Raw genomic sequence first — 55,414 nt, 5'->3', positions numbered from 1 at the left:
CGATGCGGATGGGCTCGGACGTGCTGGCCGGTACTACGAGTGCGGTGTAAGTTCTGGTGTTCATCGTTCGTCTCTCCATAGGTCTTAACACCTGGGGAGACGGCAGTGTTCCCGCCGGCTTTCCCGAGAGTGGGCATTTGCAGCTTTGGACTGTTATGGCACGGCATGTCAGGACCACGGCGTGGACGGGTGGTAGTCCGCGGCGACCGCTTGGATCTCCGTCCGGCCTTCGACCGGCCGGATGTCATCTTGGTCCTGCGGCAGGTCGGCTGCTTCGGCCACAGCTTGGGCGAGAGTCAAAGCCCGCCCAGCCGCCCAGGCAAGCCCGAATCTAACCGGGCCTGCCTCTGCCCGCGCCTGCGCGATGAACGACTCAATCCGACGGCGTTCGGCCGGCTCAAGCGGCACACCCCTGTCAGAGCGGTACGCGTCAGTCGCCGACAACATCCGGATAGCCGGGTCAGGACGGTGTTTTTTGACGCAGATCCCTGCCAGCGACTCAAGGAACGCCGCGAGGCTGCCGTACGCCCCGAGGTCAAAGGCAGCCGACACCGCCTCCTGCAGATGCCGCTCAGCGGCATCCAACTCGCCGGCCTGTTCCAGGCTTTCAGCGAGGTTGGTCAAAACGACACCCCATAACCAACCATCGCCAAGGGGCCGCGCCAGGCGGGCACACTCCTGCGCCAATTCCAAAGCGGCGTCATATCGGCCGTTGTGATAGGCCACCCGTGACAGGACGATCAGGGCGCTGACCCGGGTCCGGTAACCTCTTCCGGGCGTGGTAAGTGCTTCCAAAGCCAGCCGTTCCGCCAGGACGAGGTCTTCGCTCTGCGCTGCCTGGACCGAAAGGCACATAAGGGACCAGGCGACGCCCTGCTGGTTTCCTGCCTCGCGAAACGTCTCGGCTGCCCGGTGATGTAAAGTTGCCGCCTGGTCGTACCGGCCCACAATCCAGGACAGAGTGGCGGCCCCGCTTAGTGCCGGCGCAAGCACAGCCGGAGGTACGTCCGGTGCGCGCTCCACCAGTTTCACTGCTTCTCGATACTGTTCCAACACGTTCCCCGTGAGCTCCCAGTAATGCCACAGGTGTCCTATCAGGCCCAGCGCCACCTCGTCAGATCCCCGTTGGCCGGTAGCCCACAGCAAGGCTGAGCGGAACTCCGCCGTATCAGCCTTCAGTTCGCGGAACGCGCTTATCTGGCCGTACCCCCAGAGCGCTGGAGCCAGTGTCTCCGCCAGTTGCAGGTAGTAGCTGGCATGGCGGCGGTAGACAGCATCTGCGTCCGCGCGCGCCAGCAGGCGCTGCCGGGCAAACTCACGGATGGAATGAAGGACACCGACACGTTCGTTGCCATCCGTGTCTGTGTAACAGCGGACCAGGCTGTGGCTAAGGAGGACACCAAGGGCGGCATCCTCCGCCTCTCCCGAATCAGCCACACAACAGCAGATGCTGCGGACGGCAGTCGTGGTCGGGTTGGCAGCAAAGACCCCAAGGTGGTCGAAGAGCTCCTGTTCGCCTTTGCCTAGCAAGCGGTAGCTCCAAGCGATGGTCGCTGTTATTGTCTGTTGCCTTCCGGGAAGGTCCCGGAAAGCCCCGGGAAGCGATGTGAGCCCTTGTTCGAGCTCGCCGAGCAACTCCTCCAGGCTGTGATGGCGGAGTTGTGCGGCTGCCAGCTCAATGGCAAGCGGCAGGCCGTCTACCCGGTGGCAGACTCTGGTGAGTAATGAGGCGTTGCTTTCGTCAACCCCGAAGTGCCTGCGGACAGCGCGGCCGCGTGCAAGGAACAACTTGACGGCAGGAACCTCGCGAAGCACGTCAGGCGGGAGGATGTGGTCAAGCGGAGGCAATGCGAGCGGCGGCAGCTCGAATTCATATTCGGCGCGCAGTCCCAGGCGCCTCCTGCTGGTAGCCAGAATGCGCAGCTCCGGAGCCCCGGTCAACAGGTCCAGCACAACCGGCCATGCCTTCTCCAGGTGCTCGAAGTTGTCGAGCACCAGCAGGAGCCGTCGTTGCCGCAGGAACCGGGAAGCCATCTTGAGCGGTTCGTCCGCGCCAAAATCCCCAAGGCCCAGGCTGGAGGCAATGGCTGCAGGGACCTGCTCCGGGTGGGTCAACGTTGCCATGCTCACCCAGCCCACGCCGTCGTCCATCGTTTCGCCGATATGGGAGGCGACGGCAAGGGCAAGCCGTGTCTTTCCTGTTCCACCGGGTCCTGTGACCGTAACCAATCTGCAGCCCTCTTGTTTATAGAGCGAACAGACCTCCTCAAACTCCGAGTCCCGTCCGAGCATCGGCGTGACAGCAGGAGGCACACTGTTGACCTTCTCTGCCTGCCGCAGGAAACCGACGGCCGGGGCGTCCAAGGACTGGTCCTGCTGCAGGACCAGGATTTCGAGCTCCTTCAGCCGCTCTGACGGTTCGATACCCAGATCCTGAACCATCACCTTTCTGGCGGACCTGCACGCTGCGAGCGCATCCGCCTGCCGGCCGTCGCGGTAAAGGGCGAGGGCCAATGATTCCCACAGCTTTTCGCGGTAGGGGTGGTTGGTTACCAGGCGCTGGAGGTCCCCCGTCAGCAAGGAGTGGCGGCCGCGGGCAAGCTCGATGTCTGCCAGGTTTTGGTAGGTGTCCAGCTTCATTTCCTCGAGCTGGTCCAGTTCGGCTCTGAAGGCCTGGATGTCGGCAAGGTCCGGGAACGGGCTCCCTCTGAACAGTCGGACAGCCTGGCGGAAGCAGGTGGCAGCGCCGGGCAGGTTTCCTTCCAGGGCTGCGTTCTGGCCGAGAGCTACCAACCAGCGGAACTGGAGCAGGTCAAGTTCGTCTTCCCCGACCACCAGGCTGTAGCCACCGGGACGGCTGAGCAAATGGCGTGCTCCCACGCCGGGCGGCCTGCCCGGTTCCAGCAGGCCCCGCAGATTCGCCAAGTACACCTGCATCTGCGGCCCCGGACGCGCCGGCGGGTGATCGCCCCATAAAACATCTGCCAGGAAGTCGGCAGTCACCACGGAGTTCGCCCTGAGGGCAAGGCATGCCAGGACGATCCGCTGCTTGCCGCCTTTGACCACAACGGGCGATCCGCCGGCAATGACATCCAGCGGCCCGAGGGCCCCTATCCGCAGTGCACCCATCGCACAGCCCCTCACGAGCAGCCGTCCGGACCGGATACGAATTCGTCCAGCCCCGGCGGACCAACCGACCAGCGGCCCCAGCGCCTGCCCGTGGCGACGCGGATGACGCGCGCCACATCAACCCCAATCATGCTCCCGGTGCTGGCCCCGGTCCAGAGCCCGCAAGCCAATTAAGGATCGCTTAAGTCCCATGCGGGATGGTTGCAGTGCCCATCCGCAAAAATGAGAGGAACTCCGATGAAATCGACGATGATGCGCACGCTGGTCCCGGCCACCCTTGCCGCGGCGGCAATTGTGATCCCCGTGCCGGCAGCGACTGCCGACGTGCCTCCAGACGTCATCCTGGATCCCGGCCTAGGATGTCCTGGCTTCGCCCTTGGCCTGTCCCGGAGCGATGGCAATCTGGTGGTCAAGAAATTCTTTGACAAGAATGGAAACCAGGTCAGGCTGCTTGAGGCCGGAAAGGGAACGTTGAATACCTACACCAACTACGGCCCGGATCCTGTAAACCCTGTCGCGGGAAAATCCATCAGCGTCAGGACGGATGGCTCCGTCACTAGTACCGAGTTCAACCCTGACGGGACCATAACGGTGACGGCCACTGGGCACAACGGGCTGATCATGTTCCCCACCGATGTTCCCGCAGGCCCGACCACAACCCAGTACACCGGGAAGATCGTGTACACGATCGACACAATGGGCACCTTCAAATTGGTGAGCACAACGGGCAGGGCACTTGACGTTTGCGACGCCCTTAAGTGATGGCACAACGGACGACGCCGGCACTTCCCCAAGTGCCGTCGTCGCACCTTCCCGTCCTGGCTGGGAAGGCGACCGGGTAAACTTGTTCAGTCATGCGCTGTTCCTACTTTGATGCCGGCACCTGCCGCTCCTGCACCCACATGGGCAGGCCGTACGGCGAACAGCTGGCCGGCAAGCAGCTGCACTGCCAGACCCTCCTCGCCGGACACACGGAACTGGAGTGGCTGGAGCCCGTGGCCAGCCAGGAGTCCGGCTTCCGCAACAAAGCCAAGATGGTGATCGGCGGGACGGCACAAAACCCCACCATCGGAATCCTCGACGCTGACGGGCACGGCGTGGACCTGCGCAAATGCGGCGTTTGCTCCCCCGGCCTGCGCGCCGTCTTCCCGGTGCTGGCCACCTACATCCGCCGCCTCCGCCTGACCCCCTACGACGTTCCGAAACGCACCGGGGAACTCAAGCACGTCATCATCACCGAGTCCCCCGCCGGTGAGGTGATGCTCCGCCTGGTCCTCCGCTCCGAGCAGACCCTGCCACGGATCCGGAAGCACCTCCCCGAACTCCTGGCCGACCTGCCGCAGGTCAAGGTGGTCTCCGTCAACCTGCTCCCGGAGCACAAAGCGGTGCTCGAAGGCGACCGCGAGATCCTGCTGACGGAGCAGTCCACCCTGGAGATGCGGGTCAATGACATCAACCTGCACCTGCGGCCGCAGAGCTTCTTCCAGACCAACACCGGCATGGCCGCGGCCCTGTACCGGCAGGGGCGGGAGTGGGTCAACGAGCTGGCGCCGGCCTCGGTGTGGGACCTGTACTGCGGCGTGGGCGGTTTCGCGCTGCACAGCGCTGCCCCGTCCCGTACAGTCACCGGCATCGAGACCAGCAGCGAGGCGATCGCCTCGGCCCGGCTCAGCAGTGACGAGGCTGGCCTGGCAGGCATGGAGTTCCAGGCCGGCGACGCCACCGCGTTCGCCCTCGCGGCGGAGCGGTCACCGGACCTGGTGATCGTGAACCCGCCGCGGCGCGGCATCGGCAAGGAGTTGTGCGGCTGGCTGGAGTCCTCGGACGTGCAGCACGTGGTGTACTCCAGCTGCAACGCCCAGTCGCTGGCCCGTGACCTGGCCGCGCTCCCTTCCTTTACCGCCCGGCGTGCCCGTGTCCTGGACATGTTCCCGCAGACCACGCACTACGAGGTCATGGTGCTGCTGCAACGGACGGCCTAGCGCCGTCCGGTAGCCCCGGGCTCAGGTGCGGACGCGTTCGACGGCGGCCGCACCGGCTTCGCGCCCGATCGACCGGAGGCCCGCCGCCACCCCCGCGGCGTCGGCTGCGGAGCGGTTCTGGCTCAGTTTCTCCTTCGCCTCGATCCGGCTGACCACCAGCTCCACGCCCACGATCGCGCGCAGCTGCCCGGCGACGAATTTCCCCGGAGCGTCGTCAACGGCCCACGGATCCTGCCGGCCGCCCTCATGCAAGGCCGTCAGGTGCCGGACGTGCCGTGCCAGCCAGCCGGCATCGTCATGGACCACCAGCTCCCCGTAGACGTGCGCCGTGCTGTAGTTCCAGGTGGGGACCACCCGGCCGTGTTCGGCTTTGGAGGCATACCACGACGGAGAAACGTAGTCGTCCGGGCCCTGGATGATGGCCAGCGCTTCACCTGTAGGCGCAGTGGACCACTGCGGGTTGTTCCGGGCCATGTGCGCCTGGAGGGCACCGTGCTCCCCCACCTGCGGATTGAACGCGAAGGGCAGCAGCGTTGCCAGCAGGCCGCCGTCGGTCATGGTCACCAGGTTGGCAGCGCCGGGGTGCGCCAACAGGTTCCGGACGGCGTCGGGTTCGGCGGCGAAATGGGAAGGAATGTACATGGGAGTCCTTTCAGGTGGTCAGGCGGTTGGCTTGAGCCGGACGCGGACGGCCGCTGCGGCACAGAGGGTGACGGCAAGGGCGCCGATGGCGGTGGTCCACGTCAGTGCCTCCCCCAGCAGGAGCGCGGCCCAGCAGATACTCAGGATGGGCTGAAGCAGCTGGATCTGGCTCACCTGTGCCATAGGGCCGATCGCCAGCCCCCGGTACCAGGCGAAGAAGCCAAGGAACATGCTCACCACGGCAAGGTAGCCGAACGCCGCCCACTGGATTGGACTGGCCGACGGCGGCTGGCCCTGGACGGAGGCCGCGGCCAGGACCAGCATGGCCGGCGCGGCGAGGACCAGCGCCCAGGCGATGGTCTGCCACGAGCCGAGTTCCCTGGCCAGCAGGCCACCCTCCGCATATCCGACGGCGGCGCAGGCCACGGCCCCGAGCAGCAGGAGGTCCGCCCAGTGCAGGTGGCCGATACCGCCTGCCTGCAGGAAGGCGAAGCCAACCGCTGCCAACGAGCCGAGTACAGTCACGGCCCAGAAGGCCGCCGTTGGCCGCTCCCCCGTCCTCAGCACCGCGGCAGTGGCCGTGGCGGCGGGCAGGAGCGCAATGACCACGGCACTGTGTCCGGCCGGCACCGCAGTAAGTGCGTAGGACGTAAGCAAAGGAAAGCCTGCGACGACGCCGCCGGCCACGAGCGCAAGGCGCGGCCAGGTGCGTGGGCGCGGCAGCCGCTGCCGGGTGATCGCGAGCGCTGTGGCGGCAAGGACGGCGGCCGCCACTGCACGGCCGGAACCGATGAACAACGGCGGCAGGCCGGCGACGGCCACCTTGGTGAAGGGAACCGTGAAGGAGAAGGCCGCGACACCCATCAGGCCCCACCAGATCCCGGAAGACCGCCGGGGCAGTATCACTGGGCTCTCCAGCACAGTAGCGCTACTATGTTCTCTCATGACCAACGATAGCAGTTCACGGATCGTGGCGGCACTCCGGCAGTGGGTTGCGGAAGCGGCCCCGGGAGCGAAACTGCCCTCCACCCGGCAACTGGTGGCCGAGTACCACGCGAGCCCGGTGACGGTCCAGAAAGCCCTGCAGGCACTGGCTTCGCAGGGCCTGATCGACAGCCGGCCTGGCGTCGGGACGTTCGTCCGCGCCGTACGCACCGCCCGCCCGTCGGACTACGGCTGGCAGACCGCGGCGCTGCGTTCTCCCTCAGCGCCGCTTCCGCCGTCGTCGGGCACCATGCGGACGGTCCCCGCCGAGGCCATCTGGTTCCACTCCGGCTACCCGGACCGGGAGCTGTTGCCGGAGCGGCTGGTCCGGTCCGCACTGGCCCGCGCTGCCCGCGGCGACGCCGCGCTGTCCCGGCCACCTGCCGCCGGCATGCCCGAACTGCAGCAGTGGTTCGCCCAGGAGCTCGGCTCGGCAACCCCGGCCGGGACCACGCCACCAACGCCCAGTGACGTGATCGTGCTGCCGGGCAGCCAAAGCGGACTCAGCTCCATTTTCCGGGCCCTGGTGGGCGCCGGGCAGCCGCTGCTCATCGAATCGCCGTCGTACTGGGGCGCCATACTCGCCGCCGCCCAGACCGGGGTGCGGCTGGTCCCGGTGCCCACCGGGCCGGACGGCCCGGACCCCGCCGACGTTGACCGCGCCTTTACGGAGACTGGAGCGCGGGCGTTCTACGTGCAGCCCAACTATTCCAACCCCACGGGCGGGCAGTGGGCGCCGGGCCGTGGCGACGAGATCCTGGACGTTGCCCACCGGCACGGCGCGTTCCTGGTGGAGGACGACTGGGCCCACGACTTCGGCATCACTTCAAACCCCCTTCCGTTGGCCACGCGCGATGATTCCGGCCACGTGGTCTACATCAGATCCTTGACCAAGAGCGTGTCAACGGCCATCCGCATTGCCGCCGTGATCGTGCGCGGGCCGGCGCGCGAACGCATCCTGGGCCACCGCGCCGCCGAGTCCATGTATGTCAGCGGACTCCTGCAGGCTGCGGCACTGGACGTGGTCACGCAACCAGGATGGCAGACCCACCTGCGGAGCCTCCGCCAGCAGCTCCAGTCCCGCCGCGACCTGCTGGCCACCAGCATCCGGGAACACGTCCCGCAGGCACACATCGACAACCTGCCCAAAGGCGGGCTCAACCTGTGGGTGCGCCTCCCGGACACCACCGACCTTCCCAGGCTGGCGCGCGACTGCGAGGACGCCGGAGTGATCATCGCCGCCGGCACCGAGTGGTTCCCGGCCGAGTCCGCCGGAGCGTTCATCCGCCTTAACTATTCCGGCCCGAACCCGGGCGCCTATCCCGAAGGCGCCCGGATCATTGGCGAGGCCATGGCCCGGAACAGCGGCTAGGCACCGGCCCCGCGCGCCAACCCGTTAGCCCGGCGCCAGCCGTCGTTCACCGGGCCGCCACTCCCGGTTCATTACCCATTAGTAACTTGAGAGCTCCTGTTGAGACCCCAACCTTAAGAGGCCCCCTCCATGAGCTCCACACCAAACCGGCGCGCCCTGACCCTGGCCGCGTCGCTGATAGTTGCCGCCTGCGCGGCTGCCGGCGCTGCCGCGGCGCAGGCCAATGTCCCGGAGCAGGGCACCAGCCCAGCCGCCGGAACCCACCATGAAACCTCCACGGAACTGGCCAACGCGTTCGACGCCGTCAACCGCAACACCGCCTGGCAGCAGACGTCCAAGCTGAAACTGAACTTCCCCACCTACCACACAGAGGGAATCGCCTACAGCCAGGACCACATCTTCCTCTCGGCCGTGCAGATCCTCGAACCCACCGCCAAGTACCCCACTCCGCAGGGCGGCTACGACCGCACGCCCGGCAAGGGCATCGGACATCTGTTCGTCATGGACAAGGCCGGCAACCTGCAAAAGGACATCACCCTTGGCGAGGGCGACATGTACCACCCCGGTGGCATCGACTTTGACGGCACCAACGTGTGGGTGCCGGTGGCCCAGTACCGGCCGGACAGCAGCGCCATCATCTACAAGGTTGATGCGCAGACCCTGGACGTGCACAAGCAGTTCGAAGTCAAGGACCACTTCGGCGGCATTGTCCTGGACAAGCAGACCGGACACTTGGTGGGCAACACCTGGGGCTCCCGGCGGTTCGCGGAGTGGGACCTGCAGGGCAAGCAATTGTCCACGTGGGAAAACCCGAACTACTTCATCGATTACCAGGACTGCCAGTACGTACCCAATGCGAAGATGCTCTGCGCCGGAGTGACCAACCTCCCGCAGACTCCCTCCGCCGGGGGCACAGCAGCTACCTATGAACTGGGTGGCATGGCGATGATCGACCTGAAGTCCCATGAGGTGACCCGCGAGGTCCCGTTCCAGCAGTGGTCCACCGCCGGGCACGTGGCCACCCGCAACCCGTTCAAAATGACCGCCGACGGCAACCACCTCAGCATGACGGTGGCCCCGGACAACGGTGAAGAAGGCAACGGCACGGAAATCCTCACCTACGAAGCCGACGTCACCCCGGCCAAATAGCCCCAGACCCGCCGCTCCCCGCGGCGCCCGCATCACCTGAAACGATTGGATACCCCATGCCATCCATGGCACCCCCCACCCGAAAAAGAATTGCAGCCGCCACCGGCGCGGCAGCACTCGCCGCTTCAGCCCTGACGGCCGGACTCGTCGGCTTCAGCGCCGCACCCGCGACTGCCGTTACGGCTCAGGGCAACACCGCCACGCCGATCAAGCATGTGGTGGTGCTCTTCCAGGAAAATGTCTCCTTTGACCACTACTTCGCCACCTACCCCAACGCGGCCAACGCTCCTGGCGAAACCCAACAGGGTACCGGCACCGCAGCGGCTGCCTTCAAGGCATCCGAGGACACCCCCAAGGACATCAACACCCTCGCCAGCGCTGGCCTGCTGGCCCCGAACAACCCCAACTCCGTCCAGCCGGCGCGGCTGTCCCCAATGCAGGCTGTCACCTGCGACCAGGACCATGAGTACACGGCCGAGCAGAAGGCGTACAACGGCGGCCTGATGGATAAATTCGTGGAGTTCACCAGCAAGGACGCCTGTGCACCGAACCAGTACGGGCGCCCCGGGCTGACGATGGACTATTACGACGGCAACACGGTCAGCGGGATCTGGAACTACGCCCAGAACTATGCCATGAGCGACAACCACTTCAGCACCGTTTTCGGCCCCTCAACCCCTGGCGCGCTGAACCTGGTCTCCGGCCAGACCCACGGCGTGAAGGAATTCACCGCCGCCGGCCAGCCGGTGAAGCCCACCGCCAGCGACTACACGGTCCGCGTCCCGGACGCCAACGGCGTCGGCACCATGATCAATGACCCGGACCCGGTCTACGACGACTGCTCCAACAACAGCCACGCCAAGGCCAACAACCTGGCCGGCATGACCGGCAAGAACATCGGCGACCTGCTCAACGACCAGGGCGTGTCCTGGGGCTGGTTCCAGGGCGGCTTCGCGCCCACCACAGCGGCAACTGCCACTACCCCGGCGGCCTGCAAGGGCACCCACAACAACGTAGCCGGCGTCTCCAGCACGGACTACAACCCGCACCACCAGCCCTTCCAGTACTACGCCTCCACCGCCAACCCCCACCACCTCGCCCCGGCGAACGACGCAGAAATCGGCCACAACGGCCAGGCCAACCACCAGTACGACCTGACCGACTTCAGCAAGGTGGTCAACAGCGACAACATGCCTGCCGTGTCCTTCCTGAAGGCCTCCAACTTCCAGGACGGCCACGCCGCCTACTCGGACCCCGTCGATGAGCAGAACTTCGTCACCAAGACAGTCAACGAGATCCAGCAGTCCAAGAACTGGGAGGACACCGCCATCGTCCTCGCCTACGACGATTCCGATGGCTGGTACGACCACGTCGCCGCCAAGGTGAAGAACGCCTCCAACAGCCCCGACGACGCCGCATGGTGCCAGAACGCCGCAGCGCACGGCATCCCCGTGGCCGGCGGCTACGCCGACCGCTGCGGACCCGGCCCCCGCCAGCCGCTGGTGGTCATCTCCCCCTTCGCGAAGAAGAACTTCGTGGACCACACTGAAACAGACCAGGCCTCGATCCTGAAGTTCATTGAGGACAACTGGCACACCGGACAGATCGGCGACTCCTCGGCCGATGCGACCGCCGGGTCAATGGAGGCAATGTTCAACTTCCACCACGAGCGCAACGACAAGGTCCTGCTCAACGAGCAGACAGGCGCGGTCGCCTCGATCACCCACAACGGGCACCCCGCGGGCCAATGACATAACCCTCTTCACAGCATGAACGGAGGAAGCGCTGCCCGGCAGGAGCCGGGCAGCGCTTCCTCCGTTAATGGCTCAAGATGTGCGCTTAATCCGTTCTCCGCCAGAAGGCGAAGCTACGCTGGCCGTGCCATCCGCATCCAGCACACGCCATTGGGGGACGCATGCCTGCCTTCCGAAATTTTCCCATTCATCGGGCGGCGCTTGGACGCGCATGCGCCGCGGCTGCCGTCGTCCTCATGCTGGCCGGCTGCTCAACCCAGGCTTCGCTGTCCCTTGCTGGCAGCCCCGCCAGTGAAGCCGCCACGGCAACTCCTGCCGCGAAAGCGGCCGCCGACCAGGCAGCAGCCGAACAGGCAGCGAAAACAGCGGCAGAAAAGGCAGCTGCTGCCAAAGCTGCGGCGGACAAGGATGCCGCAGACAAAGCCGCTGGAGAGGCTGCAGCCCGGCAAGCCGCCGAAACCAAGGCAGCCCAGGACGCGGCCGCCGCAAAGGCCGCAGCGGAAGCGGCCGCCAAGGCCGCCGCGCCTCCCGCGCCGGCGGCCCAGCCCGTGCCGGGGACGAATCCGGGCTGCGACCCCAACTACTCAGGGTGCGTACCCATCGCTTCAGATGTGGACTGCGCCGGCGGTAGCGGCAACGGGCCGGCGTACGTGCGCGGGCCCGTCCAGGTCATTGGCCGCGATATCTACGGCTTGGACGCGGACCACGACGGAGTGGGCTGCGAGCGGTAGGACCCGCAGCGACTCAGGCGCGGACCCTGACCAGTTCTTCGCTCTTTTCCCACAACCCGCGCGCCAGTTCGGCGTCGTAGGCCTGGGCGGAAGCCTTGGCCAGGGCCCGCTTGGCGTAGTAGGCGCCGGAGATCCAGTCCGTTCCTGCGGTGCCGTTGATGAGCCAGAGCATGGTGTCGGCCCCCTGGTCCGGGCTCAGCATGAAGCGGTTCAGCAAGGTGGTGTAGGCGTGCCGCCACGGACTCCCGGACTCCGCTGCGAAGTTGGTGCGGACCACGCCCGGGTGGAATGCCGCCGTCGTGATTCCCTGGTCATGGAAGCGGCGGTGCAGTTCGGAAGTGAAGAGGATGTTGGCGAGCTTGCCCGTGCCGTAGGCGCGGTTGGTGCTGTATCCGTATTCGGCATTGAGGTCGAAGAGGTCCAGTTTGCCGAAGTTGTTCGCGGCGCTGGAGGTGTTGATCACCTTGGCGCTGCTGGCAGTGAGGGTGTCCATGAGGAGGGTGGTCAGCAGGAACGGCGCCAGGTGGTTGACCTGGAACGTCGACTCGTTGCCGTCCACGGTGAGCGTCCGCTTGCCCATGATCCCGCCGGCGTTATTCGCCAGGACATCGATGCGCGGGTACTTGTCCTTGATTTTCGCCGCAAGGTCCCGGACCTGTGACAGCTGGGCGAAATCGGCGAGGTAGTAGTCGGCGCCGATGTCCCCGGCCAGGGCGCGGGTCTTCTCAGCGGAACGGCCTACCACGACCACCTGCTCCCCCGCCCTGGCCAGCGTCCGCGCGGCTGCGGCTCCGATGCCGTCGCTGGCGCCGGTAATCACGATGGTGCGTGGAGCAGTCACGGGGTGTCCTTTGGTTGGCCGGCGGCGCGCCGGCATGGCACGCCAAGGGGGATAACGACGGCGGGACGGCAGGTGTTCCCGGGCGCTGGCCTCCCCGCCGCCCCGCGGCGGCGTCGCGGCACGTTGGGAGGGCAGTCCGGCGCACCTGCAGGCAGGAGCAAATGTCCTACTTATTCACTTTTGGGGTGTCATACGTCATACTTATTGCGGCAGCCACCAGTTTCGTTGGCCGCCCTACCCCATATCGAGGAAGCAACATGCAATCCCTTCTCCTTCCCGCCGCCACAGAGCCGTGGAACGGACACGACACCCAACTGGTCGTAGTCGCCGCCATCGGCATAGCGCTGATCGTATTCCTGATCGTAAAACTCAAGCTCCATCCCTTCCTGTCGCTGGTCCTCGGATCGGCGTTCGTCGGCCTCGCCTCCGGGGTTGAACTAGGGAAGGTCATCAGCAACTTCGAAGACGGCGTGGGGGGCACGCTGAAAGAAGTTGGCCTGCTGATCGCGCTCGGCGCCATGCTGGGCAAGCTCCTGGCAGATTCCGGCGGCGCCAACCGCGTCGTGGACACCCTGCTCGGCAAAGTCTCCCCGAAGGTCCTCCCCTGGGCCATGGCCCTGGTCGCCGTCATCATCGGTTTGCCGATGTTCTTCGAAATCGGCCTCGTGCTGCTGCTGCCCGTCATCGTCCTGGTGGCCCAGCGGTCGGGCCGGAAGCTGATGCGCGTAGCCATCCCGGCCCTCGCCGGCCTCTCCGTCCTGCACGGCCTCGTCCCGCCGCACCCGGGCCCCCTCGTAGCCATCTCCAGCCTGAACGCCCCGTTGGGCATCACCCTGGCCCTAGGGCTCCTGATCGCCATTCCCACGGTCATCATCTGCGGCCCGCTGTTCGCCATTTACGCTGCGCGCTGGGTCCCGGTGGATGCCCCGAAGGTGGCCGGCGGCATAGATACCGAGCACACCCAGGCCGACCCCGACGTCAAGCGCCAGCCCACATTCCTCATCACCCTGCTGACCATCGTCTTCCCTGTGGTGCTGATGCTCCTCAAGGCCGTGGTGGACATTGTTGACCCCAACGCCAAGAACCCAAGCGCGGCCCGCGTCTTCTTCGACTTCATCGGTGAACCGTTGGTTGCCATGACCCTGGCGGTACTGCTGGCCCTGGTGACGTTCGGCTACGCCGTCGGCTTCACCGGCACCAAAATCGGAGCCAAGATCGGCGCCTCCGTCGGGCCCATCGCAGCCGTGATCCTGATCGTGGGCGCAGGTGGCGGTTTCAAGCAGACCCTCATCGGCGCCGGAGTGGGCGATGCGGTTGCCAAATGGGCCACCGGAGCCAATATCTCCGTCCTGGTCCTGGGCTTCCTCATCGCAGTGGCTATCCGGCTCGCAACCGGTTCAGCCACGGTGGCAACGGTGACGGCGGCAGGCATCGTAGCGCCCCTCGCAGCAAGCCTCTCCCCCGGGCACGCAGGCCTGCTGGTCCTCGCTGTGGGCGCCGGTTCCTTGTTCCTCTCCCACGTGAACGATGCCGGCTTCTGGCTGGTCAAGGAACTCTTCGGCCTGACCGTTGGCCAGACCTTCAAGACCTGGTCCGTCATGGAAACCCTCATCTCCGTGGTCGGGTTCGCGCTGGTCATGATCCTGTCCGTGGTGATCCCTTGATGGACGCCGCGATCACTCCCGGCTCCGTCCAGCAGCCGGTCCTGGTCATCATGGGCGTATCCGGGTCCGGCAAGTCGACGGTGGCGGGTATCCTGGCAGGCCAGCTTGGCTGGGACCTGGAGGAAGGCGATGACCTGCACCCGGCCGAAAATGTGGCGAAGATGGCTTCCGGGATCCCGCTGACCGACGAGGACCGCTGGCCCTGGCTGGACACGATTGCCTCGTGGATCATCGAGCACACGATGGCCGGCATCCCCGGCATCATCACCTGCTCGGCCTTGAAAAAGATCTATCGGGACCGGCTCCGCGAGAAAAACGTCGTCTTCGTGCACCTGTCCGGTTCCAAGGAACAGATCGGCCGCCGGCTGACGGCGCGGATGGACCACTACATGCCCCCGTCCCTGCTGGATTCGCAGATCGCCACGCTTGAGCCGCCGGGGCCGGACGAGAACACCATCGTGGTGGATGTCGGGCGCACTCCCGCCGAAGAAGCCGCAGAAGTCGTCAGGCGCCTGGGCCTCTCACCGGCGTCCGGTTCAACCGCACTGGGCCACCCCCACCCCGGCCGGTCATCCGCGGCGGGGCAGCCCGGGGACACCGCCGGCGCGTAGGCCTGCCCGCGCCGGCAGGCGGCAGCACCGGCGTGCCCGGCTGGAACAGACGCTCCAGCCGGGCACGTAACCAGATTTCATCAGTCGACGACAATCACCTTGCCCACCATGCCCATGTAGTCATGGAGTGCGCAGATGTACTTGAAGGTGCCCTCCGTTTGGAACTTCACCTTAAAAACCGCGCCCGGCAGCAGGATTCCCGAACTGAGGTCGCCGCCCGAGAAATCCGTCGGGTCGCCGGACGGGGCGAAAATGTTCGCCGGCTCGTTGCCAAAAGTGACGGTATGGGGAGCGCCCATGCCAGTGTTCGCGAAAGTCACCCAGTCACCACGGTGCACCGTCACTGTTGGCTGGACGAAGCGCATGACCATCGCCACGCCGTCGTCACCGCCCGCCATGACCTTGTGGTTGCTTGCTTGCTCGGCCAGCGACTCGTCGAGCTGTTCGCCGTCACGAATGATGGACTGCGCCTGTACCCTGGATGCCCTGTTGTAGTCACCCTGGTTGTAGGGGTAATCGGTGCCACGGTCGCGCACGTGGACGGTACCCTTCATCATCTTTCCGTGGACCAGGCAATAGTAGGTGAAGTTACCCTCGCGCGGGAACGTCAGGCTGTAGTCCTTGACGGCCGGGAAGCCCGGTACGTCCACGTTGGCCATGATGCCCGAGTTGTAGTAGGACTGCCCGTCGTAGTAGTCCTTTCCGCGCTGCTGCAGTTCATTTGGATCGAATGGATTGAAGTCCGTCAGCGGCTGGCCCGCCGCCAGGAAGGTCACCGTGTGGATCTCCGCAGCGTTTGCGTGCCACATGACGGTGTCCCGCTCGTTGATGAAGATCTCCGAGGGAAGGAACGCCATCCCCTGGATTTCCTGGTCGCTGGACTCAGAGCCCACTTGCACGTGCCAGGTCCGGTGGCCCCCCTCGCCGGCCGAGGCCGGTCCCGCGACGGCCATGGAGGCCAGCAGTGAAACAGCGAATGCAACGATGAACGACAATATCTTGAATCTTGGATTGATTCCCCGATTATTCTTCATAGGAATGCTTTCTCGAACTGCCATCGGCCAGAGGCGATGAACAGCTGCAGCCGGTCCAACGCAGTGGACAACTGGCCGGACGGGCCGCTGTTTTCGGAGTGAAGGTGCCAGCTGCCGATGCCGGGGAGCGCGGTCAGCTGGTGCCGGCCGACTTACGTGCCGGACATGCACCACCCCATCTGGTGCCGCGTCATTGGAGTTTTCCAAACGCCGCCGTAGGCGTGGGATTGGCACGCTGCGTACGTACGCACCTAATAGATTGCTCCTTCAACAGTCCTTTGTCGAGGAGGAAATATTAGCCGGATGCCATTGCCGGTTTAACAAAAAGCAGGGCCTGCCGATGAACGGCAAGCCCTGCTTGGAAACCTAACGGTCCCGGATCCCTAGGAGATTAGAGAGCCTGGATGTTGGTGGCCTGGGGACCCTTGGGGCCCTGCTCGGTGTCGAAGGAAACCTTCTGGTTCTCTTCGAGGGAGCGGAAGCCGGAGGAGTTGATCGCGGAGTAGTGCGCGAACACGTCCTGCGAGGAGTCGTCCGGGGAGATGAAGCCGAAGCCCTTTTCAGCGTTAAACCATTTGACGGTACCAGTAGCCATTAATTTTGTCCTTCGTGAAGGTGGAGGGAACGTCCCGACTTTCGGGCCCTCCGGCGTGGGGTGTTCAAAAACCGCTACTTCAGAAGAACACGGACTTTCGACCGCGCGTACTGCCTGAACTACCAACTGCATAAACACAACAACAGGATCTAGAGTACAGGAGATTTGACGCATACCTAATTGCATGCCTGCCGGGTCCGGATCACGCCTCCGCCGCATCCTGCAGTGCCGTGCTGTAGCGGGTGTACCCGGGACGGAGCCGGACGGAGCCTGCGCCTACCACCGCTATGTCCTCCCAAAGCACCAGAAACGCGCCGCGGTGCCGCCACCGGAGCATTCGAGCCAGCAGCCACGGCCGGGTGAGTCCGTTCCGTTCATAGCCCAGGAAAGATGCCGCGCTGTGCGGGCTGATGACCAGGCCCAGCAGCCGCGGCTCGGCCATCAGCTGGTGCGCGGTGCCGTCCAACGCAAACCGGACGTCGGCCACGCGGCCCAGCCACCCGCCGTCGGCATCCTGGACGGTATTGCCCAGCAGGTCACCGAGGATCATGGCGGCCTCCCGGGATGCGCGCAATGATCTTGTCCCGTACCCAACGTTCCACCCAGCCTGCATCCAGCGACTCTCCGCTGACGCCCAGCCGAACCACTACGCCCACCTCCGCCACGTCTTTCCAGGGAATGCGGATCAGCCGGGACGACGGCGGCCTGCCGCCGAAGACGCGCGTCCCCAGGACCGGCCCGGTCAGCAGCGCACTAAGGACAGGCGCGGGTGTTCCGGGCTCAATGGCATCATCCACGGCAGGGCCTGCCAGTTCGAGGTCGTCGACGGTGGTGACCGGAACGCCGTCGTGGTCCAAAACCTGCCGGTCCAGCAGGTGCAGCTGCGCATCCAGGATCCGCCCGGCCACTTTCGGCGCGGGACGCAGCGGGCCAGGCTGGGCTGTCATGCGCCAGCTCCTGTCACGATCATGAGGGGGATGGCGGCTATGGAGGCCACCAGGATGATCACCAGGTAGACCATGCCCAGCGCGTTGACCACCCGTCCGTTCACATGCTCGCGCATGTACTGCGGATCGTTGGCCACGATGAGGATGGGCAGGTAGGTCAAGGGCAGCGCAATGGCGGAAAACACCACCGAGTACTCGGTGACCAGCACGGGGTCTACCCCGGTGGCCAGCACCGCGATGCCCACCAGCAGGCACACAATCATGGACAGGTGGAAGCGGGCGGCCTCCGCCGGGCGGCGGAACTTGCCCCAGGACCAGCCAAAGAACTGGGCCAGGGTGTAGCCGCTGGAAAGCGTGGTTTCCAGGGCTGCGCCGAAAGTCGCCGCCACGATCCCCAGCAGGACCAGCGCCAGGCCGATCTTTCCTGCGCCCTCCGCCACAGGCAGGATCACCTGGGACAGCGACGTCACCGATATGCCGGCGGGCAACAGGACGACGGCGGCGCACGCGGCTATGGACACGGACAACAAGCCGCCAAGCGGGAATCCGACCAGGACGTTGATCCGCTCCTGGAGCAGGTCCTTCACCGTCCACCCCTCCTCCACAGCGCCTGAGGAGAAGAAGAACACCTCGTACGGGGTCATCGCGGCGCCGAACAGGGCGATGGCGTAGTAGCTGTAGGTCCACACCGTTTCCTGCTCCGGCACCGCGGGAGTGAGTTGCCCGGCCAGCGAGCCCCAGTCCGGCTTGAGCAGGAACAGTGCCACCGCAAAGATGACCAAGGTCAGCCCCAGCAGGCCTGTGACGTTCTCCATGATGGAGAACCGGACGCGCCATACCACCAGCCACACGGCCAGCGCCGCCACCGGAATCCAGAGCAGGTAGTAGACGCTGCTGGCCAGCTGGAGCGCCAGGGCAACGCCGCCGATCTCCGCCGTCACGGTCATGAGGTTGATCAGGAAGGACGCCGCCAGGTTGGCCAGCCCGGCCCGGGCGCCGAGCCGTTCGCGGATCACCTCAAACGTGGCCCGGCCGGACGCGGCAGCCACCCGGCCGGACATGTTGGCGAAAAGGCAGATCCCCAGCACGCCGAGGGCCACCACCCACACCAGGGACAGGCCGAAGCGGGAGCCCACGACGGCGTTGGTTACCAGGTCTCCGATGTCCACGAACCCGCCAATCGCGGTGAGGATCCCGAGTGCGACGCGGAGGAGCCGTTTCATGGGTGGGCCTTCACGGGGACGCCACCGTGCTTTCGAGCTGCTTCAGGACGTCCTGGGCATCCGCGAGCGCTTTGTCACCGTCCGCGAGGGAGGGGGTGCCGCCGTCGCCCGCTGCCAACGCCGCACGCGCCGTGGCGAAGCCGGCGGCGCACTGGTCAAGCGCATCCAATGCCTGCCTCTGGGTGCCGCGGTCCACCGTGGTGGCCGGGGAGAGCTTCAGGACGGTGCTGCGGCTGGACTGGAGTTCCTTGAGACCGTCGTCAAGCGTGGTGGAGGTGGCGGCACGCGTCAGCTTGCCGGCCATGTCCTGGCGGAGGGCGATCCGGGCGGTGGCGACGGCGGAGGAGCTGTCCTTGACGGCCGTGGACACCGACTCGGTGATGCCGCTGCTGCAGCCGGTGAGGAGGGCCACGCCGAGGAGGGCGGACGCGGCGGGGGCCAGCGCGCCCACGTTCGTCCGGCCCGGGTGCGTGCTGCGCCCGGCCGGCCCCGGAGCTGGATTTGCCAGCACCGTTGCCTCCAACCTTCCGGGAAAGACCGGGTCCTCGGAATCCGCCCTTCGCCAGGCAGCTCCAATTAGTTGCCTATGGTCAGGTATAGCACCGGCCCGGGAAGTTTGACCTGTTCAGAGCAGGATTTGTTGCCTGCCGGGGACCTCCGTGAACGGCCCCTCGACCCCACCGCCAAACGGGCATATCCTGCATCCAGATCCTGCGGACAAACCCCGCCGACGGGAGGCAAAGCCATGGAGATGCCCAAGGCAACCGAGGAAGAAAAAGCGCGGTTCCGCCGCGTGGTCCCCGACCATCCCGGAGTGGTGGTCAAGCCGATGTTCGGCAACCTGGGAGCGTTCGTCAACGGCAACATGTTCGCCGGGCTGTTCGGATCCACCATTGGCGTGAAGCTCTCCCGGGAGGACAAGGAAGTGCTGGAGTCCTCCGAACGGACCGTGCCGTTTGGGCCCGCAGAGCGACCGATGGGCGGGTACACCGGCCTGCCCGAAGTGTGGAATGAAGAGGGCGACGGCGACGAAACCCGGGCGCGGGCATGGGCCGAAAAGGCGCTGGCTTACGTCGGCTCCCTGCCGGCCAAGGAGCCCAAGGCCCGCGCTACCCGGCCGCCCCGGACGGGCGGGTAGCCGTGTCCACCCCGGCAACACCCCGGGAGGAAACCAGCACATCTGGCAGCGCGCGGCTGACGGGCCGCCTGAAGGAGCCATTGTCGTGGAACCGTACCGCGTGATCCTGCTTCCCGGCAGTGTCCTGCCCGCCGGTCCTGCCTATGGCGCGCTGCTGGGAGCCCTGGGAGAAAGCGTTGATGCCGTGGCCAAGGACTTGGAGCTCTACCGAGATGACGCGCCACCGCCTGGCTGGAGCCTGGACACAGAGGGAGACGGCGTGCTCCGCGAGGCGGACGCCCGCGGCTGGGATGCCTTCCACCTGCTGGGCTATTCGGGTGGCGGTGCAGCGGCCCTGGCGCTCACAGCCCGGCACCCGGAACGGCTGCTGAGCCTGGCCCTGCTGGAGCCGGCCTGGGCGGGCGCCTGGGACTGGAGCCCCGAGCACACGCGGCTGTGGCACCGGTACGGTGAACTGGCGGCCCTTCCGCCGGAGCAATTCATGGCATCCTTCATGCGGCTGCAGGTGAAGCCCGACGCCGTCCTGCCGCCTCCGCCGCCCGGCCCACCCCCGCCATGGATGGCCAAGCGGCCGGCGGGCATCAGCGCGTTCCTGCACGCGTTCGAAACATATGACCTGGACCGCAGCCGGCTGGCTGCCTTCGAAAAGCCGGTGCTCTTTGTCCTCGGCGGCATGAGCAGCCCGGATGAGCAGGGGGACAACGCCGCCCGCTTGTCCCGCGTCTTCGCCGATTACCGGCTGGAGGTATTTCCCGGACGGCACCACTTCGATCCCCCGCACCGTGCGGAACCCGAACGGGTCGCGGCGCTGCTGCGAGCGCACTGGGACCGGGCAGGGGCGCAGGCACTTTCCTAGCCCGCACTGACCCGCGAGATCGCATTTGGCGGCAATGCGCTTGCCGTGACCTGCCATCTGGCGGGGCGGGTCCTCTAGCCTGCGCGCGGTCCCGGGCGGTGCGCCTTCTGCCGCCCGTCGCGGTGAGCCAGGTACGCGTACACCATGAGGGCGAGGCCGGCGAGGATCATCACCGCAGGGAAGGCAACGTCCACCGGAATGAGCAGCGCCGTTGCCTGGAGAACGAAGATCAGCCCCATGACGGCGAGGATGCCGGCCGGGATCAATGGCCACCTCATCCGCTCCGCATGGCTGCCGGCGGTGTCCGTGGTGTGGACCGGGACTGCTGACAGCAGCCCGAAAGTTGCGGCCAGGCCGAGGAAGAGGATGGCTGCGGTAGGCGTTCCCTGCAGTTGCGGCGGGAGGCCCACGATGAGCGCCAGCGTGAACATGACGCCGGAAGGTATCAGTGCCCACCAGTTGGTACGCTCGCGCACGAAAACGGCCGCGAATCCGGCACCCATGAAAAGGAACAGGAAAGCAGCCCCCCAGGCACCCCCTGTGAGCTGGGTGGCGGCGACAACCGCTGCCAGGCCTAGGAACACGGACCCGGGGATGGCCGCCCACCAGTTCTCCCGGCGGCGGATGAACAGGGACAGGAACAGAACCCCCACGGCCGTGAAGATCAGCGGCGCCGTGAATGCCGCGGTGTCCATGACGCCCAGCCGGTCAAGGAGCAACAGCACGCCCAGGGCAATGAGGATCACGCCCGCGATGACGCTGGTGTTTGCAGATTTCACCGTGCACCTCCCGGTTCCGGCATGCGGCCGTGCACCGCGCTGCCTATCTCAGGCTAGGGCGGCCCCAAAGCCCACAACAGGGCATTAAGCCCCCGTCCGCCCTGATCGGTGGCGGGACTCCCTGCGATGACAGGACCTTCAGCCCTATAGCCGGACTGCGGTCGCTTGGCATTCTGGTGGGGGCAGCATCCAAGTCCCCTCAGTGCGGGGCAAGAGCAGCCCGTCGTACCCCCAGTGACTTTCCGCCGGAGGCATCCGCTGGGATGCCCGCCGGTGCGCAGCCGCATCCGGCCGCCTGGATTTTGAAAGGACCGGCATGTCCGCTCACATCCTCACGTTCCGTCCCGCCCGATTGCCGCAGGCAGAAGCAGCGCACCGGCGCGCAATGCTGCTCCACCCTTCCAACTTCATCTCCGAATCAGCCCCTGCCGGTGGGTCCGGGAAGGAAGCCGAAGAGCTGGCCGTCCGGTTCGATTCCCTCTATCAGGAGTTCCTGGACCAGGGGCTGCCGGCGAACCAGGCCCGGACAGAGGTGGCACGGACGGCAGCGCGGGACATTTGGGACGCATTTGCCTCCCGGCTGCGCGGCCACCGCGCAGCCGGGCAGCAGCTCGACGCGAACGTCCTGGCCGTTGCCCTTGCGTCGATCCAGTGCATGAACATCGCCCCTGCCACGGCGCCCGGAAGACCTCGACCTCGCCGTCCGTGCCGTCCGCACCGCGCGGCGCCGCCTCCAGCACAACGGCGGCCTGCTGGACCGCCTGCACCCGCACCAAAACCCGGCGTTCCATGATGCCGTGGCCACGCTCCAGGCGCTGGAGGTATTCCTCGCACCGCAAAAGAAGGCCGCCTGATCCGGGACGGGGTGGTGAGTACATGGCAACCGAGGACGAATACAGGGCGGTGTATGGCGGTGACTACCCGGCAGGCCTGGGCGCCGCGGCCCGGCTGGGCGACGGCGGGTGTAACGCCATTTCCAGGGATGACGGCGGGCTAGTGGGCTTCTGGAGTTCATGGGAAAATGCCAGCGTGGCGCTGAACCGGCTCCAGGAGCTCGGCGGACGGTATGAATACCGTCTGGAGGAGTCCCACCAATGGGTGACTGGTCCGGAACACAACACCATCTGCGTTGTCTGCAGCATCCCCCGGGAGGCTCCGGAATCCACCGTCACAGCGCCGGGCATGGAGTGGCGGCCACAAGTGCTGGATGAATAAATGTGGTTCCTTCCAGAGGGGCGGCTGCAGGGAGAGGGCAGCCGGGGAGGGCGTCGAACCGATGAGAGCGTCTTAATGAACACACCTGCAGACCCCACTGGAGGGGCCGCGTTCCCGGCCCTGCCCGTCCGGGTGTTCGTCCTCAATGACCACGAGATGGTCCGCCGTGGCCTGGCGGACCTGCTCGAGCACGCCGGATTCGATGTTGTTGGCGAAAGCGGATCGGCTGCGGAGGCGGGCCGCTTGATCCACATCCTGCAGCCTGACATCGTGGTGCTCGACGACAGGCTGCCGGACGGCACGGGCATCGAGGTGTGCCGGAATTTGCGCTCCACCGACCCGGACGTGAAGTGCCTGATCCTTACCGGCTGGGACGAACAGCATGCGGTGCGCGCAGCGGTCCTGGCGGGCGCGTCAGGGTATGTGCTCAAGCGGATCGGAGACCATGACGCTTTGATCAACTGCCTCCGCGTCACCGCCGCCGGCATACCGCCCATGGGTCCTGGGGTCAGGGAGCGGGTGGCCGAAAGCCTCTACGCCACCGCTTCCGCGCCGTGGCTCACAGCCATGACACGGACGGAGCGGAGCGTGCTCGCCCTCATGGCACGCGGGCTGACCAACCACCAGATCGGGCAGGAGCTGGTCATGACCGAGGCCGTCGTCGGCGCCAGCGTTTCCGCCGTGCTCCAGAAGCTCGGCTTCCGGCGGCGGGTCCACCTGATACCCGCGCCCATCCCCCGGGCGTGGGAACTGCTGCACTGACCAACTACGGCGGTCAGCCGGCAGCGGGCGCTCTCCACGTCACACTGGTGCCTTTGCCGGGGACGCTGTCGATGATGCACTCACCCCCCAGGCGGGTGGCCCGGTTCCTCATGTTGGTCAGGCCGCTGACCCGCTGCGGATCCTTGAACCCGCGCCCGGTATCGCGGACCGTGAGGACCACGTCGTTGTCCTGGACGGCGAGCAGGATGGCGATGTCCTCTGATCCCGAATGCCTGACCGCATTGCTGACGCTTTCGTGGAGTACCGGGAGCAACTGTGCGGCGACCTCGTCGCCAACGGCGTCGTCCACCGGCCCGGAGAACTGGATCCTGGGGAGGAAACCGGAAGCGTTGGCTGCTTCCTGGACGGCGCGCAGCACGCGCCCGCTCAGGAGTTCCTTGTCGGGTTCACGGGCCTGCAGGGAGTAGATGGTGTCCCGGAGCTGGTGGATGCAGTCATCCAGTTCTGCGGTGATCCCGGCGATGCGCCGTTCATGGGCAGGCGGGTCCGCGGTATAGCGGCGCAGTCCCTGGATGCTCAGCCCGGCAGCGAAGAGCCGCTGGATCACCAGGTCGTGAAGGTCCGCTGCGATCCGTTCCCGGTCGATGAACAGGGCGTGCTCTTCGCGCAACTGGTTCGCCTTGAGCAGGTCCAGCGTCAGCCCGATCCGGGAGGCAAACACTGCGCTTTGCTCAGCATCGACGTCCGTATACCGGACGCCCCCAACGCCCCGGGCCAGGACCAGGACGCTGTCGCGGTGGCCGTCACTGTTGCTGCCCAGCGCGGCCACCAGGACCGGGCCCAGCTTCTCGGCCGACGTCGGATCGAACACCAGGAGCGGGTCCGTCAGGACCTTGGACTCCCCCGTCTCCAGCACTTCGGACAGGATGGCGGCGGCGGGCAGTTCCTGGCCGCCGGGCATCGACTGGGCACCCACGGAGGTCCGGCACCTTATGGTTCCGTCGGGCCCCACCGATGCGATCAGGGACAGGACCGAGGAAGAGGCGTTGAGGGCGCGTTCGGCGATCATGTCCAGGTTCTCGGTGTCCGAGCGCGGCTGGTCCTTCAGGCGGTCGCTGACTTCCATGCCCGCTTCCAGCCAGCGCTGCCGGCGCCTGCTGTCATCAAACAGCTTTGCGTTCTGGATGGCCACACCGGCGGCGGCCGCCAGGGCAACCGCCAGGTCCTCGTCCTCCCCCGTGAAATCCTGCCCACCGATTTTTTCGGTCAAGTAAAGGTTCCCGAAGACCTCGTTCCGGACCCGGACCGGGACGCCCAGGAAGGTGCCCATGGGCGGGTGGTTGGGAGGAAAGCCCACCGCCATGGGGTGCTCGCCCAGGTCATGGAGCCGCAACGGCTTGGGTTCGCGGATCAGCTGGCCCAACACGCCATGCCCGGTGGGCAGGTCGCCGATCACGCGGGCACCTTCGTCATCGATGCCCACGGTGATGAAGTGGCTCAGCTGCTGGTCGTCGCCGATGACGCCCAGGGCCCCGTACCGCGCCCCCACCAGTTCGCAGGCAGACTGCACCAAGCGGTCCAGGACTGCCTCCAGGCTCAGGTCCTCCGTCATGGAGACAACTGCGCCGAGCAGCCCCTCGACGTGTTCCTGTGCCCGGACAAGATCATCAGCCCGCTCTACGAACTCCCGCAGGAGTTCCCGGGTTCGTCGCCTTATAGGTTCACGCCACATGAAAAACGCTCCGAAATCGGTCGCATCCACGGCGGGCTGCATCACCCCGGATCCGATATTTGAAAGCCCCCAGCGTCTCCTTTCCCATGCTAACAACGCCCGGCACTGCACGCGCTAAAGGTTACGGACGGGGCCCGCCCGCCGTGCCCTTCTGCCCCCCAGCAGGTTCTTCCGGGATGCAGGGACCGAAAGCGGGGATACCTTGACGGGGATGCTGAACCGGAAGGCCCGCCGGGCAATGTGGTGCGTATCCTTGCGGCGCCGGACGGGCGGCGGCGGGGCGGCCAGCTGCTGGGCGTCACGTGCGAAGAACCATTGCTTGGCCACCTCGACCAGCACCAGGTACACCACCACCATGCCCAGCAGGGCCAGGAAGAACGGCACCGGCAAGGGGTCGAAGCCCAGCACTGCGGCCACCGGTGACAGCGGCAGGAAGATGCCCACGGCCACCACTCCCAGCGAGGCGGCGATCAGGCCTGCTGAGGGCCGGCTCCGCAGGAAGGGGACCCGCCGGGTCCGGATGGCGAAGATGATCAGCGTCTGGGTGGCGATGGATTCAATGAACCAGCCGGCGCGGAACTCCCCCGGCGCGGCGGTGAACACGAACAGCATCAGCGCGAACGTAGCGAAGTCGAAAAGGGAACTGATCGGCCCAAAGAGCAGCATGAACCGCCGGATGAAGGCAATGTCCCAGTGAGATGGCGCCCGCAACTGCTCCTTGTCCACCCGGTCCCCCGGAATGGCCAGCTGCCCGGAGTCGTAGAGCAGGTTGTTCAGCAGGATCTGGCCCGGCAGCATGGGCAGGAAACTCAGCACCACCGAGGCCACGGCCGCGCTGAACATATTGCCGAAGTTGCTGGAGGTGCCCATCAGTACATATTTGATGGTGTTGGCGAAGATCCGCCGGCCCTCCATCACGCCCTCCGCCAGGACCCCCAGGTCCTTGTCCAGGAGGACGACGTCGGCCGCGTCCTTGGCAACGTCAGTCGCGGTATCGACGGAGATGCCGATGTCCGCCTTGTGGAGTGCCAGCGCGTCGTTGACGCCGTCACCCATGAAGCCCACGGATCCGCCGCTGAGGCGCAGCAGGGTGATGATGCGTGCTTTTTGTTCGGGCGACACGCGCGCGAAGATCGTTGCCGTCCGGGCGGCGGCGGCGAGGTCGGCGTCGGACATGGCTTCAACCTGGGCCCCGGTGAGCGTGCCGCCGGAGACCACGTCCAGGTCGGCGCAGACCTTCTCCGCCACCTTGGCGTTGTCCCCGGTGGCGATCTTCACCGAGATGCCCAGTGCCTCCAGGAGGTCCAGGGACTGCCGGGCATTGGCTTTGGGGCGGTCAAGGAAGACGAGGAAACCGGCCAGGGCCAGGTTGCGCTCGTCCGCCGGCGTCAGCCTGTCCAGCCCCGGGGCCGGGCGGGTGGCCACGGCAACCACACGGGAGCCGGCGTCGAACTGTTCGTCCAGCAGTGCCTGCACGGCAGGCGGGGTGGGTCCGCAGAGGGCCAGGATGTCCTCCGGGGCACCCTTGGTGACCAGCCGCGCGGGGCCGCCGTTCTCCCGGACCAGCACTGTGGTGCGGCGGCGTTGGTGGTCAAAGCCGATCAGGTCCACCCGCTCGAAGCGTCCGGGGTCGAAACCGGACGCCCCGGGGCTGCCCCACAGGGCGGCGTCCAGCGGGTTCTGCCCGGCCGGGGAATTTTTGGCATCCCTGTAGTCGGTCTCGGTGGCCAGCAGGCCCAGGGTGAGCAGCCCGTCGTCGGACGTCTCCGGGGAAGCCGGCAGCGCACCGGTGAAGCTGATCCTGCCCTCCGTCAGGGTGCCGGTCTTGTCGGTGACCAGGATGTCCATGTCCCCCAGGTCCTCGATGCACACCAGGCGTTTGACCAGCACCTTCCGCTTGGCCAGCTGCCGGGTGCCGGTGGCCAGGGAGGTACTGACCACGGCGGGGAGCAACTGCGGGGTGATACCGACCGCAATGGCCAGCGAGAACAGCAGGGATTCGATGAGCGGACGTTGCAGCAGCAGGTTGGCCACGAAGATCAGCGAGGTGAGCACCATTGCTACCTGCAGCAGCAGGAAGGAGAACCGTTTGAGTCCCAGCTGGAACTCGGTCTGCGGCTGCCTCTCGCCAAGGCCCAGTGCGATGCGCCCGAATTCGGCACGGCCGCCGGTGGCAACCACCACCCCGGTGCAGCCGCCGGACTGGACCACCGTGCCCATGAACACGCAGGAGGTGAGGTCTCCCAGTGCTGAACCGGCAGCGACGGGAGCAGCTTCCTTGGCCGCAGGCTGGGACTCCCCGGTGAGGATGCTTTCGTCACAGAGAAGGTTGTTGGTGGTCAGAAGCCGGATGTCCGCCGGGATGATGGCACCCAGGGAGAGATGCACGACGTCGCCTGGTACCAGGGCGGTAACGTCCACTTCCCTGGTACTTCCCCCGCGGAGCGCCACGGCACGGTGGGTGACGCGGTCGTGCAGGGCTTCGGAGGCGCGTTCCGCGCGGTATTCGTTGGTGAAGCCGAGGCCGACGCTGGCCAGCAGGATCACACCGATGACGATGGAATTGGTGGCGTCGCCCAGGAACAGGGACAGGCCGGCGGTCACGATCAGGAGGATGAGGATGGGGCTGGCGAACTGCCGTCCCAGCACTGCCCAGGCGTTGGCGCGGTGGGTGCGGACGGCGTTGGGGCCAAGCTGTTCCAGGCGGGCGGCCGCCTCTTCCCCGGTGAGGCCGCCGGGCGCGGATCCAAGGCGTTCCAGCGTTTGCTCCGCCGTCAGGCTTGCGGCATCAGTGATGGCCAGTTGGAGGGAGCTGCGCTCCCGGACGTTCACGTCTGTCATGCCGATCCGTTCGGACGCTTGGGCTTCGTGGCTTTAACCTAAGGCAAGGGTACGACGGCGGCGGCAGTCCGCCTTTCCGGCTACTTCAGGCTGAGCACCTCGTCGATGGGGCGGCCGTTGACGAACACCTGGGCGCTGGTGGCCCCGGAGGCGGCCATGGCCGTGTACTCAAGCTGCGCTTTTGCCCGTGGAACGTCGCAGACCCCGCCCAGCATGAACTGCCCGGTGAGCCAGATAGTGATGGTGCTGCCGTCCAGCTCGCCGGCCACATAGGACAGGTTCGACTGGTACAGGACATTGACCAGCCCGGACATGCCCACGTCCCGGCTCTTGTTGGCCAGCAGGGTCCCGACGCTGGGGCCCACCTGATCGGTGAAGCGGACGGGTGCCGTGGTGGTGGCCACCAGGCTGTCACCGCAGCCGATCCTGGGCCCCGAGACGCCGTTGTCGCCCACCGCAACGTAGTAGATGGTCAGCGGGGCAACTTGCTCGGGGAGTCCGGTGGTGGGGGCAGGTTCCTGCGTTGGCTCCTGCGTGGGCGGCGGGCTTGCCGGGGCGGACGACGGCGGCGCGGAAGCCGGGGCGGTGGGCGCGGCTGAGGTGGCGGCCGGCGAAGTCGGGGCCGCCGTAGTGGTGGGGCTCGCCGTCGTGCCCGGACTGGTGCTGCCGGCCGTGGGGCCCGGGGCCGCGGAACTGGTGGCGGGCCCCGGCGCCGGTGGGCCAAAGCAGCCGGTGAGGACCAGCAAGCCGGTGAGCCCGAGAACGCTGAATGCCGAAAGCCTGGGCTTGGTCATGATGCCCCCCTTGGATGGGGGTCCCGCGGCCGTGGGACCCACATTCAAGCTACGCCTGAGGGTTACGCCCGAACAGGGACTAAAGTCCGCGCCGTCGAAGGATGCACCAGCACTTTCACCGTCGCCTCTTGAATTCCGGAGTTGTACCATGGGTCGGGAAACAGCTTCCTCTGCCCAGGCCCCATGCCTGCGCTGGAGAACCGGCCCCGGGCTCAGCCGGGGCTCCGGGCAGGAACGGGCTGTGGACCAGGGAACGGTTCCCCCGTTTCCGCCGAAAGCTGGGGAGCACAAGCATGTCATTTTCCAAGCGAATCCGCCGGCCCGCCGGTGCGGTGCTGGCCGCTGCTGCCGTGATGCTGGCGGCGCCGCCGGCCACGGCGCTCACCCCAGCGGTGACCGTCGCTCCACCGCCCTCGCCGGCGATCAGCGGTAACGCGCAGGCAGCCAATCCCCTGGCCAGCGACGAGGGCCGCTACCTGGTCAGGTTCACCAAGGGCTCGGACGTGGCCACGGAAGCCCAGTCCCTGCAGGTCCAGGGAGTGCGCATTGGCAGGACCTTCTCCGCAGCAGTCCGGGGCGCGGCCATCACCGCCACCAAGGCACAGGCGGCTGCCTTGGCCCGTTCGCCCCGTGTCGCCCTGATTGAGCCGGACCTGCCCGTGACAGTTGCCGATACCCAGCAGTCACCGCCCTGGGGCCTGGACAGGATCGACCAGCGCGCGCTCCCGCTCTCAGACACGTTCACGCCCACGGCCAGCGGCGCCGGCGTCAGCACCTACGTCATCGACACCGGGGTCCTGGCGGAAAACACCGACTTTGGCGGCCGGGTGGCCCCGGGCTGGACCGCCATCGCCGACGGCAAGGGCAGCAGCGACTGCAACGGCCACGGAACGCATGTCGCCGGCATCATCGCCGGGAAAACCTATGGGGTGGCCAAATCAGCGAGCGTGGTTCCGGTGCGGGTGCTCGGCTGCGACGGTTCCGGCTATGACTCGGACGTCATCGCCGGTCTGGACTGGATCGCCTCCCAGCATGCCGCCGGCACCCCCGCGGTGGCCAACCTCAGCATTGGCGGCCCCACCAGCACCACGCTGGATGACGCACTCAGGGGAATCATTAATGACGGCGTCACAGCCGTGGTGGCAGCCGGCAACGCCGCGGTGGATGCCTGCACCACCTCCCCGGCGCGGGTGCCCGAGGCCTTGACCGTGGCCGCCACCGATTCCTCGGACCGGCAGGCAGGGTTCTCGAATTACGGAAGCTGCGTTGACCTGTACGCCCCGGGGGTGGGCATCCAGTCCGACTGGGACACCTCCACCACCTCGGTCGCTACGCTGAGCGGCACGTCCATGGCGTCTCCCCACGTTGCCGGTGCTGCGGCGCTTTCCTTGTCGCGGAACCCGCAGCAGACGCCGGCTGCGGTGGCAGCGGAGCTCACGTCCGCCGCCACCCAGGGCACTGTCACCAACGTGTCAGCGGGAACCCCCAACCGCCTGCTCTTCACCGGCCCGGCTGCGGCTCCGGCGGCGAGGGACTTCACCAGCGACGGCAAGGCCGACCTGCTGGCACAGGACGGCAACGGGAGCCTATGGACCTATCCGGGCCAGGGGAATGGCCTGTTCGGCTGGCGCATCAAGGTCGGCGACGGCTGGAACGTCATGACGGCGGTCAGCACAGCAGGAGACCTCACGGGAGACGGTCAGCCTGACCTGATTGCCCGCGACACCAACGGCACCCTCTGGACCTACCCGGGCCAAGGCAACGGCCTCTTCGGCTGGCGCATCAAGGTCGGCGACGGCTGGAACGTCATGACCGCCATCAGCGCAGCAGGAGACCTCACCGGAGACGGCAAACCCGACCTGATTGCCCGCGACACCAACGGCACCCTCTGGACCTACCCGGGCCAAGGCAACGGCCTCTTCGGCTGGCGCATCAAGGTCGGCGACGGCTGGAACGTCATGACCGCCATCAGCGCAGCAGGAGACCTCACCGGAGACGGCAAACCCGACCTCGTCGCCCGCGACACCAACGGCACCCTCTGGACCTACCCGGGCCAAGGCAACGGCCTCTTCGGCTGGCGCATCAAGGTCGGCGACGGCTGGAACGTCATGACCGCCATCAGCGCAGCCGGAGACCTCACCGGAGACGGCAAACCCGACCTGATTGCCCGCGACACCAACGGCACCCTCTGGACCTACCCGGGCCAGGGCAACGGCCTCTTCGGCTGGCGCATCAACGTGGGCCCGGGCTGGAACGTCATGACCGCCGTCAGCTAGGGGCCGGTCCCATCCATCACCAGACGGAGTCGCCGCGCAGGACAGCGTCGCTGCCGCCGTCCACGTAGACAATCTGCCCGCACAGGTGGGTGTTTTCGGCGCTGTTGAGCCACGCCAGCAGGCGTGCGACGACGATGGGTTCGGCGATGCCGTTCAGCGGCATCGGGACCACTTTCAGCAGCGACTCCCGCTCCTGTTCAGTGTCGATCAGGTCGGCGGTCATGGGCGTGGCGATAACGCCGGGTGCCACGGCGTTCAGCGGGATCCCGGCACCGGCCCACTCTGCAGTGGCAGCCTTCCGGCGGACCCACCGGGACAGCGCCACCTTGGTGGACGCGTAAATAAGTTGCCCGGTGGTGGACGGTTCCTTGGCCAAAACCTGGGCGCGGTCCATGGCTGCCGGCTCGTCCCCGTCAGTCAGCAGCGCTACGAGCTCATCGTCGCTGGCCATGAGGGCCGCCATGGAGGACACCACAACGGCGCGGGGTGCCTCCGAGCCGGCCAGCAACGGCCTGAGCCCTTCGATCGAGGCGACGGTACCGAAAAAGTTCACGGCCACCGTGGCCGGGGCCGGTATGGCGAGGCCGGCCACTGCATAGACGGCATCAATCCTGCCGCCGCTGACCTCCCGCACCGCGTCCACCAAGGCACCGCGGCCCTCCGCGGTGGAGAGGTCGGCCACTACTTCGGCGTCGTGGAGATCCACGCCGATCACTCGTTCGCCCCGTTGTTCGAGCAGTTCCTTGGTTGCCTTGCCGATCCCGGAGGCGGCACCGGTGATGACGGAAGTACGGGGCATGGTGTCTTCTTTCGCTGGCTGGGCGGGGTCGGTGCCAACGATGCCCGGCGGCCCCCTCTGGAACAAGAGTCCAAAGGCCCGTGAGCACCCAGCCGCAAACTAACAACCCTTGTCACACCGTTAACCGCTCATTCATATCCTCCTCAAAACCTGTACAACGGCTGGAAATACCGTGGGAACCATGGACAACATCTCCCGCAGAACCCTCATCTCCGCCGGCCTCGGGGCCGGGTTGGTCGCAGCCCTGCCTGGTACCGCCGTCGCTGTTTCCACCGCGGACGACGCCGGCCTCCGCGCCGATCCCTTCATGCTCGGCATCGCCTCGGGCGAGCCGTGGCCGGACGGCTTCGTGCTCTGGACGCGCCTGGCGCTCAACCCCGTGGCGGAGGACGGACTGGGCGGTATGCCGTCCCGCCCGGTCGCCGTGCAGTGGGAAGTGGCCGAGGACCAGGGCATGCGCAACGTGGTGGCCCGCGGCGTCGAGCAGGCCCGGATCGAAACCGCGCACTCGGTGCACGTGGAGCTGCGCGGGTTGAAAGCGGGCCGCGAGTACTTCTACCGGTTCCGCGCCGGCAGGCACCTGAGCCAGGTGGGACGCACCCTGACCAGCCCGGCGCTGCACGAGACGCCCGCCGCGCTGGCCATGGCGTTTGCCAGCTGTGCCCAATACGAGCACGGCTACTTCACCGCCTACCGCCGCCTCGCGGAGGACCACCCGGACCTGGTGCTGCATCTTGGCGACTACCTCTACGAATACAAGAAGGGCGGCTACGTGATTGGCGGCGGCAACCCGCGCGACCACGAGGGCCCGGAGACCGTCACACTGGAGACGTACCGGCAGCGGCACGCCCAGTACAAGGCCGACGCCGACCTGCAGGCCGCGCACGCCATCGCACCCTGGGCAGTGGTCTGGGATGACCACGAGGTGGACAACAACTGGGCGGACGACGTGCCGGAGAACAGTGACGCCGGCCAGCTCAATGACAGCGTGGAGCATTTCCGCCAGCGCCGCGCCGCCGCGTTCCAGGCCTACTACGAGAACATGCCGCTGCGTCCGTCGTCGCTGCCGGCAGGCCCGGACATGAAGATCTACCGCAGGATCCAGTGGGGCCAGCTGGCCAACTTCCACATGATGGATACGCGGCAGTACCGCGACGATCAGCTGGCCGGTGACGGCTGGAAGAAGAACGTGGCCGAACGGCTGGCGGAGGACCGTACCATCACCGGCGCCGAGCAGGAGAAGTGGCTGCTGGATGGATTCAGGAACTCCACCCAGCGCTGGGACATCCTGGGCCAGCAGGTCTTCTTCGCCGAGCGCGACCGGAACAAGGCGCCGGAGATCGACGACGTGTCCATGGACGGGTGGGATGGGTATGTCTCTTCCCGCCGCCGCATCACCCAGGGGTGGGTGGACGCGAACGTCCGGAACGCCGTCGTACTCACCGGCGACGTGCACCGCAACTGGGCCAACGACGTCAAAGTGGACTACAAGGACCCGGCTTCCCCGGTGGTGGGGTCGGAGCTGGTGTGCACCTCCATCACGTCCACCGGCGACGGCAACGGCTCCACTGCCGACCCCGTCATGGCCTGGAACCCGCACCTGAAGTTCTACAACGACAACCGCGGTTACGTGAACACGCGCATCACCAGGGACGCCATGACCGCGGACTTCAGGGTGCTGGACCATGTCACGACGCCTGGTGCGCCGGCGTCCACCAAGGCCTCCTTCGAGATCCGCGACGGCGTCCCGGGCCTGCAGCCGCGGGCCTGACCTTCGGCGGGGGTGAACGCGGCCAGGCCTACTTCGCGGCGTTGGCCGCGTTCACCCGTGGACGCTGATGAGCCGCGCTCCCGTGCTGCCGATTACGGTGCCGCGCGGCTACCCGAGTCCGTGCTGGACCCGGTGGTCGCCGTGAAGTTCCAGTCGAAGGATCCGTCCGAGTGCAGCGTCAGCTGGAGGAAGCCCCGGCTGTCGCTGAACCGTTTTGCGATGTAGGACGGGCGGCGGCCGATGAAGGGGCGGGTATCGATGCCGCCGGTGGAAACCTGGAAGGCCGTCATGCCGTCGTCGACGCATTTGTCGGCATTGTTCACCGGGCAGGACCGCTCGTAGTTGTGCTGCGAGGCGGAGAGGGTCAGGCGGACGCGGTACTTCCACATCACGTCGATCCACGGCTTGTTGTCTTCGGTGCGGCCGTGTTCGCTGGTGTCCGATGTGAAATACGGCTCGTGGTAGACCACTGCCAGGTGCTGGCCGGCTGCCTGGGCTGCCGAGAGATCCTTGTCCAGCCAGTCCGTCGCGGCCTTGGCTTCTGTGGTTTCGTACCGCCACAACGCGGAGGACAGGAAGGCGAAATGCCACTGCCCAAAGTCCTTCGAGTACGGCTGGCCGTTCGGGATGAACCCGCGTTCCTGGTTGATCGCGGCCTTGTCCGTGGAGCCCGGGCACTGGCCGTTCATGAAGTTGTCCAGGTCTTCGTTGCGGCCCGGTTCCCAGTCGTGGTTGGGGGCGGACACCCAGTACATCTTGGGCAGCGTGCCGCCCCATAGTGGCTTCCAGTAGTTCACGTAGTCGTCGCAGCGGGCGGTGCTGTACTGGAAGTCGCCCAGGCCCAGGAACGCGTCGATTTCGTTGTTCGCGGCAAGCCGGGCGATGGCCGCGCCGTTGCGGCCGGAGGGGCTGTCCGGGTTGGTATTCCCCTCGGGGTTCATGTCGCCGACGGCGGCGATGTGCACGTCAGGCAGGGGTGAAGGCTGGTCCGGAGGTTTCGGTCCGCCGGTGCACCCCGAGGCAGCGAGCGACAGGAGGGCCGCGGCCGTTGCCGCTGCGCGCAGCCAGCGTTTGGAACGAGGGAGCGTTGGCTGCATCCCCTGACCTCCCATCTCTTCCTTGGCTTATCTTCCGCCCCACAGGCCACACCTGAACAGGGCTTGCCGAAAGCAACTTTGGCTATCTGACCGCTTCCCCTCCAAATGTTCGCTTATCGAACATTTGTACGTTTAATGAACTTCTTGGTAGCTTCCCATCAGTAAGCATGCCGTGGATCACTCCCCCTGGTGACAGGGCTCTCAGCCCGCATGCATCCCGGCTTCCCTGATCAATGAGGATTTCATGACCACTTCCCCCTCCACCCGCGCGTCCCGGTGGCCCGTCTTGCTTTGCTGGCTGGCCATGGTTTTGGACGGCTTTGACCTGGTGGTGCTTGGCACCGTCATCCCTACGCTCATCAAGACCGGCGAGCTTGGCTTCGACGCGGTCGGCGCCACTTTGGCTGCCACCATCTCCCTGGTCGGCGTGGGTCTGGGCGCCCTCTTCATCGCCCCGTTGTCGGACCGGTTCGGGCACCGCAAGCTGCTGGTTGCCTGTGTCCTGTGGTTCTCCATCTTCACCATCGCGGTCATCTGGGCCCCCAACGTGGCAGTGTTCAGCACTTTCCGGCTGCTGGCCGGCCTGGGGCTGGGCGCCTGCCTTCCGGTCGCCCTGGCCTACATGAACGATTACGCACCTGCCGGTTCCGCCGGCAAGTCCACCACCCGGACCATGACCGGCTACCACGCAGGCGCTGTGGCCACGGCTTTCCTGGCACTGATGGTCATCCCGGACTGGCGCACCATGTTCGTGGTGGGCGGCATTGCCGGCCTGGCGCTGGTGCCGCTCCTCTGGTTCAAACTCCCCGAGACCCTGCCGGCAGAACGGGACGCCAAGAGGCAGGAGCAGGGCAGTGTCCGGGACCTGGCGAAGAAGCCGTACCCGCTGGTGGCGCTGGCCATCGCTGCGGCCTCGTTCATGGGGCTCCTGCTGGTCTACGGCCTGAACACCTGGCTCCCGCAGCTCATGGCTTCCGCGGGCTATCCCGTCAGCGCCGGCATATCACTGCTCCTGGTCCTGAATCTCGGCGCCGTTGCCGGCCTCATCATCGCCGGTATCCTGGCGGACAAGCACGGAACCAAGCGGATCGTGCTGCTCTGGTTTGGCCTGTCGGCCGTGTGCCTTGCCCTCCTCAGCGTCAAGGTTGACAACGCCATCCTGCTGAACGCGCTCGTCTTCATCACAGGGGTGTTCGTCTTCAGTTCCCAGGTGCTCGTGTACGCCTGGGTCAGCCAGCTCTTCCCGGCGCGGCTGCGCGCCACGGCCCTCGGCTTCGCCGCCGGCGTGGGCCGCGTGGGCGCCATCGCCGGACCTGCCATGACCGGCGGCCTGGTTGCCGCCGGCATCGCCTACCCGTGGGGCTTCTACGCGTTCGCCGCCGCCGGCGCCCTGGCCGTCGTCGCGCTCGTGACGGTACCGCAGGTCATTTCCGCGCGGAACCCGGTCCAGGAGCACGCCGGCTAAGCAAACGCAACCCGGGGCTTCAGACACCAACGACGGCGGGTGGCCGGCTTTTCGAAGCCGGCCACCCGTCGTCGTACTGCTGGTTGTTGTGCGCCTGTGCGCTAGAGGCAGACGGGCTGGAATGCCGGGTCTGCCGGACCGGTCGGCTGGGCCAGGGCGTTGCCTACCAACTGGTGGACCACAGGATCATTGGGCGTTTGGTCGTGTTCAATGACGTCCGCCGGGCACTTGTCCTGGATGGTGATGTTGGTGACCTGCCGGGCGGAGCCGCTGAGGTATTGGCTGTTGTACGGGATGACAACCTCGTCATGGGTGGTGGAAATGACCGTGTAGGCGGGGCCGGCGACAGTATCGCCGATGGAGTTGAGCTCCTGCATGAAGGGCGATCCCGCCTGCTGGTCCGCGCAGGCCGCACAGCCGGCTGCGGTGTAATCGGGCGTGGGCACCAGGTCCGGCGGCGGAAGGATCACGCCTTCCGTGCCGTGGTTGGACGGCGCGATGCCGACAAGCTGGTGGACGTACTTGGCGCCGCCCAGGAAGCCCATGTAGTACCGGGGCATCATGCCGCCCTGGCTGTGGCCCACCAGGTCCACCTGCTTGGCGCCCGTGGCGGAGCGGACGGCGTCAACGAACGGTGCGAGTTCCTTTGCGGAATCCTTGACCGGAGCCGTGGCATAAATACCGTTGGTTGCCCCGTAGTTCAGGGCGAAGACGCAGTACCCCTGGCTCTTGAGGTAGGGCGACATCGTGGACCAGTTCTTCTCCATGCTCTCGAAGGTTCCCGGAACCAGGACCACCGGATACGGATGTGCCGCTGACGGTTTGCAGGTCCAGTCGTTGGCCCCGGGCGGGGAGACGTCGACCGCCTGGGCGGGAGCGGCCACCAGGGATGAGGCCAGGAGTGCCGCGGCGGCAACTGACAGGGCTCGGCTTAGGAATGACATGGAAACCTCTTCGTTTGTCTGTCTCTGGAGCGGCCGCTGCTGATGGTCTTGGGGGTGCCCATCAGTTCCGGCCGTGGTTTTCCATGCTGGCAGCAGCCGGCACTCCTTCGCAGCGAAAGTGCACGAACGTGCGGGGAAAAGGCGGGATCACCAGCACTGGAGGTCACTGTGAATGTGACCTGAAGCACTCGCGTTGTTACTGGTGAGTAGCACTTTTTGGCTCTTCATGCGCGTGGACGCCCGCTCAGCAGCTGCTGCACAAACGTGCATTTGGGGCCGCGGGCCGAGAACGCCGGAATGGTGCCAGCTCGCCGTTCAGTTCCGGCGGGCTGGCACCATTCCGGCGACGTCGGCAGAGCCCGCGCCCATCAATCGCAGCGCTCCCACCCGGCGTGCCGCCGTCGTTGGTCCTCCTCGGCTGCCGCGTCCTGTGGGGCGGACCCTTGAGCTTTTCCTGCATTGTTTGCGGCTGGGCGCGGGGATACCATGCTCGCGGGGAGGGGCCTGGTCTCGCACGACGAAAGGGGCCATCCCCATGACCGATTTCTTCACGATGCAGCCCGGTGAGACCGCCGCTCCCGTGCCGCCCGGGCCGGTCCTCTGCACCGGGACCGCGGCCATGCGCCGCATTCACCGTTTCTTCCTGTGGGCCTACGCCGAGGCCCCGGGCCTGGTGCGGTCCGTCGCTGCGGGGGATGCGGCCCGCGCCGCGTACGTTGGGGAAGTTTTGGGAAACTTCGACATGGTGCTGCACGTCCATCACGAGGGTGAGGACCTGCTGATGTATCCGCCGCTGGAGCAGCGCGCCCCCGGCTGCGTCCTGCACATCGCGCAGATGCTCGAACACCACCGGCAGGTCACCCAGCGACTGGAGCGGATCGAGCCGGTGCGGCTGCGGTGGATGCGGACAGTGGACGCCGCCGACGCATCAGAGCTTGCCGCGCTGTACGAGGACCTGAAGGCGGTCCTGGACGTGCACCTGCGCCGCGAGGTCACCGAGGTCATGCCTGTGGTGGACCGGGTGATGACCGAAAAGGAAGCCGCGGCGGTGGGACAGCACGGGATCGACAAGTTCGACAAGAGATTCATGGTGGCCTACCTTGGCATGGTGCTGGCCACGAACCCGCCGGCGGACCGCGTAGAGCTGTTCAAGGAAATCCCGGCGCCGGTCCGCCTCGCGTACAAGCTGGTGGGGCGGCGGATGTACCGGAAACAGTACGCCAAGCTGTTCCCGGGCCGGCCCATCCCGGAGACACTGTAACGCCGGTCCAGGGCTGGGGGGACCGGCGCGGCACGCCTTGGCCACGCCCAGGCGGACCCCGGAAGCCATCGTCGAGGGAGGTGGGCGCCGCGAGGTCGGGCGGCAGGAAGGGATCGATGCTACGATTGCTACGGAGGTTTGCCATGACAACGATCCCCCATCGTGAGCTGCGCAACCAAAGCAGCAAGATCCTGGAGCGGGTAAAAAACGGTGAAATCATCGACGTCACGAACAACGGTGAAGTTGCCGCTACGCTGATACCGCCCGCAGCTTCACCCTTTGAGCGTTTACTCCGATCGGGCGGTGTCCGGGCGTCCCGGGGCCCCGTTGATTTCCGATCGATCCCCCGGGCAACGCTTGCCACGGGCAGCGCCGAAATTCTCGACGATCTGCGCGGCGACCGTTGATCCTTTACGTGGATACCTCGGCTGCCCTCAAGCTCGTGGTTGAGGAAGCCGAGTCCGGCCCAACTGCGGAATTTCTGACGGCGTCGGCCGCAGAGGGCGCCCTGCTGGTTGCCTCGATGCTTCTCTTCACGGAACTCCACTGGGCGGCCAACCGCCGGGGCTTGCCGCCGGAATTGGTCAACACTGTACTGGCCGGCATCAACCTCGTGGACCTGGTTCGCTCCGACCTCACCTATGCCGCTGCACTGCCGGGTAAGTTGCGGAGTGCCGACGCGATTCATCTGGCAGCCGCGATAAGGCTTGAGGTCGACGAGTTGGTGGCCTTCGACAAGGAGCTCCTGAGGGCGGCAACCGCGGCAGGGCTAAGAAGTCACAGCCCGGGCGCCGAACCCCACTAACTTGGGCTGGTAGGGACACCACTCCCCAGCTGCGCGTCAGGTCCAGGCGGATCTCGGTGCGTGAGTCCGCCTCGGCGTCATTGCCGGCTGGTGCGGCATTGACGAGCAGGCGGCCTCGCCTCGGGAGAATTGAACCACGACGGCGGCAGCATCCGCTTCACGTGCTCCGTCGCCTTGGCTGAGGTGCAGGGTTTCCGCCCAGCACACAGTGGGTACGCTGCTTCTACAGCGAACCAAACCACTAACCAAACGGAGGGTCACCCATGCACGCCGTGCTCGAATACACCTACGCTGACGACTATCTTGAGAGCCGTGAACAGTACCGCGCCGACCATCTCAGGGCGGGGTGGGAAGCGGTGGAACGCGGCGAGCTTCTGCTGGGCGGAGCAGCCGGCGAAGGCCCCTTCAAGGGATTGCTGATTTTCACCGGCGAGAACCCGCTCGAGGCCGCCAAAGCGTTTGCCGCCGCAGACCCCTACGTCATCAACGGCGTCGTGACGTCGTGGACCGCCAGCCCCTGGACCACGGTATTGGGCAACGAAGCCGCCTCACCGGTCCACCCCTAGACGTGACTGTTTGGCCACACTGACCTGAACCTACTCGGCGATGTCCTCGGCCCACAGCTCCGGCTTGTCGGACTGGAACGAGCGCATCATGTCCACGCAACGCTGATCATCCAGGACCACCACCTCAACCCCGCGTGCGCGCAGGAGGTCCAGTTCGCCGTCAAACGTCTGTGCTTCCCCCACTACCACGCGGGGGATCTTGAACTGGATGATGGTTCCCGCGCACATGGCACACGGGGCCAGGGTGGTGTACAGCGTGGTGTCCTGGTAGCTCTTCTGCCGGCCGGCGGCGCGGAGTGCGGACATTTCCCCGTGCGCGATCGGATCGGCATTCTGGACCCGTTCGTTGTGCCCGCTGGCGAAGACCTCGCCGTCCCGGGCGATCGAAGCCCCGATGGGGATGCCGCCCTCGGCCAGGCTTTTTTGGGCGGCCTGGTAGGCGGCCTCGAATGCCGGAAGGTCCGTGCTCTCCAGTGCCGGCGCGGCGAATTGGTGCTGTTCGTGGGTCATAGCGGCTTTAGGTCCTTACTTCGTCGTGGGCGGTGATGGACTCGGCGATCCGTTTGATTGCCGCGAGTGTTGCCGGGATGCCGTCCAGCGCCTGCTGGGTGCGGTCGGCGATCTGGGCGTCAGCGTCAGCGCCGTATTTTTCCCGGAACATGGCTAGACCGTCGGGCAGGAATTCCCAGGACTCGGTCAGGACGGTTCCGGCAGCTGCCGGGGAGAGGGTGAAGCCCCAGCGGACATATTTGCCGCCCACCACCCAGGCGAACTCGCGTCCGCGGTCGGCTGCCACTACCTGCGAGCGGGTTTCCCACGTCCGGTGCGGGAGCTCGTTCCGCCCGGTGAACCATGTGCCGGGCTGGCCGGCGTCTGCCTCGTCGTCCCACCAGCACGCCTTGCAGACCGGGCTCCACTCACCGGTGCGGGTGACGTCGGAGACCAGGTCGTAGAGGGTCTCGGCGGATGCGTTGACGGTGACGGAGGCCTGGTGGTGGCGGATGCTGCTCTGGTTCATGGCTCCATCCTTGCAGACGCCCACTTCTCCTGCCGTTGGCTGCACACCAGGAACTGCTCCTGAGCCGGGATGGGCTCAGGCGCGGAATCTCTGCAAAAACTGAGCTCAACCTGATCATCCGCCGCCGCCCGGCCTATACGATTTCCTGGACACCCGGACCACGGGATCCGAGCGACCAAAATTGGGGGAATCAATGCAGGAACTGGGCCGGATCTATTGGACGCGTCAGGGGCTACGCCTGGCGTATTCGGCGGTACTTATTTGGCTCATTGTCGCCGTGATCTCGGCGCTCATGGCAAGGGCGGCGCCGACAGCTGGACCGGGTCCGGCTTCGGCCGCTGGGGTGTTGCGCGGCCTGTTAGATGGAGTCGTCGCCGCGGTCACTGTGCCTGGCGTCGCCGCAGTGGTTCTGGGCATTGCCGCAGCGGTCATGACGAGCCGAGATGTCCGGCGCCGCGACCCGGTACGCCGCTTCACCCGCCAGCAGCGCCGAGAAGGGATGGCACGGGCCGGTGGCTTGTGCGAGTTGGAAGCGGGCTTCGGGCGCCGCTGCGGCCGCCCCGCCGAGCACGGCGACCACTTCTACCCATGGTCCAAGGGCGGCTCGACCAGTCTCCAGAACTTCGTTGCCGCGTGCGCCAGGTGCAACCGCGCCAAGCGGGCGAGGATCCCGTCTCCGGGCCAGCAGCGCCGGATGGAACGACGACGGCGTGACTACCTTCCGCCGTCGGCCTCGGTCAGCGTGGGCGAGCGTCAGCCGCTGCCCTGAGCCCCGGGACGGAGCAGGCGCTTCCGGTCAGTCGGCTTCGGCTGAGGCGTTTGGCCTGGTTTGCGTGTTGTTCTCCCCAGCCTTGGTGAGCGTGAAGATCCCGTAGCGCATGGCACCGGTGCGGTAGGCCAGGATCAGGCGGGGAATGCCGGGAAACGAGTTGCGGTTGCTGGACCGAAGGGCAAGCCGGCGCATCTCGGGATCCACAAGCAGGGCCTTCACCAGCCGGCGAGCGCAGATCGGCCAGGTGCGGGCGACCCTGCGGCTGACATCCTCATAGCCGGTGACCGTAAAGCCCGCGTCCGTTGCCATCGCCTCATAATCCTCACGCGTGCCCATCGATGGCAGGCGCCCCTCGCGGCAGATCGGCTCGAGCAGGTGGCGGACCTTCCACCCGCGGGCATCGGTCTCGGCGAGCCAGGCACAGATGACGAACCGGCCGCCGGGCGCCAGTACGCGGTGCGCCTCGGCGAAAAACCGGGGCTTGTCCACCATGTGCTCGCTCGACTCGATGGCCCACGCGGCGTCCGCCGAGGCGTCGGCCAGCCCGTTGGCGAGCCAGTCGCGGACCCGGATGTCCACGCCCGGAACAGGGTGCGCGGCGGCGTAGTGAGCCTGCTCGGCGGACAGCGTGACGCCGATGACGCGGACCCCGCGCGTCACCGCGAGCCGCCGCGCGGTGGAGCCATAACCGCAGCCGATGTCCACGCACGCCTGGCCCGGCAACAGTCCCAGCCGATCGCCAACAGTATCCACCAGCGCCTCGACGGCCTCGGCAGGTGTCTCGCGGCCCGTCGTCCACAGCCCGTGGTGGACATGGTCACCCCACACCCGGCGGTAGACGGGATCGAGCTCGTCGTAGTGATCCGCCACGGCCACGACGTCATGGGAGATATCGGGGACGATCACGCCCCGACCCTACAACGGCGCATCAGCGCGAAGGAAGAGTCAACACCCTGTTGCCCCGACCGCCCTGCAGGCATTCACGCGGCCGTGGGCCCAGTCAGTCCCGATGGCGCCAACTGCGTCGGTGCTGGATTCCACCTTGGCGCGGATGTCCGAGGCGGTGCCGCCGGGGTTGGTGCTGCGGGCGAGCGCGGCGACTGCAGCAACAATCGGTGAAGCCATCGAGGTGCCGCTGCCGATGTCGTACCCCTGGGAACGGTTGTACTCCCGGGCGAGGACGAACTTGTGGTTGGGGAAGGTGGAGTAGACGCTGACCCCCGGCGCTGCCACATCTACCCAGGCACCGTAAGTGGAGAACGACGCCTTCTTGTCGTTGTTGTCCGTTGCCCCCACGGCAATGACGTTCGGGTAGGCTCCCGGGTAATTCATGCTGGTGTTCCCGCCGTTGCCGGCTGCAGCAACCAGTACCACGCCCGCGTTCCAGGCGTTGTTGACCGCGGTTTCCAGGGTGGTTGACGCGCCGACAGCCAGGCTCATGTTGATGACCTGGGCGCCATTCTTGACGGCCCAGTTGATGCCGTTCGCAAGGCCTGAGCTGGACCCTGCTCCGGTGTCGCTGAGGATTTTGCCAGCCAGGATGCTGCATCCCGGGCACACTCCGGCCACGCCAATGCCGTTGTTGGCGGTGGCCGCGACGATCCCGGCGACGTGTGTTCCGTGCCCGTAGTTGTCGTCGTTGCTTCTGGACGTGGTGTAGTTGACCCGTGCCACCACCTTCGGGGTGATGTCGGGGTTGTCCAGGGCGACGCCGGAATCGAGGACAGCAACCTTGATTCCCGTGCCGGTGGTAACGGTCCAGGCTTCCACGGCGTCCACATCGGCGTCAGTGGTCCCGGCGGGAACCGTCACCGTACCGTCGGTGTTCGTGAACGACTGGCTTGTGTTCTGCAGGGCGTATTGCCGGGGAAAGTAGGTGTCGTCCGAGGCCGGAGTAACCACGTAGTCCGGTTCGGCGTACTCCACCACTGGGTTCCGTGACAGGGCCTCGACGAGCTGCAGCTCCTTCCCTGCCGGCACGGTAATCAGGTGCGCGCCAGTGCTGCCCACGTCCGGACCATCGGTCAGCCCGTGCGATCTGAGGGCGCCCGCAGCGGCGGCATTGTCGCGGAACTTAACCAGGATCTGCCCTGCCGTGATCGCCGGCGTGGGTGCGGCGTTGCCCGGGACCACCGCGCCCAGCAGGCTGCCAATAACCAGGAGAAGGGTGGCGAAGCTCGCCAGCACAAGCTTTTTCATGGGGCTATCTTCCGCGCACACGGCACGGGTGGATAGGGGGAAAGACCCTTGATATGTTGCCGGCCGCGCGGGGGTGGCAGGCAGGGCAGGACGGACGACGACGAAACTCCCCTTCCGCCGTCGTCCTTCCTTTCAGACCGGGCGGCCGCCCGCCGGCCCCTACGGGTGCACCAGCACCTTCACCGCCGTGTCCTTGTGGTTGATCAGGGTATCGAAGCCCTGCTCCACCAGGTCCTCCAGGGCGATCCGGCCGGTGATGAACGGCTTGAGGTCCACCTTGCCCTCCTGCACCATCTTGATGACGGCGGGGTGGTCGCGGACGTAGGCGATGGTGCCGCGCAGGTCGATCTCCTTGAGCACAATCTTCTGCATGTCGATGGTCGCCGGCGCGCCCCAGATGGACACGTTAACCACCACGGCGCCGGGCCGGACGGCGTCGAGCATGGTGTCCAGCACCGCGTTCACGCCGGCGCATTCGAACGCGACGTCGGCCCCGGTACCGCCGGTGAGCTCCCGCACCCGCGCCGGGACGTCCTCCTTGCTCGGGTCCAGGACGTGGTCCGCCACCCCGCTGGAGGTGGCCTTCTCCTTGCGCGCCTGGGTGAGCTCGCTGATGATCGTGGTCACCCCCATGCCCTTCAGGACCGCGGCGGTGAGCAGGCCGATGGGCCCCGACCCGCCCACCAGCGCCGTGTCGCCCGCCTTCACGCCGCTGCGCGCCACCGCGTGGTGGGCCACGGACAGCGGCTCGATCAGCGCCGCCTCATCGAGCGGAATGTCCCCGATGGGGTGCACCCACCGCTGGTCCACCACGATCTTCTCGCTCAGCCCTCCCCCGCCGCCGGACAGCCCGATGAAGCCCATTTGCCGGCACAGGTGGTAGCTGCCGGCCTGGCACATGTCGCAGTCTCCGTCCACGAAGTAGGGTTCGACGACGACGTTGTCCCCCTTCGCCAGGCCCGTCACCCCTTCGCCGACCTCGGAGACAGTCCCGGAGAATTCGTGCCCCAGAGTCACCGGAGATTCCTCGTGGGAGAGCGGGTGCGGATGGCCCGGCGCCGGGCAGAAGATGGGCCCTTCCAGGTACTCGTGCAGGTCGGTGCCGCAGATGCCGCACCACGCGACGTCGATCTTCACCGCCCCGGCGCGGAGTTCGGGTTCCGGGATGTCCTCGATGCGGATGTCCTTGCGGGCGTGGAATCGTGCTGCCTTCATGATGGGTTCTTCCTTTAGCGGGTGTGGTGGCTGGGCTGCAGTTCGTAGACGGGCGTCTCCAGCCCCTCCATCCGGGCCTTGAGCTGCAGCGCCAGGTAGGAGGAGTAGTGCCGGCTCTGGTGCAGGTTGCCGCCGTGGATCCAGAGGTTGGGGACATTGGTTGGTTTCCACATATTGCGCAGCTCCCCCTCCCATGGGCCAGGGTCTTTTGGCGTGTCCGAGCCGTAGCCCCAGCATTTGCCCACTTTGTCCGCGATTTCGGGCGAGACCAGGTCCGCCAGCCACCCGTTCATGGATCCGTAGCCGGTGGCGTAGACAATCAGGTCCGCCTCCAGCTCGGTGCCGTCCGCCATCACCACGGCGTTGCCGGTGATCTTGGAAACCTGCCCGGATTTCAGCTTCACCCGGCCGTCGATGATCAGCTGGGAGGCGCCGACGTCGATGTAGTAGCCGGAGCCGCGCCGCAGGTACTTCAGGAACAGGCCGGACCCGTCCACGCCGAAGTCCAGGTCAAACCCGGCGGCCTCCAGCTGCGAGTAGAACTCCGCGTCCCGCTTCGCCATCTCCTCGTAGACCGGCACCTGCGCCTCCGGCAGGATCCGGTACGGCAGGGACGCGAACAGCAGGTCCGCTTTCTCCGTGGTGACGCCGTTGGCGAGCGCCTTCTCCGAGTACAGGTCCCCCAGGGCCAGGTCCATCAGCGATTCGCTGCGGGCAATGTGGGTGGAGGAGCGCTGCACCATGGTGACCTCGGCGCCGTGCTCCCACAGGTCCGCGCAGATGTCATGCGCCGAATTGTTGGAGCCGATCACCACCGCCTTCTTCCCGGTCCAGTCCCCGCCGCCCGGATGCTGGGAGGAGTGCCGCTGCTCCCCCAGGAAGCTCTCGGCGCCGTCGAACGCGGGGATGTTCGGGTAGCCGGAGACGCCCAGGGCGAAGACCAGCTGCTTGGGCCGCAGCGTCACCGGTTCGCCGTTGCGGAGGACGCTGACCGCCCATTCCTGCGTGCCGTCGTCGTACTCCGCGCCCACGCACTCGGTGCCGGACCAGTAGTTCAGCTCCATGATCCGGGTGTAGTGCTCCAGCCAGTCGCCGATCTTGTCTTTGGCGGCGAAGACGGGCCAGTCCTCCGGGAACTTCAGGTAGGGCAGGTGGTCGTACCAGACGGGGTCGTGCAGGTGCAGGGACTTGTAGCGGTTCCGCCAGGAGTCACCCGGGTTCTGGTTCTTCTCGATCACGAGGGTGGGCACGCCCAACCGCTTGAGCCGCGCGGCAAGGCCGATGCCGCCCTGCCCGCCGCCGATGATCACGCAGTAGGGCTGCTCCTCGTAGCCCAGCCGCGCTTCCTGTTCCTCCTTGAGTTCCTTCCAGGAGCGCCGGCCGCGGACGATTTCGTGCGCCACGCCCTGCTCGCGGCGCGGGCCCTTCTTCTCCTCGAAGCCCTTCAGCTCCTGCATGGTGGTGAGCAGCGTCCAGCATTTGCCGTTCCGCAGCCGGAGGTGGCCGTAGCCGCGGGCAGCGCCGGTTTCGAACGTGATCCAGGCTTCAACGGTGCCGTCGGCGGCGGTACTGCCGGTGGCGTCCTCGGCGAGCGCCCAGTTGGCGGGCTGGACGTGGTCCAGCGTGGCCTGGAGCATACGGCGGATGTCCGCCTTGCCTTCCAGTGTTTTCAGGTTCCAGGTGAACGCCACGAAGTCGCGCCAGTAACTGTCGTCCTCGAAGAGGTCCAGCGCGGCGTCCACGTCGCGCCGCTGCAGCGCCTGGTCCAGGCTGGCCAGCCAGGCCTGGGCGGCGGCGGTGGGTGTTTCGGTCATCTCCACTCCTTTGTGTCAGTCCCACGGGTGTCCGGGCGGCCCCCTCCCGCCGGTGTCCCTGCGGTATGCTGGGGCGGGCGTGAGCTGCATCACTATTCGAACGCGGCGGGGGTAACAAGTGCGTTACACGGGCGCTGCCGGCCAGGACGCCAGCGGTGAGGAGGAGACGGTGGACTACGGCCTGAGGTTCTCGGACCCGGCGAAGTACGCGCGTGCCCTGCGTCGCGCCCATGAACTGGTGATCTCCGGTGTCGCTCGCCCGGAGATCCCCACACCGCTGGCGGAATCGTGGCGCCGGTCCATGGCGCTGGGCATCAGCCCGGACCAGCACAGCCCGCGGCACGTGCACGACCCGTCCGAGGTGGTGCAGCTGCGGCGCGGGCACCGGCTGCAGCTGGTGATGCCGGCGTTGCAGGACTTGCTGGCCGATGATTCCAGTTCCGGCCGGCACCTGCTGGTGCTCACCGATGCCGGCGGCGAGATCCTGTGGCGGCTGGGCAGCCGGGAGGCACTGCGGCGGGCGGACCGGCTGGAGTTTTCCGAAGGGGCGGACTGGTCCGAGGCCGGGATCGGGACCAACGCCATCAGCGAGGCGTTGGTCACCGGCGGGCCGGTGCAGCTGTTTTCCGCCGAGCACCTGGTCCGCACCCACCACGACTGGGCCTGCACGGCGGCGCCCATCACGGACCCTTTGACGGGTGCGTTGCTGGGCGTGCTCGATGTTTCCGGGCCGCTGGACACCATCAGCGCGGACACGCTGCGGATGGTGCGGTGCGCGGTCCGGGTGGCGGAGTCGCTGCTGGGAACGTCCGACGGCGGCCCCTCCTTGGGTGTGTCGTCTTCCGTGCGTGCGTCCCGGGAAGGTGTGCGTCGGCCTGGTGTTAGAGTCTCGTCGCTGGAGCTGCTTGGGGACAAGCCGGCGGCGGTGTTTGCTGACGGAAGCAGGGTCCCGCTGACGCTGCGTCGGGCGGAGATCCTGGCGTTGCTGGATTCCCGGTCGCAAGGCTGGAGCGCCGAGGAGTTGGCGTACGAGCTGCACGGGGATGCGGGCACGCCGCAGGCCATCCGGACCGAGGTGTTCCGGGTCCGTTCGATGCTGGGCGATGCGGTGGAGTCGAACCCGTACCGGCTTGCTGCCGGGCTGGTTGGGTGCACGGATTCGGGGAGGGTGCAGCGGCTGCTGCGGGAAGGGCGGGTGGGTGAGGCGCTGGAAGCGTACACCGCTCCCCTGCTCAGCCGGTCCGGTGTTCTGGCTGTGCAGCTGCTGCGGGACCAGCTGGAACTCGCGGTTGGTGCGGCGGTCCGGGGCAGCGGCGACGCAGGGCTGCTGGTGCAGTGGCTGACCACGGATATGGGGGCTGGAGATGTTGAGGCGGTGGAAGCGCTGGGCTGGCTGGTGGGGCGGGAGGATCCGCGGTACTTGGCTTTTCGAGCTTCGTCTTCCACGGCCTATTGAGCGATTCGAAACAGCGGCCGGCCGGAGCGATTACGACGTGGTAGCGGCCATGGACCACGTCATTCGTCCGGTGGAGGAACTCTCCGCCCGATTCGAGGTAAGCGCGTCCAACATCCGCCGGGACCTGGCTATGTTGAACGGGCAGGGCCGGCTAGCCCGAACGCACAGCGGCATCGTGGCCCTAGGCGCTCACCCGGAAGTGTCGCTGCGGCAGCGCACCGGCGAGGCGTTCGAGCAGAAGCACGCCATCGCCCCCTGGGCGGCGTCCGTGATCCGGCCCTGGGAGAACATCCTGCTCGACGCTGGCTCCACCGCGGGCGCCTTGGCCCACGAACTGCGCGTTGTTCGAGAAGCTCTCCGTGACCACGCCGGGCATCAAGACCATGCAGGAACTCGCCAACCCGGAGGGCATCGAGGTGGACTGCCTGGGCGGCCGGCTTCGGAGCCTTTCGCAGAGTTTTGTGGGTCCGTTGGCCGAGGCGGCGCTCGAGCGGATTAGGTTTGACCGGGTGTTCCTGGGCGCCGATGCCGTCACCGCCGACGACGGCATCGGCGAAGCCGACCACTCCCAGACCCGCCCAAGGAGGTCATGGCCCGGCGCAGCGGGGACGTGTACGTTCTGGCCCACTCCTCCAAGCTCAGACTGCGGCCATCCCATGCGTCGGCGCGGCTGGCGTCGCCTTGGACTTTGGTAAGGGACGACGGCGCCGACCCGGAGCAGGTGCAGAAGTTCCGGAACGCGGGGGTTGCGCTTGAGGTGGCTGCGGTCGGTGGCTAAGAGATGAGATGCAGGTCAAGTCGAAGGACCGTCCAAGCGATCGGGCTGAGGCAGAGTCTGGGCAACATCTTCAATGCAATAGTTAGCGAATGAGAAACCTGCGATGTCAGAATGTCGTGCTGCCTCTAAAAGACATGCCAAGAAAATGAAACAACAGTCAGTTACACATGTGGACCATCCGACGCAGCGAGTCACCACCACTGACATCTCTGAAGGCCATATCAGATGTGGAGTGGCGCTAAAGGCGCTCCTGCCTCAGGAACCGCGGCTTTCACTACAGTTTGTACTCCGAGGTATTGCCCTTGAGGGAAGCTGGAACCCACGAAATGGGCCGGACCGTAATAGATCTGGCGATCTTTCAGTCGGAAGAGTGCCTCTTCAGCGATTAGTAAAGGCTGACGAAGTCTTAGAAATAGAGGTAATTGAGGGTGTCCGGCACTTTCGCTAGGAAGATGGCGTGCGGCTCAAGCCACGAAAGACGTGCGGAATTAAGTCGAACGAGCCTGCTCTCAGCCCGTAGGCAAGGCCCTTCAGCAATGAGGTGCCGTCCGGCTTCGAGAACCATGCGACCTGGTCGTAGAAGTGATTGGTCTTGTCGTCGTCGAAAATGGTCCCCGGAGGGCGTTAAGATCGATAGGGGGCCAGAGGCCGGTGGAGATGAACGCCTCGTAGAGCGGGTCGCCGATTCGGTCTAGGTTGAGGTCTCCCAGGACCATGAGGTTGGTGTTCCAATCGTTGGGCTTGCCGGCTCAGTCCTGCATCCATCGGGCGAAAGCGGTGATCTCCGGCAGCCGTTCAGCCGCGTTCGTGCGCCAGAGCGCGTGCAAGGACGCCAGGGTGAACTCGACGCCGGCCCGGGCGAAGCTGGCGGTATACGGGGTGCGAGCGAACTGGCGCTGCGGATCGACAGCCAACGGTGGCAGAACGATCCCCCCGACCAGGCCGGAGGGCCGGCCCCGTGAACCGTGAAGAGCCGAGAAACGCGATGCGTTCACCGTTCCCGGCCGCGCCTTCGGTGACATCCGAGATGACAGCGGGAGTGGGGGTGCCCCACTAGGAAAAGAATGCGCTGATTGGGCTAATCGTCGGGCGCAAGGTGCGACGAATAAATCTGCCGGGCTAACGCCGCAAATTCGTCCGTAGAACCACTAAAGCTCTCCAACGCTTGAATGAAACCTTCGATCGTTTTGACGTCCCCCGTTTTCATCAATTCGCGCACCCTCTCAATTGAGCGGCTCTCCTTTGCGTTCATAATAAGCTCAGCCTTGCGTGCAGCCAAGCGTTGGAGATTGCAAATCTCGATGATTGTAGCACCCTTTGTACTGCCCGGACGAGGAATGACCAACTTCGACTCCGCGTCTTTGTAGAGGTGTTCATCCCATTCATCAAAATATGGATGATAAGCCCTATAGTCCTGAGACACGGAAGGATATATCGGTTTTTTGAGCGCTCTCTTCGTGCGCGGATCGCTCGTACCTTTTGCTTGGTTACAGCCCCAACAACAAAGCGCTAAATTCAATGGGAAGAACGTGAACTCAGGGGCCACCGATTTCGGAACAACATGGTCAATGTTCCAGTGCATGCCATGCTTGTCGAGGATCTCTTCCCGGCAGTACACGCAGCGCTGGCTTTCCTCGGTCATGTGATGGTCTTTCAATCGTTTTCGCACAGGCTCCAACGACTGCGCATCCCAGTCTGCTCCATATATGTCTTGGCCATCCCCGACGTTCGACTGAAGCGCTTGCGCGTCCTTGGGTTGGTACTTGTAGTGAACGGAACTCAACGTGAATCAGCGCCCCTCTGCTCCGCCTTGACCCTCTCTGCAGCCCGAAGGAGGCTTGAGATGAGCATTCCAAACGGCTCGCCCTCAAGCTCAGTCGCAGCAGGAGCGATCGTCTTCGCCGCCTTGGCGAAGGCATCGCTTGCAATTTCACCAGTCGAAGCCAAGTCTAGAGCTTTTGCCACCTCCTTCTGCAAAAAAAGATTACCACTCTCATAGACCCCGAATTCCTGAACGAGTAACTCATCGATAGAGTTGCCTCCGTAGTTTGAATCTGCTTCAACATTGCGATGCTCCGGGTCGAGAGAAATAGCATTCGCGCTAGTCCCAGGCATACCAGAAACTACCGAAGGAGAATGCGTTGCGATCACAAAGTGACATCCTGCATAATCCGAGAATAGACGTCTTGCAAGCCCCAGATATGCAGTCTGCCACTCAGGGTGCAGACTAATCTCCGGCTCATCTATTAGAATAAGCGACCCCTGTGTTATCGATGCGGCAATACTCAAGAAGGTAGTCGCAAGGGAAATCTGTCCTGAACTGGCGTCACGAAGGTCTACGAGTGATCCGTCTTTCAGCGTCGAAAGATACACTGATTGAAGACGAAGCAGTCCCGCGCGTCTCAGCAGATCCGCGCTGTCAAATAACCGGCTTTCCTCAAGGTCGCCGCCGTCACCGTGCGAAAAGTCTACTTCTATCTCCCAGATCGATCCCCGGAGCATATGCACCCTTAAGACCTCCCACGCGGCTTCAAGCTGCTCCAGAACACTAGGGTCTCGGTGAAGCAAGCGCCCTATGCGCGTGCGCGCGTCCACCCCTAACGCGCCAGCCTCGTAAAGCATGGATAGTGAAACATCCTCGCTAAGGAGTTTTGAGTATCGCATTCCGTATTGCTGCCTCAAGTACGGATGATACCCAAGGAGCGCAAATACGGTGGCAACTGCCTTTATCCTCCGCGCATCACCAGCTTTAGCCGCTGTCAGCGCTTGCAAGGCCGCTAAAAGAGGTGCGACACCAGATGCCCGGTTAGTTGCGTCGCGTAATCCAAAGTAATAGTAGGTATCGTCTTCATAAGGAGACCTTCGGACGTTTGGAAACTTATCGTTGGCCGCAGCGGTCACAGCAATCACTCGGGACGGGAACTCAGCACCGCCCTCAAAGGGCACTTGCCTTCCATCCCTGTACACAGCAAGATACCCTCGCCGGTCATTGCGTACCGTGTATCTAGTATTGCCAACAAAGTAGACAACTTTCCACAAATTCTCTGGTTTACGGATTCGAATTCGACCTCCGCGACCCTCTGTGAGCAGAGTCGTCAGCGCTCCCAGCGTTCTACTCTTGCCGCCACCGTTCCGCCCAGTAAGAACCGTAGTCCAGGATTCGCTGCCGTCAGCATTTATAGGCGACTTGGTTCGACCTGCATCGAAATCCACTTCAAAAGTTGGTTCACCGGTGGCTGTGTCTAGTTCCGCAAAAGAAGATAAACGAAACGCTTTCACGAGCAAATCCCATTCCCTAATGAACTTTGCGTGACCTGCTCATTGACCGTCAATATCTATCCATCCTTGAAATGCCATGCCGCGACGATAAATTAGGCCCCAATACCTCCAGCGGCTGTGCGGAGATACGCCGCTTCACTACCTTCTTAGTGGCAGTGCCGATCTATTCGTCCACCTTTTCTTGGACTGCGCCTGAGAGGTCTGCGCTGGAAAGAAGGAACCCACATACTAGGTTAGACCAGGACGTACCCCATTGACCTTAAGGGCGGCAGGGTCACTGCACAGAGCGGGAACCAGACGCTGAAGCCAAATTCCACTCCCTTAACGTCGGGACCCTTGTATTCGTCGGGTTTTAGCTGATCAACGATAATGCGCTTGTTGGCCGACTTGCTTTGGTGCGGACTGCAGGATCTTGGATCTTCGTGTGTGAACCTCTGACACTGACTTCCTTGACTTCCCTGCACCGGACGCTCGGGGTTCAAAGGCAAGGTCCATGGGGCGGGGGCGGGCATCGCATCCGTCACCCCACCTAAATACGGTTTTGAGCGCGCGCAGTGCATATTCCGGATGGACTGGTGCAGATGCTTGCCGCTCATATTGAGAAAATCGGCGTATACGGCCCCCAGCAATGGCTGCTCAACGGCAGCGACGGGATGCCGCCGCATCGAAACACCGTTGGCTACTGGTGGCGCAAGACAGTCAAGGATGCCGGACTGTCAGGAGTGCGGCTGCATGACCTGCGCCATTTCTGCGCTTCCGGCCTCATTGCTGCGGGGTGCGGCGGGGTGACCGTACAAGGTCCGCCGTCGGAGCCATGATGAGCGAAGCTCTTGGAAGTCTTCCGGACTTTGTTCGGACTGACAGCGCCTCAATCCACTCTTTACGCGGGAAAGGAGGTCATATCAAACGTTGAAGCGGAATCCGCATCTTCCGGTACCGACCACCATCTAGGTCCTGAAACTTTGTTGCGGCTCAAACGATTCGTCTTCATCGTCGCTTCACGGGGCGGTCGGCTACCGGCGCGCCGTGATAAGGCAACGCCGTGGCCAAGGCGCAACGCCATCTCGGCGCCCTGCTACACTCAGGCGTCATGACGACGATCTACACAACCCAGGAGTGGAAAGGCCACGGGAGGCAGAACTACTACTGGAACGAGTACAGACTCGAAGGGGACACCGTCGTCAAGTACAAGTGCCACAGGCAGAAGTTCTTCGATGGCGATGAGAACATCTGGCAGGAAGATGAGACGCTCCAGGAATCGTGGGGAGTTAAGGACTCCAGCATGCCCGACTGGCTGAGACAGTATCTCTGATCGGCCCCGCGCTCAGGCTGTTCAGCGCGACAACCCTACGTTGAACTCCCCACGTCCACGCAGGTACCAACCTTTTGGCGGCGGAGTCCCAGATCTGAAGATGCGAGTTTAGGGGCCCGAACGCTCGCTGCAACACCGATTTGCAACCTTTGGTGCACTGACCATTTAGGCGTGAGCGAGTGCGGTCATAGCTTCGCTCGATGATTCGTTCTTGGAACTTAGGGTACTGGACAGTACGGTTGTTTTTACCGCCTCGCGGTCCAGCCATTCCGCTGCCCAGTTGCTCGGCCCTGCGTGTCTTCCGTGGTGGACATCGAAGCAGTAGCTGTCAGGCGGACGGTGGTTGGTGGCAGAGGTAGTGGCGAAAACATCATCTGTTTTCTGCAGGTCGTCGATGAAATCGCCATATGAGCAACGCCCCCTGTCAAGCCCTCGCCCAGCTTGGGAAAAACGGGCGCCGCAGCTGAGTGCTACAAGTTGTCCAAGCGTAGTGCAAGCATCGGTTGCTCATTTGCCAGTCGTTTGCCCTCCTCGCCTTCCCCATCAACGGAAAAATCTACGTGCGAGGGTCGTTAGCCGTGTCGACTCCACTTCGGATCAGTACGGCAAGGGCTAGCAAGCTTCTCCCGAACATTGTTCTTAGAAATGCCGGGCGGCGCTCTAACGGCAACTCCTCCTGGCGAATCCTACGATGGGTCGACGGGCCCCTTCTCACTCAGAGCCCGGTGCCGCAGCCGGACCGCCGACCGCAGGGAGTGCCGGCACTTTCGGCGGCAGCCCGAGAAGTTCGCGTATCTCGGATGGCTCGTATGGCGGATTTCGGCGGTGCGCGGCCGAGTGGCAGTTACTGCAAAGCGGCACGAGGTCGCGGACGGGATCCACCAAGTACCCATTGCCCATCGACGAGACAGGGATGCGGTGGTGGACTTCGATGTAACCTGCTGCGGCCGGACCGTAGTGCTCTCCGAAGTTAAGTTCACAGGCCCAGCACTCGACCCCGTAGTGGCTGATGCAACGGAGCCGATTGACGGGATTGCGTTCGTAGCGGTTCACTTTGACGGTGGTCATCGCGCCCTCGGGCAGAGGCTCGAATGCGGGCAGGACCGGCCTGTCGTCATCTTGAAGGAACCCGTTCAGGGCTAGCGCAAGAGCGGGAGACGCCACGGTGATGAGGCTGCGGGTTATCTCATCGGGCGTCCGCGCCGGGATTCGTGCCCAGCACTCAATGCCGAAGGCACGCCAGAGGCCGCCAGGTGGCTCCCGCGGGTCATCCAGTATCTCGTGGTTGACCGTGATGGTCAGGGCCACGTCCTGGGTGCTGATTTCCTCGACGGCGTCCCGCCATGCATCCGGGTTGTCCTGGGCCCACCGCCCGAGCTGGCGGACGAGCGCGCCGGCGGATTCCTCGGGCATTACGGTTGCGGCGGCACTGGTCATTGTTCGCGAGAGGGCGATGACCAGTCCACGGTCCGCCTCAATGCCGGCAAGGCGTGCACCCGTCCCGGCGATGCCTGCTTGCGAAATCATGCATGGTTCCAATAACAGGGTTGTGAGTGCGCCCAACTGCGCTAGCGCGTCCCCGAAGGTCTGGTTCACGGCCTGGCGTGGTCAGACATCTTCGGGCGTTTTAGGGGACGGCAAGTCCTTTACAAGTTTGCGAAGGTTGCGGCTGATGTCGACACGAATCTCTTCAAACATTTCCTGGGTATCTGCGTCGGTGGCGTCGAGCTCGGCCTGCGCCATCGCGTAAAAGAGAAATTCGATGGCTTGGGCCATGGTGCTGTTAGAGGCGACCGGAAGGTAGGCCTTTTGGTACCAATCGTGTCCGGCGTTCAGTTCGACTTGGAGGAT

At 65.5% G+C, this 55,414-nt stretch carries 53 protein-coding genes and 1 pseudogene (2 of these 54 only partly in view); 25 read left to right on the top strand and 29 right to left on the bottom strand.

Features of this window, described 5'->3' with window-relative positions:
- Both NIBR502770_RS02985 and NIBR502770_RS02980 read right to left on the bottom strand, forming a co-directional pair.
- Positions 1-64, bottom strand: the start of a protein-coding gene (locus NIBR502770_RS02985) for a hypothetical protein (protein WP_141180991.1). It extends 287 nt beyond the left edge of the window; 64 of the gene's 351 nt are visible here — the first part of the coding sequence; the start codon lies at positions 62-64; its stop codon lies beyond the left edge, outside the window.
- A gap of 104 nt (positions 65-168) precedes the next feature.
- A complete protein-coding gene (locus tag NIBR502770_RS02980; RefSeq protein WP_141180990.1) occupies positions 169-3,129 on the bottom strand; it encodes a BTAD domain-containing putative transcriptional regulator in 2,961 nt (986 codons plus the stop codon).
- 237 nt (positions 3,130-3,366) lie between these two features.
- On the opposite strand from NIBR502770_RS02980, the gene NIBR502770_RS02975 reads away from it, so the two are divergent.
- Positions 3,367-3,891: a hypothetical protein gene (locus tag NIBR502770_RS02975; RefSeq protein ID WP_141180989.1), complete on the top strand. Its 525-nt coding sequence runs from the start codon at positions 3,367-3,369 to the stop codon at positions 3,889-3,891.
- A 92-nt stretch (positions 3,892-3,983) separates the two neighbouring features.
- A complete protein-coding gene (rlmC, locus tag NIBR502770_RS02970; protein ID WP_141180988.1) occupies positions 3,984-5,111 on the top strand; it encodes a 23S rRNA (uracil(747)-C(5))-methyltransferase RlmC in 1,128 nt (375 codons plus the stop codon).
- A gap of 21 nt (positions 5,112-5,132) precedes the next feature.
- Here rlmC and NIBR502770_RS02965 read toward each other — a convergent pair whose 3' ends face one another.
- On the bottom strand, positions 5,133-5,753 hold the full coding sequence (locus NIBR502770_RS02965) for an FMN-binding negative transcriptional regulator (RefSeq protein WP_141180987.1): 621 nt from the start codon (positions 5,751-5,753) through the stop codon (positions 5,133-5,135).
- Positions 5,754-5,771: 18 nt separating this feature from the next.
- Complete coding sequence (locus NIBR502770_RS02960; protein ID WP_141180986.1) at positions 5,772-6,698, bottom strand: DMT family transporter; 927 nt, start codon at positions 6,696-6,698, stop codon at positions 5,772-5,774.
- Here NIBR502770_RS02960 and NIBR502770_RS02955 point away from each other — a divergent pair.
- The 4 genes from NIBR502770_RS02955 (at position 6,697) to NIBR502770_RS02940 (ending at position 11,743) form a co-directional block, all read left to right on the top strand.
- Complete coding sequence (locus NIBR502770_RS02955; RefSeq protein ID WP_141180985.1) at positions 6,697-8,109, top strand: PLP-dependent aminotransferase family protein; 1,413 nt, start codon at positions 6,697-6,699, stop codon at positions 8,107-8,109. The two genes, NIBR502770_RS02960 and NIBR502770_RS02955, sit on opposite strands and share 2 nt — an antisense overlap.
- A 129-nt stretch (positions 8,110-8,238) precedes the next feature.
- The gene (locus NIBR502770_RS02950) at positions 8,239-9,258 is read left to right on the top strand and encodes a DUF6454 family protein (RefSeq protein WP_141180984.1); all 1,020 of its coding nucleotides are present in this window, start codon (positions 8,239-8,241) and stop codon (positions 9,256-9,258) included.
- A 56-nt stretch (positions 9,259-9,314) separates the two neighbouring features.
- Positions 9,315-11,009, top strand: a complete 1,695-nt coding sequence (locus tag NIBR502770_RS02945) for a phospholipase C (protein ID WP_141180983.1) — start codon at positions 9,315-9,317, stop codon at positions 11,007-11,009.
- Positions 11,010-11,173: 164 nt separating this feature from the next.
- Positions 11,174-11,743: a hypothetical protein gene (locus NIBR502770_RS02940; RefSeq protein ID WP_141180982.1), complete on the top strand. Its 570-nt coding sequence runs from the start codon at positions 11,174-11,176 to the stop codon at positions 11,741-11,743.
- A 13-nt stretch (positions 11,744-11,756) separates the two neighbouring features.
- On the opposite strand, the gene NIBR502770_RS02935 is transcribed toward NIBR502770_RS02940, so the two are convergent.
- On the bottom strand, positions 11,757-12,620 hold the full coding sequence (locus tag NIBR502770_RS02935; RefSeq protein ID WP_141180981.1) for an SDR family NAD(P)-dependent oxidoreductase: 864 nt from the start codon (positions 12,618-12,620) through the stop codon (positions 11,757-11,759).
- 221 nt (positions 12,621-12,841) lie between these two features.
- On the opposite strand from NIBR502770_RS02935, the gene NIBR502770_RS02930 reads away from it, so the two are divergent.
- A complete protein-coding gene (locus NIBR502770_RS02930) occupies positions 12,842-14,248 on the top strand; it encodes a gluconate:H+ symporter (RefSeq protein ID WP_141161262.1) in 1,407 nt (468 codons plus the stop codon).
- Positions 14,248-14,859 (top strand): gluconokinase, encoded by a 612-nt coding sequence (locus tag NIBR502770_RS02925; RefSeq protein ID WP_141180980.1) that lies wholly within the window; start codon positions 14,248-14,250, stop codon positions 14,857-14,859. Before NIBR502770_RS02930 ends, NIBR502770_RS02925 begins: the two co-directional genes overlap by 1 nt.
- 80 nt (positions 14,860-14,939) lie before the next feature.
- On the opposite strand, the gene NIBR502770_RS02920 is transcribed toward NIBR502770_RS02925, so the two are convergent.
- The 6 genes from NIBR502770_RS02920 to NIBR502770_RS02895 all read right to left on the bottom strand — a co-directional run bounded on the left by NIBR502770_RS02920 (position 14,940) and on the right by NIBR502770_RS02895 (position 19,169).
- Positions 14,940-15,854 carry a plastocyanin/azurin family copper-binding protein gene (locus NIBR502770_RS02920; RefSeq protein WP_246857378.1) on the bottom strand — a complete coding sequence of 305 codons (915 nt, stop codon included), beginning with the start codon at positions 15,852-15,854 and terminating at the stop codon, positions 14,940-14,942.
- A gap of 430 nt (positions 15,855-16,284) precedes the next feature.
- A complete protein-coding gene (locus tag NIBR502770_RS02915; protein ID WP_015936345.1) occupies positions 16,285-16,488 on the bottom strand; it encodes a cold-shock protein in 204 nt (67 codons plus the stop codon).
- Between the two features lie 202 nt (positions 16,489-16,690).
- Entirely contained in the window at positions 16,691-17,038 is a 348-nt protein-coding gene (locus NIBR502770_RS02910; RefSeq protein ID WP_141161264.1) for a PRC-barrel domain containing protein, read from the bottom strand.
- Positions 17,025-17,435, bottom strand: coding sequence for a hypothetical protein (locus tag NIBR502770_RS02905; protein WP_141161265.1), 411 nt, complete (start codon positions 17,433-17,435; stop codon positions 17,025-17,027). Before NIBR502770_RS02905 ends, NIBR502770_RS02910 begins: the two co-directional genes overlap by 14 nt.
- A complete protein-coding gene (locus tag NIBR502770_RS02900; RefSeq protein ID WP_141180979.1) occupies positions 17,432-18,658 on the bottom strand; it encodes an Nramp family divalent metal transporter in 1,227 nt (408 codons plus the stop codon). Before NIBR502770_RS02900 ends, NIBR502770_RS02905 begins: the two co-directional genes overlap by 4 nt.
- A 10-nt stretch (positions 18,659-18,668) precedes the next feature.
- Positions 18,669-19,169, bottom strand: coding sequence for a hypothetical protein (locus NIBR502770_RS02895; protein WP_141180978.1), 501 nt, complete (start codon positions 19,167-19,169; stop codon positions 18,669-18,671).
- 234 nt (positions 19,170-19,403) lie between these two features.
- Between NIBR502770_RS02895 and NIBR502770_RS02890 the strand changes: the two genes are divergently transcribed.
- Entirely contained in the window at positions 19,404-19,796 is a 393-nt protein-coding gene (locus NIBR502770_RS02890) for a TfoX/Sxy family protein (RefSeq protein ID WP_141161268.1), read from the top strand.
- 85 nt (positions 19,797-19,881) lie between these two features.
- Positions 19,882-20,652, top strand: a complete 771-nt coding sequence (locus NIBR502770_RS02885) for an alpha/beta fold hydrolase (RefSeq protein WP_141161269.1) — start codon at positions 19,882-19,884, stop codon at positions 20,650-20,652.
- A gap of 74 nt (positions 20,653-20,726) precedes the next feature.
- Here NIBR502770_RS02885 and NIBR502770_RS02880 read toward each other — a convergent pair whose 3' ends face one another.
- Positions 20,727-21,431 carry a hypothetical protein gene (locus NIBR502770_RS02880; protein ID WP_141180977.1) on the bottom strand — a complete coding sequence of 235 codons (705 nt, stop codon included), beginning with the start codon at positions 21,429-21,431 and terminating at the stop codon, positions 20,727-20,729.
- A gap of 316 nt (positions 21,432-21,747) precedes the next feature.
- On the opposite strand from NIBR502770_RS02880, the gene NIBR502770_RS02875 reads away from it, so the two are divergent.
- From NIBR502770_RS02875 to NIBR502770_RS02865, 3 genes are all read left to right on the top strand, one after another.
- Entirely contained in the window at positions 21,748-22,224 is a 477-nt protein-coding gene (locus NIBR502770_RS02875; RefSeq protein ID WP_246839753.1) for a hypothetical protein, read from the top strand.
- An 83-nt stretch (positions 22,225-22,307) separates the two neighbouring features.
- Complete coding sequence (locus tag NIBR502770_RS02870; protein WP_210418905.1) at positions 22,308-22,646, top strand: hypothetical protein; 339 nt, start codon at positions 22,308-22,310, stop codon at positions 22,644-22,646.
- Positions 22,647-22,721: 75 nt separating this feature from the next.
- The gene (locus tag NIBR502770_RS02865; RefSeq protein ID WP_141180976.1) at positions 22,722-23,408 is read left to right on the top strand and encodes a response regulator transcription factor; all 687 of its coding nucleotides are present in this window, start codon (positions 22,722-22,724) and stop codon (positions 23,406-23,408) included.
- Positions 23,409-23,421: 13 nt separating this feature from the next.
- On the opposite strand, the gene NIBR502770_RS02860 is transcribed toward NIBR502770_RS02865, so the two are convergent.
- From NIBR502770_RS02860 to NIBR502770_RS21115, 3 genes are all read right to left on the bottom strand, one after another.
- A complete protein-coding gene (locus NIBR502770_RS02860) occupies positions 23,422-25,101 on the bottom strand; it encodes a GAF domain-containing sensor histidine kinase (RefSeq protein WP_141183292.1) in 1,680 nt (559 codons plus the stop codon).
- Between the two features lie 114 nt (positions 25,102-25,215).
- A complete protein-coding gene (gene mgtA / locus NIBR502770_RS02855) occupies positions 25,216-27,942 on the bottom strand; it encodes a magnesium-translocating P-type ATPase (protein ID WP_141180975.1) in 2,727 nt (908 codons plus the stop codon).
- A gap of 80 nt (positions 27,943-28,022) precedes the next feature.
- Entirely contained in the window at positions 28,023-28,736 is a 714-nt protein-coding gene (locus tag NIBR502770_RS21115) for a hypothetical protein (protein ID WP_168223109.1), read from the bottom strand.
- Between the two features lie 293 nt (positions 28,737-29,029).
- Between NIBR502770_RS21115 and NIBR502770_RS02845 the strand changes: the two genes are divergently transcribed.
- Entirely contained in the window at positions 29,030-31,012 is a 1,983-nt protein-coding gene (locus NIBR502770_RS02845; RefSeq protein WP_141180974.1) for a S8 family serine peptidase, read from the top strand.
- Positions 31,013-31,028: 16 nt separating this feature from the next.
- Here NIBR502770_RS02845 and NIBR502770_RS02840 read toward each other — a convergent pair whose 3' ends face one another.
- Positions 31,029-31,811, bottom strand: a complete 783-nt coding sequence (locus NIBR502770_RS02840; protein ID WP_141180973.1) for an SDR family oxidoreductase — start codon at positions 31,809-31,811, stop codon at positions 31,029-31,031.
- A 181-nt stretch (positions 31,812-31,992) separates the two neighbouring features.
- Between NIBR502770_RS02840 and NIBR502770_RS02835 the strand changes: the two genes are divergently transcribed.
- Positions 31,993-33,582 (top strand): alkaline phosphatase, encoded by a 1,590-nt coding sequence (locus tag NIBR502770_RS02835; RefSeq protein WP_141180972.1) that lies wholly within the window; start codon positions 31,993-31,995, stop codon positions 33,580-33,582.
- A gap of 92 nt (positions 33,583-33,674) precedes the next feature.
- On the opposite strand, the gene NIBR502770_RS02830 is transcribed toward NIBR502770_RS02835, so the two are convergent.
- The gene (locus tag NIBR502770_RS02830; protein WP_141180971.1) at positions 33,675-34,679 is read right to left on the bottom strand and encodes a hypothetical protein; all 1,005 of its coding nucleotides are present in this window, start codon (positions 34,677-34,679) and stop codon (positions 33,675-33,677) included.
- A 244-nt stretch (positions 34,680-34,923) separates the two neighbouring features.
- Between NIBR502770_RS02830 and NIBR502770_RS02825 the strand changes: the two genes are divergently transcribed.
- Positions 34,924-36,144 (top strand): aromatic acid/H+ symport family MFS transporter, encoded by a 1,221-nt coding sequence (locus tag NIBR502770_RS02825; RefSeq protein WP_141180970.1) that lies wholly within the window; start codon positions 34,924-34,926, stop codon positions 36,142-36,144.
- A gap of 101 nt (positions 36,145-36,245) precedes the next feature.
- On the opposite strand, the gene NIBR502770_RS02820 is transcribed toward NIBR502770_RS02825, so the two are convergent.
- Positions 36,246-37,088, bottom strand: coding sequence for a triacylglycerol lipase (locus NIBR502770_RS02820; RefSeq protein ID WP_141180969.1), 843 nt, complete (start codon positions 37,086-37,088; stop codon positions 36,246-36,248).
- 535 nt (positions 37,089-37,623) lie between these two features.
- On the opposite strand from NIBR502770_RS02820, the gene NIBR502770_RS02815 reads away from it, so the two are divergent.
- The 4 genes from NIBR502770_RS02815 to NIBR502770_RS02800 all read left to right on the top strand — a co-directional run bounded on the left by NIBR502770_RS02815 (position 37,624) and on the right by NIBR502770_RS02800 (position 39,720).
- Positions 37,624-38,349, top strand: a complete 726-nt coding sequence (locus tag NIBR502770_RS02815; protein ID WP_141180968.1) for a hemerythrin domain-containing protein — start codon at positions 37,624-37,626, stop codon at positions 38,347-38,349.
- Between the two features lie 143 nt (positions 38,350-38,492).
- Positions 38,493-38,756, top strand: a complete 264-nt coding sequence (locus NIBR502770_RS02810) for a type II toxin-antitoxin system Phd/YefM family antitoxin (RefSeq protein WP_141180967.1) — start codon at positions 38,493-38,495, stop codon at positions 38,754-38,756.
- Between the two features lie 8 nt (positions 38,757-38,764).
- A complete protein-coding gene (locus NIBR502770_RS02805; protein WP_246857377.1) occupies positions 38,765-39,154 on the top strand; it encodes a type II toxin-antitoxin system VapC family toxin in 390 nt (129 codons plus the stop codon).
- A 263-nt stretch (positions 39,155-39,417) separates the two neighbouring features.
- A complete protein-coding gene (locus tag NIBR502770_RS02800) occupies positions 39,418-39,720 on the top strand; it encodes a YciI-like protein (protein ID WP_141180965.1) in 303 nt (100 codons plus the stop codon).
- Positions 39,721-39,750: 30 nt separating this feature from the next.
- On the opposite strand, the gene NIBR502770_RS02795 is transcribed toward NIBR502770_RS02800, so the two are convergent.
- Complete coding sequence (locus tag NIBR502770_RS02795; RefSeq protein WP_141161282.1) at positions 39,751-40,230, bottom strand: nucleoside deaminase; 480 nt, start codon at positions 40,228-40,230, stop codon at positions 39,751-39,753.
- A 7-nt stretch (positions 40,231-40,237) separates the two neighbouring features.
- Positions 40,238-40,738 carry an SRPBCC family protein gene (locus tag NIBR502770_RS02790; protein WP_141180964.1) on the bottom strand — a complete coding sequence of 167 codons (501 nt, stop codon included), beginning with the start codon at positions 40,736-40,738 and terminating at the stop codon, positions 40,238-40,240.
- A gap of 430 nt (positions 40,739-41,168) precedes the next feature.
- On the opposite strand from NIBR502770_RS02790, the gene NIBR502770_RS21415 reads away from it, so the two are divergent.
- Positions 41,169-41,507: an HNH endonuclease gene (locus NIBR502770_RS21415; RefSeq protein ID WP_246857375.1), complete on the top strand. Its 339-nt coding sequence runs from the start codon at positions 41,169-41,171 to the stop codon at positions 41,505-41,507.
- Positions 41,508-41,534: 27 nt separating this feature from the next.
- Here the strand turns inward: NIBR502770_RS21415 and NIBR502770_RS02780 are convergent, their stop codons facing one another.
- From NIBR502770_RS02780 to NIBR502770_RS02765, 4 genes are all read right to left on the bottom strand, one after another.
- A complete protein-coding gene (locus tag NIBR502770_RS02780) occupies positions 41,535-42,416 on the bottom strand; it encodes a class I SAM-dependent methyltransferase (RefSeq protein ID WP_141180963.1) in 882 nt (293 codons plus the stop codon).
- Positions 42,417-42,455: 39 nt separating this feature from the next.
- Complete coding sequence (locus NIBR502770_RS02775) at positions 42,456-43,709, bottom strand: S8 family serine peptidase (RefSeq protein WP_141180962.1); 1,254 nt, start codon at positions 43,707-43,709, stop codon at positions 42,456-42,458.
- A gap of 159 nt (positions 43,710-43,868) precedes the next feature.
- On the bottom strand, positions 43,869-44,924 hold the full coding sequence (locus NIBR502770_RS02770; RefSeq protein WP_141180961.1) for a 2,3-butanediol dehydrogenase: 1,056 nt from the start codon (positions 44,922-44,924) through the stop codon (positions 43,869-43,871).
- 14 nt (positions 44,925-44,938) lie between these two features.
- Positions 44,939-46,738, bottom strand: coding sequence for an NAD(P)/FAD-dependent oxidoreductase (locus NIBR502770_RS02765; protein WP_141180960.1), 1,800 nt, complete (start codon positions 46,736-46,738; stop codon positions 44,939-44,941).
- 169 nt (positions 46,739-46,907) lie between these two features.
- Here NIBR502770_RS02765 and NIBR502770_RS02760 point away from each other — a divergent pair, with 169 nt between their 5' ends.
- Complete coding sequence (locus NIBR502770_RS02760) at positions 46,908-48,194, top strand: GAF domain-containing protein (protein WP_141183290.1); 1,287 nt, start codon at positions 46,908-46,910, stop codon at positions 48,192-48,194.
- Between the two features lie 49 nt (positions 48,195-48,243).
- A pseudogene (locus tag NIBR502770_RS02755) lies at positions 48,244-48,972 on the top strand (DeoR/GlpR family DNA-binding transcription regulator).
- A gap of 749 nt (positions 48,973-49,721) precedes the next feature.
- Here the strand turns inward: NIBR502770_RS02755 and NIBR502770_RS02750 are convergent.
- From NIBR502770_RS02750 to NIBR502770_RS02740, 3 genes are all read right to left on the bottom strand, one after another.
- Positions 49,722-49,967, bottom strand: coding sequence for a hypothetical protein (locus NIBR502770_RS02750; protein ID WP_141180959.1), 246 nt, complete (start codon positions 49,965-49,967; stop codon positions 49,722-49,724).
- A gap of 83 nt (positions 49,968-50,050) precedes the next feature.
- Positions 50,051-50,614, bottom strand: coding sequence for an HNH endonuclease (locus NIBR502770_RS02745; RefSeq protein ID WP_141180958.1), 564 nt, complete (start codon positions 50,612-50,614; stop codon positions 50,051-50,053).
- 137 nt (positions 50,615-50,751) lie between these two features.
- Positions 50,752-52,185: an AAA family ATPase gene (locus tag NIBR502770_RS02740; RefSeq protein ID WP_141180957.1), complete on the bottom strand. Its 1,434-nt coding sequence runs from the start codon at positions 52,183-52,185 to the stop codon at positions 50,752-50,754.
- 641 nt (positions 52,186-52,826) lie between these two features.
- Between NIBR502770_RS02740 and NIBR502770_RS02735 the strand changes: the two genes are divergently transcribed.
- Together NIBR502770_RS02735 and NIBR502770_RS02730 are read left to right on the top strand one after the other, a co-directional pair.
- Complete coding sequence (locus NIBR502770_RS02735; protein ID WP_210418904.1) at positions 52,827-53,069, top strand: hypothetical protein; 243 nt, start codon at positions 52,827-52,829, stop codon at positions 53,067-53,069.
- A 272-nt stretch (positions 53,070-53,341) separates the two neighbouring features.
- Positions 53,342-53,563 carry a hypothetical protein gene (locus NIBR502770_RS02730; protein ID WP_141180956.1) on the top strand — a complete coding sequence of 74 codons (222 nt, stop codon included), beginning with the start codon at positions 53,342-53,344 and terminating at the stop codon, positions 53,561-53,563.
- Between the two features lie 711 nt (positions 53,564-54,274).
- On the opposite strand, the gene NIBR502770_RS02725 is transcribed toward NIBR502770_RS02730, so the two are convergent.
- The gene (locus NIBR502770_RS02725) at positions 54,275-55,090 is read right to left on the bottom strand and encodes an HNH endonuclease (protein WP_141180955.1); all 816 of its coding nucleotides are present in this window, start codon (positions 55,088-55,090) and stop codon (positions 54,275-54,277) included.
- A gap of 81 nt (positions 55,091-55,171) precedes the next feature.
- Positions 55,172-55,414 carry the end of an ATP-binding protein gene (locus NIBR502770_RS02720; RefSeq protein ID WP_141180954.1) on the bottom strand. Its footprint extends 1,410 nt past the window's final position, so only the last 243 of its 1,653 coding nucleotides appear in the window; the start codon falls outside the window, past its right edge; it ends in the stop codon at positions 55,172-55,174.

The organism is Pseudarthrobacter sp. NIBRBAC000502770 (assembly GCF_006517815.1).
In the GTDB taxonomy this organism is placed as follows: Bacteria; Actinomycetota; Actinomycetes; order Actinomycetales; family Micrococcaceae; genus Arthrobacter; species Arthrobacter niigatensis.
The sequence above is the reverse complement of the archived record's forward strand: the minus strand, read 5'-3'. Positions and strand labels throughout refer to the sequence as shown.

Excerpts from the sequence above, each read along its gene's own strand:
- NIBR502770_RS02980 (WP_141180990.1), bottom strand. The coding sequence starts at position 3,129 with ATGGGTGCACTGCGGATAGGGGCCCTCGGGCCGCTGGATGTCATTGCC.
- NIBR502770_RS02975 (WP_141180989.1), top strand. The coding sequence starts at position 3,367 with ATGAAATCGACGATGATGCGCACGCTGGTCCCGGCCACCCTTGCCGCG.
- rlmC (WP_141180988.1), top strand. The coding sequence starts at position 3,984 with ATGCGCTGTTCCTACTTTGATGCCGGCACCTGCCGCTCCTGCACCCAC.
- NIBR502770_RS02965 (WP_141180987.1), bottom strand. The coding sequence starts at position 5,753 with ATGTACATTCCTTCCCATTTCGCCGCCGAACCCGACGCCGTCCGGAAC.
- NIBR502770_RS02955 (WP_141180985.1), top strand. The coding sequence starts at position 6,697 with ATGACCAACGATAGCAGTTCACGGATCGTGGCGGCACTCCGGCAGTGG.
- NIBR502770_RS02960 (WP_141180986.1), bottom strand. The coding sequence starts at position 6,698 with ATGAGAGAACATAGTAGCGCTACTGTGCTGGAGAGCCCAGTGATACTG.
- NIBR502770_RS02950 (WP_141180984.1), top strand. The coding sequence starts at position 8,239 with ATGAGCTCCACACCAAACCGGCGCGCCCTGACCCTGGCCGCGTCGCTG.
- NIBR502770_RS02945 (WP_141180983.1), top strand. The coding sequence starts at position 9,315 with ATGCCATCCATGGCACCCCCCACCCGAAAAAGAATTGCAGCCGCCACC.
- NIBR502770_RS02940 (WP_141180982.1), top strand. The coding sequence starts at position 11,174 with ATGCCTGCCTTCCGAAATTTTCCCATTCATCGGGCGGCGCTTGGACGC.
- NIBR502770_RS02935 (WP_141180981.1), bottom strand. The coding sequence starts at position 12,620 with ATGCCGGCGCGCCGCCGGCCAACCAAAGGACACCCCGTGACTGCTCCA.
- NIBR502770_RS02930 (WP_141161262.1), top strand. The coding sequence starts at position 12,842 with ATGCAATCCCTTCTCCTTCCCGCCGCCACAGAGCCGTGGAACGGACAC.
- NIBR502770_RS02925 (WP_141180980.1), top strand. The coding sequence starts at position 14,248 with ATGGACGCCGCGATCACTCCCGGCTCCGTCCAGCAGCCGGTCCTGGTC.
- NIBR502770_RS02915 (WP_015936345.1), bottom strand. The coding sequence starts at position 16,488 with ATGGCTACTGGTACCGTCAAATGGTTTAACGCTGAAAAGGGCTTCGGC.
- NIBR502770_RS02910 (WP_141161264.1), bottom strand. The coding sequence starts at position 17,038 with ATGATCCTCGGTGACCTGCTGGGCAATACCGTCCAGGATGCCGACGGC.
- NIBR502770_RS02905 (WP_141161265.1), bottom strand. The coding sequence starts at position 17,435 with ATGACAGCCCAGCCTGGCCCGCTGCGTCCCGCGCCGAAAGTGGCCGGG.
- NIBR502770_RS02900 (WP_141180979.1), bottom strand. The coding sequence starts at position 18,658 with ATGAAACGGCTCCTCCGCGTCGCACTCGGGATCCTCACCGCGATTGGC.
- NIBR502770_RS02890 (WP_141161268.1), top strand. The coding sequence starts at position 19,404 with ATGGAGATGCCCAAGGCAACCGAGGAAGAAAAAGCGCGGTTCCGCCGC.
- NIBR502770_RS02875 (WP_246839753.1), top strand. The coding sequence starts at position 21,748 with ATGTCCGCTCACATCCTCACGTTCCGTCCCGCCCGATTGCCGCAGGCA.
- NIBR502770_RS02870 (WP_210418905.1), top strand. The coding sequence starts at position 22,308 with ATGGCAACCGAGGACGAATACAGGGCGGTGTATGGCGGTGACTACCCG.
- NIBR502770_RS02865 (WP_141180976.1), top strand. The coding sequence starts at position 22,722 with ATGAACACACCTGCAGACCCCACTGGAGGGGCCGCGTTCCCGGCCCTG.
- NIBR502770_RS02860 (WP_141183292.1), bottom strand. The coding sequence starts at position 25,101 with ATGTGGCGTGAACCTATAAGGCGACGAACCCGGGAACTCCTGCGGGAG.
- mgtA (WP_141180975.1), bottom strand. The coding sequence starts at position 27,942 with ATGACAGACGTGAACGTCCGGGAGCGCAGCTCCCTCCAACTGGCCATC.
- NIBR502770_RS21115 (WP_168223109.1), bottom strand. The coding sequence starts at position 28,736 with ATGACCAAGCCCAGGCTTTCGGCATTCAGCGTTCTCGGGCTCACCGGC.
- NIBR502770_RS02845 (WP_141180974.1), top strand. The coding sequence starts at position 29,030 with ATGTCATTTTCCAAGCGAATCCGCCGGCCCGCCGGTGCGGTGCTGGCC.
- NIBR502770_RS02840 (WP_141180973.1), bottom strand. The coding sequence starts at position 31,811 with ATGCCCCGTACTTCCGTCATCACCGGTGCCGCCTCCGGGATCGGCAAG.
- NIBR502770_RS02835 (WP_141180972.1), top strand. The coding sequence starts at position 31,993 with ATGGACAACATCTCCCGCAGAACCCTCATCTCCGCCGGCCTCGGGGCC.
- NIBR502770_RS02830 (WP_141180971.1), bottom strand. The coding sequence starts at position 34,679 with ATGCAGCCAACGCTCCCTCGTTCCAAACGCTGGCTGCGCGCAGCGGCA.
- NIBR502770_RS02825 (WP_141180970.1), top strand. The coding sequence starts at position 34,924 with ATGACCACTTCCCCCTCCACCCGCGCGTCCCGGTGGCCCGTCTTGCTT.
- NIBR502770_RS02820 (WP_141180969.1), bottom strand. The coding sequence starts at position 37,088 with ATGTCATTCCTAAGCCGAGCCCTGTCAGTTGCCGCCGCGGCACTCCTG.
- NIBR502770_RS02815 (WP_141180968.1), top strand. The coding sequence starts at position 37,624 with ATGACCGATTTCTTCACGATGCAGCCCGGTGAGACCGCCGCTCCCGTG.
- NIBR502770_RS02810 (WP_141180967.1), top strand. The coding sequence starts at position 38,493 with ATGACAACGATCCCCCATCGTGAGCTGCGCAACCAAAGCAGCAAGATC.
- NIBR502770_RS02800 (WP_141180965.1), top strand. The coding sequence starts at position 39,418 with ATGCACGCCGTGCTCGAATACACCTACGCTGACGACTATCTTGAGAGC.
- NIBR502770_RS02795 (WP_141161282.1), bottom strand. The coding sequence starts at position 40,230 with ATGACCCACGAACAGCACCAATTCGCCGCGCCGGCACTGGAGAGCACG.
- NIBR502770_RS02790 (WP_141180964.1), bottom strand. The coding sequence starts at position 40,738 with ATGAACCAGAGCAGCATCCGCCACCACCAGGCCTCCGTCACCGTCAAC.
- NIBR502770_RS21415 (WP_246857375.1), top strand. The coding sequence starts at position 41,169 with ATGACGAGCCGAGATGTCCGGCGCCGCGACCCGGTACGCCGCTTCACC.
- NIBR502770_RS02775 (WP_141180962.1), bottom strand. The coding sequence starts at position 43,709 with ATGAAAAAGCTTGTGCTGGCGAGCTTCGCCACCCTTCTCCTGGTTATT.
- NIBR502770_RS02770 (WP_141180961.1), bottom strand. The coding sequence starts at position 44,924 with ATGAAGGCAGCACGATTCCACGCCCGCAAGGACATCCGCATCGAGGAC.
- NIBR502770_RS02765 (WP_141180960.1), bottom strand. The coding sequence starts at position 46,738 with ATGACCGAAACACCCACCGCCGCCGCCCAGGCCTGGCTGGCCAGCCTG.
- NIBR502770_RS02745 (WP_141180958.1), bottom strand. The coding sequence starts at position 50,614 with ATGACCGAGGAAAGCCAGCGCTGCGTGTACTGCCGGGAAGAGATCCTC.
- NIBR502770_RS02730 (WP_141180956.1), top strand. The coding sequence starts at position 53,342 with ATGACGACGATCTACACAACCCAGGAGTGGAAAGGCCACGGGAGGCAG.
- NIBR502770_RS02725 (WP_141180955.1), bottom strand. The coding sequence starts at position 55,090 with ATGATTTCGCAAGCAGGCATCGCCGGGACGGGTGCACGCCTTGCCGGC.